47 protein-coding genes, 2 tRNA genes and 1 riboswitch (1 of these 50 cut by a window edge) are annotated in these 56,983 nt (G+C 70.1%); of the genes, 24 read left to right on the top strand and 25 right to left on the bottom strand.

The features are described from left to right. Positions 1 to 131: the 3' end of a serine hydrolase gene (locus BLR99_RS08955; protein WP_011796181.1), read on the top strand. It extends 985 nt beyond the left edge of the window; the window shows 131 of its 1,116 coding nt (coding positions 986–1,116); its start codon lies beyond the left edge, outside the window; its stop codon occupies positions 129 to 131. 89 nt (positions 132 to 220) lie between these two features. On the opposite strand, the gene BLR99_RS08950 is transcribed toward BLR99_RS08955, so the two are convergent. The 6 genes from BLR99_RS08950 to BLR99_RS08925 form a co-directional block, all read right to left on the bottom strand. Further along, complete coding sequence (locus BLR99_RS08950) at positions 221 to 1,033, bottom strand: IclR family transcriptional regulator (protein ID WP_011796180.1); 813 nt, start codon at positions 1,031 to 1,033, stop codon at positions 221 to 223. Between the two features lie 63 nt (positions 1,034 to 1,096). Beyond that, positions 1,097 to 1,834: an arginyltransferase gene (locus tag BLR99_RS08945; RefSeq protein ID WP_011796179.1), complete on the bottom strand. Its 738-nt coding sequence runs from the start codon at positions 1,832 to 1,834 to the stop codon at positions 1,097 to 1,099. Continuing rightward, the gene (gene aat / locus BLR99_RS08940) at positions 1,831 to 2,592 is read right to left on the bottom strand and encodes a leucyl/phenylalanyl-tRNA--protein transferase (protein ID WP_011796178.1); all 762 of its coding nucleotides are present in this window, start codon (positions 2,590 to 2,592) and stop codon (positions 1,831 to 1,833) included. Before aat ends, BLR99_RS08945 begins: the two co-directional genes overlap by 4 nt. Before the next feature lie 134 nt (positions 2,593 to 2,726). Beyond that, positions 2,727 to 2,802: transfer RNA gene (locus BLR99_RS08935), tRNA-Asn, on the bottom strand. Between the two features lie 59 nt (positions 2,803 to 2,861). After that, a tRNA-Asn gene (locus tag BLR99_RS08930) sits at positions 2,862 to 2,937 on the bottom strand. A 68-nt stretch (positions 2,938 to 3,005) separates the two neighbouring features. Continuing rightward, complete coding sequence (locus tag BLR99_RS08925; RefSeq protein ID WP_011796177.1) at positions 3,006 to 3,419, bottom strand: YbaN family protein; 414 nt, start codon at positions 3,417 to 3,419, stop codon at positions 3,006 to 3,008. 97 nt (positions 3,420 to 3,516) lie between these two features. On the opposite strand from BLR99_RS08925, the gene def reads away from it, so the two are divergent. Continuing rightward, a complete protein-coding gene (gene def, locus BLR99_RS08920) occupies positions 3,517 to 4,056 on the top strand; it encodes a peptide deformylase (protein WP_017439980.1) in 540 nt (179 codons plus the stop codon). Positions 4,057 to 4,092: 36 nt separating this feature from the next. On the opposite strand, the gene BLR99_RS08915 is transcribed toward def, so the two are convergent. Both BLR99_RS08915 and map read right to left on the bottom strand, forming a co-directional pair. Then, complete coding sequence (locus BLR99_RS08915; protein WP_041827507.1) at positions 4,093 to 6,699, bottom strand: [protein-PII] uridylyltransferase; 2,607 nt, start codon at positions 6,697 to 6,699, stop codon at positions 4,093 to 4,095. Positions 6,700 to 6,802: 103 nt separating this feature from the next. Beyond that, entirely contained in the window at positions 6,803 to 7,618 is an 816-nt protein-coding gene (map, locus tag BLR99_RS08910) for a type I methionyl aminopeptidase (protein ID WP_011796174.1), read from the bottom strand. Positions 7,619 to 7,823: 205 nt separating this feature from the next. On the opposite strand from map, the gene purL reads away from it, so the two are divergent. The 3 genes from purL to BLR99_RS08895 all read left to right on the top strand — a co-directional run bounded on the left by purL (position 7,824) and on the right by BLR99_RS08895 (position 13,088). Then, entirely contained in the window at positions 7,824 to 11,867 is a 4,044-nt protein-coding gene (purL, locus tag BLR99_RS08905) for a phosphoribosylformylglycinamidine synthase (protein WP_011796173.1), read from the top strand. Positions 11,868 to 11,943: 76 nt separating this feature from the next. After that, entirely contained in the window at positions 11,944 to 12,636 is a 693-nt protein-coding gene (locus BLR99_RS08900; protein WP_228193819.1) for a peptidoglycan recognition protein family protein, read from the top strand. Positions 12,637 to 12,665: 29 nt separating this feature from the next. Beyond that, positions 12,666 to 13,088 carry a hypothetical protein gene (locus BLR99_RS08895; RefSeq protein WP_228193818.1) on the top strand — a complete coding sequence of 141 codons (423 nt, stop codon included), beginning with the start codon at positions 12,666 to 12,668 and terminating at the stop codon, positions 13,086 to 13,088. A 45-nt stretch (positions 13,089 to 13,133) separates the two neighbouring features. Here BLR99_RS08895 and BLR99_RS08890 read toward each other — a convergent pair whose 3' ends face one another. After that, entirely contained in the window at positions 13,134 to 14,921 is a 1,788-nt protein-coding gene (locus tag BLR99_RS08890) for a putative bifunctional diguanylate cyclase/phosphodiesterase (protein ID WP_011796170.1), read from the bottom strand. Between the two features lie 182 nt (positions 14,922 to 15,103). On the opposite strand from BLR99_RS08890, the gene BLR99_RS08885 reads away from it, so the two are divergent. Together BLR99_RS08885 and BLR99_RS08880 are read left to right on the top strand one after the other, a co-directional pair. After that, the gene (locus BLR99_RS08885; protein WP_017438320.1) at positions 15,104 to 16,090 is read left to right on the top strand and encodes a DUF808 domain-containing protein; all 987 of its coding nucleotides are present in this window, start codon (positions 15,104 to 15,106) and stop codon (positions 16,088 to 16,090) included. A 102-nt stretch (positions 16,091 to 16,192) separates the two neighbouring features. Next, positions 16,193 to 16,795, top strand: coding sequence for an OmpW/AlkL family protein (locus BLR99_RS08880; protein ID WP_017438321.1), 603 nt, complete (start codon positions 16,193 to 16,195; stop codon positions 16,793 to 16,795). A gap of 141 nt (positions 16,796 to 16,936) precedes the next feature. Here the strand turns inward: BLR99_RS08880 and BLR99_RS08875 are convergent, their stop codons facing one another. After that, positions 16,937 to 18,724 carry a sensor histidine kinase gene (locus BLR99_RS08875; protein WP_011796167.1) on the bottom strand — a complete coding sequence of 596 codons (1,788 nt, stop codon included), beginning with the start codon at positions 18,722 to 18,724 and terminating at the stop codon, positions 16,937 to 16,939. 39 nt (positions 18,725 to 18,763) lie between these two features. Then, positions 18,764 to 19,792 carry a metal-dependent hydrolase gene (locus BLR99_RS08870; RefSeq protein ID WP_011796166.1) on the bottom strand — a complete coding sequence of 343 codons (1,029 nt, stop codon included), beginning with the start codon at positions 19,790 to 19,792 and terminating at the stop codon, positions 18,764 to 18,766. Between the two features lie 308 nt (positions 19,793 to 20,100). Between BLR99_RS08870 and egtD the strand changes: the two genes are divergently transcribed. Both egtD and egtB read left to right on the top strand, forming a co-directional pair. Then, positions 20,101 to 21,039, top strand: a complete 939-nt coding sequence (egtD, locus tag BLR99_RS08865; RefSeq protein WP_011796165.1) for an L-histidine N(alpha)-methyltransferase — start codon at positions 20,101 to 20,103, stop codon at positions 21,037 to 21,039. Positions 21,040 to 21,057: 18 nt separating this feature from the next. Beyond that, positions 21,058 to 22,470, top strand: a complete 1,413-nt coding sequence (egtB, locus tag BLR99_RS08860) for an ergothioneine biosynthesis protein EgtB (RefSeq protein WP_011796164.1) — start codon at positions 21,058 to 21,060, stop codon at positions 22,468 to 22,470. Positions 22,471 to 22,486: 16 nt separating this feature from the next. Here egtB and BLR99_RS08855 read toward each other — a convergent pair whose 3' ends face one another. Beyond that, positions 22,487 to 23,773 (bottom strand): O-acetylhomoserine aminocarboxypropyltransferase/cysteine synthase family protein, encoded by a 1,287-nt coding sequence (locus tag BLR99_RS08855; protein ID WP_011796163.1) that lies wholly within the window; start codon positions 23,771 to 23,773, stop codon positions 22,487 to 22,489. Positions 23,774 to 24,036: 263 nt separating this feature from the next. Here BLR99_RS08855 and BLR99_RS08850 point away from each other — a divergent pair, with 263 nt between their 5' ends. Beyond that, on the top strand, positions 24,037 to 26,022 hold the full coding sequence (locus BLR99_RS08850; RefSeq protein WP_011796162.1) for a S9 family peptidase: 1,986 nt from the start codon (positions 24,037 to 24,039) through the stop codon (positions 26,020 to 26,022). A 35-nt stretch (positions 26,023 to 26,057) separates the two neighbouring features. On the opposite strand, the gene BLR99_RS23075 is transcribed toward BLR99_RS08850, so the two are convergent. After that, entirely contained in the window at positions 26,058 to 26,213 is a 156-nt protein-coding gene (locus BLR99_RS23075) for a hypothetical protein (protein WP_017440123.1), read from the bottom strand. 176 nt (positions 26,214 to 26,389) lie between these two features. Between BLR99_RS23075 and BLR99_RS22555 the strand changes: the two genes are divergently transcribed. Next, complete coding sequence (locus BLR99_RS22555; RefSeq protein WP_133246110.1) at positions 26,390 to 26,605, top strand: hypothetical protein; 216 nt, start codon at positions 26,390 to 26,392, stop codon at positions 26,603 to 26,605. A 27-nt stretch (positions 26,606 to 26,632) separates the two neighbouring features. Here BLR99_RS22555 and BLR99_RS08840 read toward each other — a convergent pair whose 3' ends face one another. Further along, entirely contained in the window at positions 26,633 to 28,642 is a 2,010-nt protein-coding gene (locus BLR99_RS08840) for a peptidase U32 family protein (protein WP_011796160.1), read from the bottom strand. Positions 28,643 to 28,843: 201 nt separating this feature from the next. Here BLR99_RS08840 and xopV point away from each other — a divergent pair, with 201 nt between their 5' ends. The 7 genes from xopV (at position 28,844) to BLR99_RS08805 (ending at position 37,716) form a co-directional block, all read left to right on the top strand. After that, positions 28,844 to 29,824 carry a XopV/AopV family type III secretion system effector gene (xopV, locus tag BLR99_RS08835; RefSeq protein ID WP_228195426.1) on the top strand — a complete coding sequence of 327 codons (981 nt, stop codon included), beginning with the start codon at positions 28,844 to 28,846 and terminating at the stop codon, positions 29,822 to 29,824. Positions 29,825 to 29,967: 143 nt separating this feature from the next. Beyond that, a complete protein-coding gene (locus BLR99_RS08830; RefSeq protein ID WP_074687074.1) occupies positions 29,968 to 31,128 on the top strand; it encodes a branched-chain amino acid ABC transporter substrate-binding protein in 1,161 nt (386 codons plus the stop codon). A 158-nt stretch (positions 31,129 to 31,286) separates the two neighbouring features. Next, entirely contained in the window at positions 31,287 to 31,532 is a 246-nt protein-coding gene (locus BLR99_RS08825; RefSeq protein WP_011796157.1) for a hypothetical protein, read from the top strand. A gap of 52 nt (positions 31,533 to 31,584) precedes the next feature. Next, positions 31,585 to 33,039: a tRNA adenosine(34) deaminase TadA gene (gene tadA / locus BLR99_RS08820; protein ID WP_011796156.1), complete on the top strand. Its 1,455-nt coding sequence runs from the start codon at positions 31,585 to 31,587 to the stop codon at positions 33,037 to 33,039. 89 nt (positions 33,040 to 33,128) lie between these two features. Further along, positions 33,129 to 34,115 (top strand): LD-carboxypeptidase, encoded by a 987-nt coding sequence (locus BLR99_RS08815; protein ID WP_017439748.1) that lies wholly within the window; start codon positions 33,129 to 33,131, stop codon positions 34,113 to 34,115. Between the two features lie 9 nt (positions 34,116 to 34,124). Then, positions 34,125 to 35,072, top strand: a complete 948-nt coding sequence (locus tag BLR99_RS08810; protein ID WP_011796154.1) for an adenylate/guanylate cyclase domain-containing protein — start codon at positions 34,125 to 34,127, stop codon at positions 35,070 to 35,072. Between the two features lie 73 nt (positions 35,073 to 35,145). Next, the gene (locus tag BLR99_RS08805) at positions 35,146 to 37,716 is read left to right on the top strand and encodes a penicillin acylase family protein (protein WP_048857721.1); all 2,571 of its coding nucleotides are present in this window, start codon (positions 35,146 to 35,148) and stop codon (positions 37,714 to 37,716) included. Positions 37,717 to 37,770: 54 nt separating this feature from the next. Here the strand turns inward: BLR99_RS08805 and BLR99_RS08800 are convergent, their stop codons facing one another. The 5 genes from BLR99_RS08800 to BLR99_RS08780 form a co-directional block, all read right to left on the bottom strand. Continuing rightward, complete coding sequence (locus tag BLR99_RS08800; RefSeq protein ID WP_011796153.1) at positions 37,771 to 39,045, bottom strand: acyl-CoA dehydrogenase family protein; 1,275 nt, start codon at positions 39,043 to 39,045, stop codon at positions 37,771 to 37,773. Between the two features lie 72 nt (positions 39,046 to 39,117). Then, on the bottom strand, positions 39,118 to 40,203 hold the full coding sequence (locus tag BLR99_RS08795; protein ID WP_011796152.1) for a phosphotransferase: 1,086 nt from the start codon (positions 40,201 to 40,203) through the stop codon (positions 39,118 to 39,120). Between the two features lie 49 nt (positions 40,204 to 40,252). Continuing rightward, positions 40,253 to 40,972 (bottom strand): Crp/Fnr family transcriptional regulator, encoded by a 720-nt coding sequence (locus BLR99_RS08790; RefSeq protein WP_011796151.1) that lies wholly within the window; start codon positions 40,970 to 40,972, stop codon positions 40,253 to 40,255. A 174-nt stretch (positions 40,973 to 41,146) separates the two neighbouring features. After that, positions 41,147 to 41,926 (bottom strand): oxepin-CoA hydrolase, alternative type, encoded by a 780-nt coding sequence (locus BLR99_RS08785; protein WP_011796150.1) that lies wholly within the window; start codon positions 41,924 to 41,926, stop codon positions 41,147 to 41,149. A 49-nt stretch (positions 41,927 to 41,975) separates the two neighbouring features. Further along, entirely contained in the window at positions 41,976 to 43,496 is a 1,521-nt protein-coding gene (locus tag BLR99_RS08780; RefSeq protein WP_011796149.1) for a 3-hydroxyacyl-CoA dehydrogenase, read from the bottom strand. Positions 43,497 to 43,569: 73 nt separating this feature from the next. Between BLR99_RS08780 and BLR99_RS08775 the strand changes: the two genes are divergently transcribed. Beyond that, positions 43,570 to 45,858 carry a DUF6479 family protein gene (locus BLR99_RS08775; protein WP_041827505.1) on the top strand — a complete coding sequence of 763 codons (2,289 nt, stop codon included), beginning with the start codon at positions 43,570 to 43,572 and terminating at the stop codon, positions 45,856 to 45,858. Between the two features lie 66 nt (positions 45,859 to 45,924). On the opposite strand, the gene BLR99_RS08770 is transcribed toward BLR99_RS08775, so the two are convergent. From BLR99_RS08770 to BLR99_RS08755, 4 genes are all read right to left on the bottom strand, one after another. After that, complete coding sequence (locus BLR99_RS08770; protein WP_011796147.1) at positions 45,925 to 46,833, bottom strand: thiamine phosphate synthase; 909 nt, start codon at positions 46,831 to 46,833, stop codon at positions 45,925 to 45,927. After that, positions 46,826 to 47,635 carry a thiazole synthase gene (locus BLR99_RS08765; RefSeq protein WP_011796146.1) on the bottom strand — a complete coding sequence of 270 codons (810 nt, stop codon included), beginning with the start codon at positions 47,633 to 47,635 and terminating at the stop codon, positions 46,826 to 46,828. The genes BLR99_RS08770 and BLR99_RS08765 overlap by 8 nt, the downstream gene beginning before the upstream one ends. A gap of 61 nt (positions 47,636 to 47,696) precedes the next feature. Next, positions 47,697 to 47,894: a sulfur carrier protein ThiS gene (gene thiS / locus BLR99_RS08760; protein WP_011796145.1), complete on the bottom strand. Its 198-nt coding sequence runs from the start codon at positions 47,892 to 47,894 to the stop codon at positions 47,697 to 47,699. Further along, entirely contained in the window at positions 47,891 to 49,009 is a 1,119-nt protein-coding gene (locus BLR99_RS08755) for an FAD-dependent oxidoreductase (RefSeq protein ID WP_011796144.1), read from the bottom strand. Before BLR99_RS08755 ends, thiS begins: the two co-directional genes overlap by 4 nt. Before the next feature lie 71 nt (positions 49,010 to 49,080). Beyond that, positions 49,081 to 49,180, bottom strand: a riboswitch (TPP riboswitch). 68 nt (positions 49,181 to 49,248) lie between these two features. On the opposite strand from BLR99_RS08755, the gene thiD reads away from it, so the two are divergent. Genes thiD through BLR99_RS08735 form a run of 4 tightly spaced genes read left to right on the top strand, consistent with a single transcriptional unit; the run spans position 49,249 to position 55,804 of the window. Next, positions 49,249 to 50,148 carry a bifunctional hydroxymethylpyrimidine kinase/phosphomethylpyrimidine kinase gene (gene thiD, locus BLR99_RS08750; RefSeq protein WP_011796143.1) on the top strand — a complete coding sequence of 300 codons (900 nt, stop codon included), beginning with the start codon at positions 49,249 to 49,251 and terminating at the stop codon, positions 50,146 to 50,148. A gap of 31 nt (positions 50,149 to 50,179) precedes the next feature. Then, on the top strand, positions 50,180 to 54,115 hold the full coding sequence (locus tag BLR99_RS08745) for a TOMM system kinase/cyclase fusion protein (RefSeq protein ID WP_011796142.1): 3,936 nt from the start codon (positions 50,180 to 50,182) through the stop codon (positions 54,113 to 54,115). Positions 54,116 to 54,142: 27 nt separating this feature from the next. Beyond that, positions 54,143 to 54,940 (top strand): BMA_0021/BMA_0022 family TOMM bacteriocin, encoded by a 798-nt coding sequence (locus BLR99_RS08740; RefSeq protein ID WP_011796141.1) that lies wholly within the window; start codon positions 54,143 to 54,145, stop codon positions 54,938 to 54,940. Positions 54,941 to 54,949: 9 nt separating this feature from the next. Beyond that, positions 54,950 to 55,804: a class I SAM-dependent methyltransferase gene (locus tag BLR99_RS08735; protein ID WP_232521745.1), complete on the top strand. Its 855-nt coding sequence runs from the start codon at positions 54,950 to 54,952 to the stop codon at positions 55,802 to 55,804. A gap of 158 nt (positions 55,805 to 55,962) precedes the next feature. Here BLR99_RS08735 and BLR99_RS08730 read toward each other — a convergent pair whose 3' ends face one another. Both BLR99_RS08730 and BLR99_RS08725 read right to left on the bottom strand, forming a co-directional pair. Then, the gene (locus BLR99_RS08730) at positions 55,963 to 56,259 is read right to left on the bottom strand and encodes a hypothetical protein (protein WP_011796139.1); all 297 of its coding nucleotides are present in this window, start codon (positions 56,257 to 56,259) and stop codon (positions 55,963 to 55,965) included. Positions 56,260 to 56,273: 14 nt separating this feature from the next. Beyond that, positions 56,274 to 56,687: a hypothetical protein gene (locus tag BLR99_RS08725; RefSeq protein WP_233423719.1), complete on the bottom strand. Its 414-nt coding sequence runs from the start codon at positions 56,685 to 56,687 to the stop codon at positions 56,274 to 56,276. A 15-nt stretch (positions 56,688 to 56,702) separates the two neighbouring features. Here BLR99_RS08725 and BLR99_RS08720 point away from each other — a divergent pair. Next, the coding region (locus BLR99_RS08720; protein WP_139160148.1) for a transposase at positions 56,703 to 56,983 on the top strand (281 nt) is incomplete at its 3' end.

Raw genomic sequence — 56,983 nt, 5'->3', positions numbered from 1 at the left:
ACTCCGCCGGCAAGTTCAGCCGCCTGGGCGACGCCGAGCGCGTCCGCCACTGGGTGGAGAAGCTGCCGGCGCTCGGCTCCGCCAGCACGCTGCACGCCTCGGGCGCCACGGCGAGCGCGAAGCTGGACTGACCCCCGCGGGATTCCGCCTTGCACGGCGGGAAACTCCCGGCATCCCCAGGCCATGCGCTCACCGGCGCATGGCCTTTGTCATCGAGGCTCTACCGGTGCGACGAGCCGGCGGCCTTCCGGGCCCGGTCGCGGTCATAGCCCAGTGCCGCGGAGATCTCGTCCGCGGTGGCCTGCAGCTTGGGCAGCCAGTTCTCGTCCAGGCGGTCGGCCGGGGCGGAAATGGACAGGCCGGCGACGAGCTGGCCCTGGTCGTCGAACACGCCGGCCGCCATGCAGCGCACGCCCAGTTCCAGTTCCTCGTTGTCGCGGGCGATGCCGTACTGCCGGGCCTGGCCCAGTTCACGCTCCAGCTGGGGCAACTGGGTGATGCTGTTGCGCGTGTGGCCTGCCAGCCCGGTGCGCACGGCATAGGCGCGCACGCGCTGCGGATCGTCCACAGCCAGGAACAGCTTGCCGGTGGATGTCAGGTGCAGGGGCGCGCGGCCGCCTATGGCGCGGACCACCTGCATGCCGGAGCGCTCGCTGTAGGCCCGCTCGACATAGACGATCTCGTCGCCCTGGCGCATGCTGAGGTTGACAGGCTGCTGGGTCAGCTTGTGCAGGCTGCGCATGGGCAGGAGCGCGGCGTCCCGCACGTTCAACCGGGCCTTGACGAGGTTGCCCAGTTCCAGGAGCCGCATGCCGAGCCGGTAGCTGCCCGATTCGGGCCGGTCCACGAAGCGGCCGAGGGACAGGTCGTTGAGGATGCGGTGCGCGGTGGAGGGATGCAGCCCCGTCTTCTCGCTGATTTCCTTCAGGGGAATGGCTTCTTCCCGCGAGGCGAGCACGTCGATGAGGGTGAACATGCGCTCCAGCACCTGGACACTGGGTTTGGAGGAGGCGCCTGCGTCGTCTTTTTTCATGGTTCTCGGCCAAGGCAATGTCCGGGAATTTTATCCTATGAAATTCAGCCGCGGCGCGGAAGCTCAGGTGCCGCGCTGCCACTCGCCGTGCACCCGCAGTTCGTGCGGGTGGAAGCGCGACTTGTAGTTCATCTTGGCGCTCTCGGCGATCCAGTAGCCCAGATAGACGTGTGCCAGGCCGAGCGTGCGGGCCTGCTCGATCTGCCAGAGCACGTTGAAGGTGCCGTAGCTGCAGTCCGGATCGGGGTCGTAGAAGGTATAGACGGCCGAAAGGCCGTCGTCCAGCACGTCGAGGATGGACACCATGCGCAGCGTGCCGGTTTCGCCGTCGGGCGCCGGATCGCGGAATTCGACGAGGCGCGAATTCACCCGGCTCTGCAGCAGGAACTGCGTGTACTGGTCGATGCTGTCGTGGTCCATGCCGCCGCCGGAATGGCGGGCGCGCTGGTAGTGGAGATAGAGCTGGTAGTGCTCCGGCTCGTAGCACAGTCGCAGCACGCGGGTCTGCAGGATGCTGTGCTGTTTCCAGGCCCGGCGCTGGCTGCGGTCGGGCCGGAACTCGCCCGCCAGTACGCGCAGCGGGGTGCAGGCCTGGCAGCCGTCGCAATAGGGGCGGTAGGTGAACATGCCGCTGCGGCGGAATCCGCGCGCCACCAGGTCGGAATACACGTCGCTCTGGATCAGGTGGCTGGGCGTGGCGACCTGGGACCGGGCCTGCCGGTCCGGCAGGTAGCTGCACGGGTAGGGGGCCGTCGCGTAGAACTGCAGGGTCTGCAGCGGAAGGTCGTTGAGTTGCGTCATTGCGGGCCGGGCGAAGGGGGCAGCAATGCGTCCCAGTATAAGGATTCGAAGCGCCAGGTGATCGGTGCCAGGGCGGTGGCGGCTTGCACGTTGCGCAGGAAGCGCTCGCGCGGGATTTCCCGGGCGCCCAGCGAGGCGAGGTGGGCGGTGTTCTGCTGGCAGTCGATCCATTCCGCCCCGTGGCGGCGGCACAGGCAGACGAGCGCCGCCAGGGCGATCTTGGAGGCATCGGTGGCATGGGCGAACATGGACTCGCCGAAGACCGCCCGGCCGATGCCGATGCAGTAGAGGCCGCCCACCAGCCGGCCGTCCTGCCAGGTCTCGATGCTGTGGGCATGGCCCGCGCGGTGGAACTCCTCGTAGGCGGCGATCATGTCCGGCACGATCCAGGTGCCGTGCTGGCCGCCGCGCGGCGTTTGCGCGCAGGCGCGGATCACGTCCGGGAAGCTGTGGTCCACGCGGATCTCGCAGCCGGGAGACGTGCGGAAGCGCTGCAGGGTGCGCCGCAGCGACCGGTGCAGGCGGAACGATTCCACCGCGAGGACCATGCGCGGGTCCGGGCTCCACCAGAGGATGGGCTGCCCCGCGCTGAACCACGGGAAGATGCCCTGGGCATAGGCCTGGCGCAGGTGCGCCGTATCGAGCGCCCCGCCGGCCGCGAGCAGGCCGGGGGCAGGATCCTCCGGCCCCCATGCGTGTTCGGCGGGCGGGAAGGGGTCGTCGGGTTCGAGCCAGGCGAGCGGGGCGGGCGAGGGCATGGCGTGCAGATGGGCGGCGGGATGCTGGAGTGCCATTGTGCGCTCCAGCGCCAGGTCGCGCCGCGTACTGCCGATGCCGGGGAGGCCGTTGGCACGGAAAATAAAAAGGCCACCCCTGGGGGTGGCCTTTGATGTGGCTCCTCGACCTGGGCTCGAACCAGGGACCTACGGATTAACAGTCCGGCGCTCTACCGACTGAGCTATCGAGGAATGACTTTTCGAATGTAAGCGGGCCTTGTCCGGTTGCAGTGCCCGCTGCAAAAACTTCTTGGCTCCTCGACCTGGGCTCGAACCAGGGACCTACGGATTAACAGTCCGGCGCTCTACCGACTGAGCTATCGAGGAACAAGACTTAGATTATATACACAAAAAACGGCCAGATCGGGAAACTCGCATGTCCACGACAAAAGAGTTCACTCGGGGCGGCACCAGAGCCAGACCAGCACGCCGGCCATGCAAGCCGATGCGCCGATGGCCACCCACCGCGGCGCGGAGCTGACCACGAGCACGGCGCCGCAAAGCGCCATCATGGCCGTGGCGCTCCATTTCGCGCGGCGGCTGACGCGGCCGCCATCGGCCCAGTTGCGCAGCATGGAGCCGAAGAGCGGATGCCGCCACAGCCAGGCATGCAGCCGCGGCGAACTGCGCGCGGCCGCCCAGCCGGCCATGAGGACGAAAACCGTGGTGGGCAGGCCGGGCACGAAGATGCCGACGATGCCCAGGCCCAGGCTGAACGCCGCGAACGCCAGCAGCAGCCAGCGCACCGGCGCCGGCAGCGGCGCATGCGCGGGAGGCGGGGGCAGGGGATCCGTCGGCGGTGCGGGCATGGGGCGATTGTGCCTGCCGATGGGCAGGGGCGATATGCTGCGCGTCCCCCCCGACCGGCGGCGATCCGCGCCGCCGCCCACTTCGCGAGCTTTCTACATGGCCATCCACGACATCCTCAAGATGGGCGACGAGCGTCTTCTGCGCACCGCCCGGCCCGTCGCCGAATTCGGCACGCCTTCGCTGCTGCAACTGGTGCAGGACATGCGGGACACCATGCGCGCGGTGAACGGCGCGGGCCTCGCCGCGCCGCAGATCGGGGTGGACCTGCAGGTGGTGATCTTCGGATCGGAGGAGCGCAATCCGCGCTACCCCGACCGGCCGCTGGTGCCGCCCACGGTGCTGGTGAACCCGCGGATCACGCCGCTGGGCGGCGAGGAGGAGGAAGACTGGGAGGGGTGCCTGTCCGTGCCGGGGCTGCGGGGCGTGGTGCCGCGCTGGTCACGCATCCACTACAGGGGCTTCGACGAGCACGGCGCGCCGATCGACCGCACGGTGGAAGGCTTCCATGCCCGGGTGGTGCAGCACGAGTGCGACCACCTAGTGGGCAAGCTGTACCCGATGCGCATCCGCGACTTCTCGCGCTTCGGCTATGCGGACGTGCTGTTCCCGGACATCGCGGAGCACGAGGACGACTGACGCGCTGGGTCGCCTCCCCGGCTGCCGGGCGGTGGCTCAGCCCGACAGCGCTTCCAGCAGTTCGGTCTCGATCTGGATCTGCCGCGCGTTGTGCTGCAGTTCCGGGCCCTGGATGAGGAAGGTGTCTTCCACGCGCTCGCCCAGCGTGCTCACCTTGGCGAGTTGCACGTTGAGGTGGTGGCGCGAGAGCACGCGCGCGACCAGGTAGAGCAGGCCGGCGCGGTCGCTGGCGGAGATGTGCAGGATCCAGCGCTGGGCCTTCTCGTCCGGCCGCAGGGCCACGCGCGGGGTGATGGGAAAGCTCTTGACCCGGCGCGAGACGCGCTTGCGGCCGGGTTCGGGCAGCGCTCCGCCTTCCTCGATAGTGCGCGCGAGTTCGCTCTCGACCATGTGGGTGAGTTCGCGGTAGTGGCCGGCCTGCTCCGGTGCGACGATCTGGAAGGTGTCGAGCGCGTGGCCGTTGCTGGCGGTGTGCACGCGCGCGTCCAGGATGCTGAATCCCGCGCGGTCGAAATAGCCGCAGATGCGCGCGAAGAGATCCGGCTGGTCGGGGGCGTACACGGCCACCTGCAGGCCTTCGCCGGCCAGGGACTGCCGGGCGCGGACGACCGAGCGTCCCGCGCCCACGTGGCGGGCCATGTGGCGCGCGTGCCAAGCGATGTCTGCCGCCTCGTGCCGCATGAAGTAGCCGACATCCAGCGTGTCCCAGAGCTTCTTGTGGCCCTCGAAGGGCTGGGCGTTGAGCGCGAGCAGGACCAGCGCTTCGCGCTTGCGGGCCTCGACCTCGGCGGCGGCGTCCGGCGCGCGCCCGCCCAGCGTGCGCAGCGTGGCGCGATAGAGGTCCTCCAGCAGCTTGCCTTTCCAGGCGTTCCAGACCTTCGGGCTGGTGCCGCGGATGTCCGCGACGGTGAGCAGGTACAGGGCGGTCAGCCGGCGCTCGCTGCCCACGCGGCGGGCGAAGGCGGCGATGACGTCGGGGTCGGTGAGGTCCTGCTTCTGCGCCACCTGGCTCATGGCGAGGTGCTCGGCGACCAGGAATTCGACCAGCGCGGCGTCTTCCGCGGCCACGCCGTGCTGGCGGCAGAAGTGGCGCACTTCCTCGGCGCCGATGCGCGAGTGGTCGCCGCCGCGGCCCTTGCCGATGTCGTGGAAGAGGGCCGCGAGGTACAGCAGCCAGGGCTTGTCCCAGCCGCCGGCGAGCTGCGAGCAGAAGGGGTATTCGTGCGCATGCTCGGGCATGAAGAAGCGACGCACGTTGCGCAGCACCATGAGGATGTGCTGGTCCACGGTGTAGACGTGGAAGAGGTCGTGCTGCATCTGCCCGACGATGCGCCGGAAGGGCCAGAGGTAGCGGCCCAGCACCGACGTCTGGTTCATGAGCCGCATGGCGTGGGTGATGCCCACGGGCTGCTGGAGTATGCGCAGGAACTGCTGCCGGTTGACGGGGTCGCGCCGGAAGGCGGCGTCCATGACGCCGCGGGCGTTGTAGAGCGCGCGCAGCGTGCGCACCGACAGGTCCTTCAGTCCTTCCTCGGTTTCGTAGAGCAGGAAGGTTTCCAGGATGGCGTGGGGCTCGCGGTGGTAGAGGTCGTCGCTGGCGATCTCGATGAGGCCGGATTTGTCGTAGAAGCGCTCGTTGATGGGCCGCAGTTCGTGGGAGGGCGGCGAGATGCGTTCCTCGATGTTGAGCAGCAGGATCTGGCTGAGCTGCGAGACGGCCTTGGCCGCCCAGTAGTAGCGGCGCATGAGGCTTTCGCTTGCCCGCAGGCGCTGCCGCTGCCCTTCGGCGGCGGCCTGGTTGCGGTAGCCGAAGGATTCGGCCACGGCGGTCTGCAGATCGAAGACGAGCCGGTCTTCGTGCCGGCCGGCGATGGCATGCAGGTGCGCGCGGATGAGGAACAGCAGGGCTTCGTTGCGCTCGATCTGCCGTACCTCGAAGGCGGTGGCGAGGCCGTGGGAAGCGAGTTCCTTCCAGTTGCGGCCCAGGCCGCTGGCCCGTGCCACCCAGAGCACCGTCTGCAGGTCGCGCAGGCCGCCGGGCGACTCCTTGCAGTTGGGTTCCAGCGCGTAGGGCGTGTTCTCGTATTTGTTGTGCCGCTGCCGCATTTCCAGGGTCTTGGCGACCAGGAAGGCCTCCGGGTCCACCTGCGCGTCGTAGCGCTGCTGGAAATCCGCGACCAGGGCGGCGCTGCCGACGATGCGGCGGGCCTCCAGCAGGGAGGTCTGCACGGTCACGTCGGCGGCGGCCTCGGTCAGGCATTCGGCCACGGTGCGCACGCTGGAGCCGATTTCCAGGCCGGCGTCCCAGCAGCTGCCGATGAAGGCCTCGATGGCCGGGCGCAGCGGGCCTTCGCAGGCGGCCTCGAAGCCGTCGGGCAGCAGCACGAGCACGTCCACGTCGGAATAGGGGAACAACTGGGCGCGGCCGTAGCCGCCCACGGCCAGCAGCGCCAGGGTGTCCGGCAGGCCGGCCCTTTGCCACAGGGTGCGCAGCAACCGGTCGGCGAGGGCGGAGAGCTTGCCGAGCAGGGGGCGCACGCTGCGGGTGGACGCCCCCCTGGACTGCAGGCTGGCCAGCAGGGTGGCCTTGTCCTGCCGGTAGGCGTCGCGCAGGGGCTGGAGTTCCGAAAGCGTGGGCGGCATGGCGGGCGGGGAAAGGGGCGATGGGGGCGTCGTGGAGCGGTGGGCGGACATGGCCGCACCGCAAGCAAGAACCATGCTGCGCCTGTGCGCGCCGGCGCAGCCGTCAGGTCTTCACGGCGGTGACGAACGGAGGCAGCGGGGGAGAACCGGCCGACAGGGTGAGGACTTCGTAGCCCGTTTCGGTCACGAGCACCGTGTGCTCCCACTGGGCGGACAGGCTGTGGTCCTTGGTGACGATGGTCCAGCCGTCGTTGCCGTGCTCCTTGACCTCGCGGCGGCCGGCGTTGAGCATGGGCTCGATGGTGAAGGTCATGCCCGGCACCAGTTCCTCGAGCGTGCCGGGGCGGCCGTAGTGCAGCACCTGGGGCTCTTCGTGGAATTTCTTGCCGATGCCGTGGCCGCAGAATTCGCGCACGACAGACAGGCCGTGGCCTTCGGCGAATTTCTGGATGGCGTGGCCGATGTCGCCCAGGCGCGCTCCCGGCTTCACCTGCAGGATGCCCAGCCACATCGCCTCGAAGGTGAGCTGGCACAGGCGCTTCGCGGCGATGGAGACGTCGCCGATCAGGTACATGCGGCTGTTGTCGCCGTACCAGCCGTCCTTGGTGATGACGGTGACGTCCACGTTCATGATGTCGCCCTTCTTGAGGGGCTTGTCGTTCGGTATCCCGTGGCAGACCACGTGGTTGAGCGAGGTGCAGAGCGACTTGGGGTAGGGCGGGTAGCCCGGCGGCTGGTAGCCGATGGTGGCCGAGATGGTGCCCTGCGCGGCCATGCACTCGGCGGCGAGCCGGTCCACGTCGTTCGTGGTGATGCCGGGACGGATGTGGGGCGTGATGTAGTCCAGCACTTCCGAAGCCAGGCGGCAGGCTTCGCGCATGCCGGCGATTTCCTCGGCGGACTTGATGGTGATGCTCATGGCGGGATTATCCCATCGGGGGCCGTCCGGCGCCTCAACGGGGCGATGGCAACGGTGGCCAGCCGAAGCCGCCGGCCCGGTAAAATGGCGGGCTGCGCCGAACGCGCCGCGACGCCCAGGAGGAAGGCCCCATTCAGCGGCCCCGCCCGCCGGCCGCGGCCTCCCGCTCCGAGCCCTATCCCATCTCCCGCAACAGGCCGCCAAAGTGACCCTGCACCTTACCTCGTTCGAGGGCAGCAATGCCCTCAGCCCCTTCCGCGTCCAGCAGCTCCTGCCCCGCCTGCAGGCCATCCACGACCGCATCGGGGGGATCGCGGCCCGGTTCGTGCACCTGGTGGCCACCGACGCGGAGCCGACGCCCGCCGACCGCGAGCGCCTGGCGGCCCTGCTCACCTACGGCGACCCCTATGCCGGCCCGGATTCCGGCCCCGCCATCGTGGTCACGCCGCGCATCGGCACCGTGTCGCCGTGGGCCTCCAAGGCCACCGACATCGTGCGCAACTGCGGCCTGCACGTGCGCCGCGTGGAGCGGGTGACCGAATACCGGCTGTCGCTGCGCCCGGGCCTGCTGGGCGGCGTGCCCGCGCTCACCGAGGCGCAGAAGCAGGCCGTGGCCGCGCTGCTGCACGACCGCATGACGGAATCCGTGCTCTGGGACCGTGCCGGCGCGGCCGACCTGTTCACCGAACTGCCCGCGGCGCCCATGGAATTCGTGGACGTGCTGGGCGGCGGACGCGCCGCGCTGGAGGGGGCGAACACCCGCTGGGGCCTGGCCCTGGCGGACGACGAGATCGACTACCTCGTCAATGCCTTCACGTCGCTGCGCCGCAATCCCACCGACGTCGAGCTGATGATGTTCGCGCAGGCCAACAGCGAGCACTGCCGCCACAAGATCTTCAATGCGCGGTTCACCATCGACGGCCAGGAACAGGACAAGAGCCTGTTCGCGATGATCCGCAACACCCACCAGCTCGCGCCGCAGCACACCATCGTCGCGTACTCGGACAACGCCTCCATCATGGAAGGCAGCACCGTCGAGCGCTTCATCGCGCCGGCCGCCACGGGCCGCGCGGCGCAGGACGTGCCCGCCTACCGCAAGAGCGAGGCCACGCACCACGTGCTCATGAAGGTGGAAACGCACAACCACCCGACGGCGATCTCTCCGTTTCCCGGCGCTTCCACGGGCGCGGGCGGCGAGATCCGCGACGAGGGCGCCACGGGGCGCGGTTCCAAGCCCAAGGCCGGCCTCACGGGCTTCACGGTATCGAAGCTCTGGGGCGGCTGGAGCGACGAGGCGGGCGGCAAGCCGGAGCACATCGCGAGCCCGCTGCAGATCATGGTCGAGGGCCCGCTGGGGGGCGCGGCCTTCAACAACGAATTCGGCCGGCCGAACCTGCTGGGCTACTTCCGCGAATACGAGCAGGACGTGGCGGGCGTGCGGCGCGGCTACCACAAGCCGATCATGATCGCGGGCGGCCTGGGCGTGATCGACGCGGGCCTGACCACGAAGATCGAATTCCCGGCGGGCACGCTGCTGATCCAGCTGGGCGGCCCGGGCATGCGCATCGGCATGGGGGGCGGCGCGGCCAGTTCCATGGCCACGGGCACGAACGCGGCAGAACTGGATTTCGACTCGGTGCAGCGCGGCAACCCCGAGATCGAGCGGCGCGCGCAGGAGGTCATCAACCATTGCTGGGCGCAGGGCGCGCAGAACCCGATCCTGGCGATCCACGACGTGGGCGCGGGCGGGCTCTCGAACGCTTTCCCCGAACTGACCAACGACGCCGGCCGCGGCGCGCGCTTCGACCTGCGGGCCGTGCAGCTGGAAGAGTCCGGCCTGGCGCCCAAGGAGATCTGGTCCAACGAGAGCCAGGAGCGTTACGTGCTGGCGATCGCGCCCGAGTCGCTGGAGACCTTCCGCGCGTTCTGCGAGCGCGAGCGCTGCCCCTTCGCCGTGATCGGCACGGCCACGGGCGAGCGCCAGCTGGTGCTGGAAGACACGTCCGTGGAGAGCGGCGACCAGAAATTCCCCGTGGACATGCCCATGGACGTGCTGCTGGGCAAGCCGCCCAAGATGCACCGCGACGTCAAGACGGTGCGACGCGAGGCCGCGCCGATCGAGCTCACCGGCGTGTCGCTGCAGAAGGCGGTGATCGACGTGCTGGCGCACCCCACGGTGGCTTCCAAGCGTTTCCTGATCACCATCGGCGACCGCACGGTGGGCGGGCTGTCGCACCGCGACCAGATGGTGGGCCCGTGGCAGGTGCCCGTGGCCGATTGCGCCGTGACCCTGGCCGACTACCGCGGCTTCGCGGGCGAGGCGATGTCCATGGGCGAGCGCACGCCGCTGGCCGCGATCGACGCGCCGGCTTCGGGCCGCATGGCCGTGGCCGAGGCGATCACCAACCTGCTGGCGGCACCGATCGAGCTGCCGCGCGTGAAGCTGTCGGCCAACTGGATGGCGGCCTGCGGCGAGCCCGGCGAGGACGCCGACCTGTACGCCACCGTGAAGACCGTGGGCATGGAGCTGTGCCCGCAGCTGGGCATCAGCATTCCGGTGGGCAAGGATTCGCTGTCCATGCGCACCGTATGGACGAGCCCCTCCGGTAGCGGGAAGGATGACGGCGGCGCCGCGCAGAAGGTCACCTCGCCGGTGAGCCTGATCGTGAGCGCGTTCGCCACGCTGTCCGACGTGCGCGGCACGCTGACGCCGCAGCTTGACGCCATGGAGGAGGACACCACGCTGGTGCTGGTCGACCTGGGCAAGGGGCGTTGCCGCATGGGCGGCAGCATCCTGGCGCAGGTGCTGGGCCAGGAGGGCGGCGAGGTGCCCGACCTGGACGACGCGCAGGATCTCGTGAGGCTGGTGGATGCCGTGAACGCGCTGCGCGCGCAGGGCCGCATCCTGGCCTACCATGACCGCAGCGACGGCGGCCTGCTGGCCGCGGTGGCCGAGATGGCCTTCGCTGGACACGTGGGTGTGGCGCTGAACGTCGACCTGCTGGTGACGGAAGGCGACGGCATCGCCGACAGCCGCATGGAAACGGGCGACGCCAAGAACTGGGCGCAGCAGGTGAGCGCGCGCCGCGAGGAGCTGACGCTCAAGGCGCTGTTCAACGAAGAGCTGGGCGTGGTGCTGCAGGTGCGCACCGCCGAGCGCAACGAGGTGATGCAGACCCTGCGCGAGCACGGCCTCTCGAAGTTCAGCCACTTCGTCGGCAAGACGCGTCCCGCGGCGTCCGCCATGGATGTGGGCAAGGGTGAGCTGCAGGTCTGGCGCGACGTGAAGGCGGTGTTCAGCGCATCGCTGTCCGACCTGCACCAGGTGTGGGATGCCGTGAGCTGGAAGATCTGCCAGCAGCGCGACAACCCCGCGTGTGCCGATGCCGAGCATGCGGCGGCGGGTGCGCCCGACGATCCGGGCCTGCACGTGGCGCTGACGTTCGATCCGGCCGAGGATGTGGCGGCCCCGTTCCTGAACCTCGCGCGGCCGAAGGTCGCGATCCTGCGCGAGCAGGGGGTGAACTCGCACATCGAGATGGCCTACGCCTTCTCGGAAGCGGGCTTCGATGCCTACGACGTGCACATGACCGACCTGCAGGCCGGCCGCGCGAAGCTGGCCGACTTCAAGGGCGTGGTCGCCTGCGGCGGCTTCAGCTACGGCGACACCCTGGGCGCGGGGATCGGCTGGGCGCGCTCGATCACGTTCAACCCGGTGCTGGCGGAGCAGTTCCAGGGCTTCTTCGGCCGCGCCGACACCTTCGGCCTGGGCGTGTGCAACGGCTGCCAGATGTTCGCCGAACTGGCCGGCATCATCCCTGGCGCTGCCGCCTGGCCGCGCTTCACCACAAACCAGAGCGAGCGCTTCGAGGCCCGCCTGTCGCTGGTGGAGGTGCTGGAGTCCCCCAGCCTGTTCTTCGCAGGCATGGCCGGCAGCCGGCTGCCGATCGCCGTGGCGCATGGCGAAGGCTATGCGAACTTCGCGCGCCGCGGCAATGCCGCCCAGGCGATCGCGGCGATGCGCTTCGTGGACCACCATGGTGCCGCCACCGAACAGTATCCGTTCAACCCCAACGGCAGCGCGGGCGGGCTCACGGCGGTGACCACGGCGGACGGCCGCTTCACGGCCATGATGCCGCACCCCGAGCGCGTGTTCCGCAACATCCAGATGAGCTGGACCAGCGGCGACCGCAGCGCGCTGAGCCCGTGGATGCGCATCTGGCGCAACGCGCGCAAGTGGGTGGGGTGAGACGGTTCTGCTCGCGAAAATTTTCGTTGTTTATGTTGGGTATTTATTAAATTAATGTCCGGGAGCAATATTCCTGATGAAAATTGGGAACCAGTGCGACTTGGAAATTTATTTTTTGATGTTCAATGTAAACGATATGGGAATCATCGTGGGAGATTCGCGTGTCAAGGAAAGGCGTTTCCCAGCCATTGAGCGATCTTCAATGGCGCTTGTGCGCGGATTGGTAATTCATCAAACGGATTCGGAGGATGAATTTGCAGTGTTTGCCAGCTATGCTCGGGCAAATGCGAATGGCGCCCATTTTCTTGTTGCAAAAAATGGGTGCATTTACCAAACGGCCTCTCTGTTTCGAACTACGAGGCACGTAGGAAAAATAAAGGCCCGCTGCATGGCTGAACACCGATGCACACCCTCGGAAATCATCAGGTACCGGAAGTTCTCGCCAGATGCGACCAACCGGCTGGAGATGGTGAAGACTGTTCCGCAGCGCTATCCTTCCAACTTGGATAGCGTGGGAATAGAAATTGTCGGAAAATGCCGGCTGCCAGCCCACGTTCGCATGCCCGCAGGACTCACGGATATTGAAAAGAACTCCTTTATCGAAAAATTTGGTGTCTATGATCCGCTCACTACTGCGCAGCAAGGAGCTTTGCAGTATTTATTGAGGGGATTGGTCAGTACTCTGCACGTGCCATTGGAAGAGATTCATCGACATCCTGATGTCAGCTATAAGCAGAGAACCGAGGCTGCTACTGCTGTTCTGAAATGAGGTCGTCATACATATGTTCGCTTTGGCTTGTGTTGTCGGCCCTCTGGGCTGTTGGCGCCAACGCGGGAACAGAAAACCTTCCCTTCGCGCACGCGAAAATTCAGAAAATCTCCATCGAACGCCCTGCGGCCCAGGCGCGATTCGCTCCGGAAGTGGATTGCCGTGGTCTGGCGCTGGATGCCAGGCGGGTGAAATTTTTCCTGCAGCATGCCGCCCTGACGGACAGCGGCTCGTACCGGCGCAATGCCATCCTGGACGATTGCTCGGCGGATGCCACCGTGGTCTTTTCGGATGGCCGGACCGTGACGGTATCCATCGACAGCGGAACGGGATGGGGTGCGGTGAGCCGTGGGCAGCGGTCCCGGTTCCTGGCCTGCGAGGCGTGCGTGGATATCCTGCAGCCGGACTTTCCCTTCGATCCGAAGCGCAGGCCGTCCGACGCGGAGCGTTAGCTGCCGCCACGGCGCGGCCGGAAACGCGGCGTTGTTCCCGCCCGCTCAGCCCTGCTCGAGCGTGACGAGCCGGTTCCAGCGATGCACGAAGGCGAAGGCCTCGGCGGGCGGCAGGGGGCGGCTCAGGTAATAGCCCTGCACCTGGTCGCAGCCGAGCTCCATGAGCTGGTCGAACACTTCGGCGGTTTCCACGCCTTCGGCCAGGAGGCGGTAGCCCAGGGTGTGGCCGAGCTGGACCATGCCGCGCACGACATCGAGCGCGCGGGCATCGGTCCCGATGGGCCGGATCAGGGCCTGGTCGAGCTTGAGTACCTCGGCCGAGAGGTCGTAGAGGCACCCGAAATTGCAGTAGCCGGTGCCGAAATCGTCGAGCGCCACGCGCACGCCCATTGCGCGGGCCGCCTTGATGCCTTCCAGCGTGGGGCCTTCCGTCAGCACGGCGTTTTCGGTGCACTCGATCTCGAGGCGCGATGGGGCGAGCCTGTGCCGGGCGAAGGCATCCCGGAGCATGCCGGCGAACCCGGGCTGCTCGAGGTTGCGCGGCGACACGTTGATCGCCACGTCCACCTCCAGGCCGGCGTCTTCCCACGCGCGGACCTGCGCCAGCGCCGTGTGCAGCACCCATTCGGTGACGGCCTGGATGTAGGTGGTCTTTTCCAGCAGGGGAATGAAGTCGCCGGGTGACACCGTACCCAGTTGGGGATGGTCCCAGCGCAGCAGGGCCTCCATGCAGGTGTAGCGCGTGGAAGCACGCTCGAACTGGGGCTGGTACACGAGCCGGAATTCTCCCGCCATCAGCGCACGGGGGATGCTGGCCATCAGCTCGTAGGAGCGGCGGTAGCTGAGGTCCACCGCGGCGTCGTAGCTGCAGACCGCCGTGCCGGACATCGGCTGGTGGTAGAGCGCGGCGTTGGCGCGCCGCAGGGAATCGACGGCGTCCGCCGGCTCCAGCGTGAAGGGGGCCAGGCCGATGCGTCGCCGCTGGTTGATGACGATGCCCGAGCCCGTGGACAGCGGCGCGGCCAGGGTGTCCAGCAATTGCTGCGTGAATTGCGCCACGGTCTGTCCGTCGGTGTCCCGCAGCACGAGGGCCAGCCGGGCAACGCCGGTGTGGTACACGCGGGACTGGCTGCCGACGAAGCCGGCCAGCCGCCTGCCCGCCTCGTAGGTCAGCTGTTCGATGGGCTGCATGCCGATGGCGCGGGCGGCATCCATGATGCCGTCGTGCGGCAGGAGTTCGAGCAGGACCAGCACGCGCTGCTCGCCGGGCGCCGCCAGGCACAGCCCATGGAGGTCCTGCAGCAGTTGCGTCCGGTTCGGCAGCAGGGTGGATTCGTCCAGGCGCGCGGCGGCGCACTGCAGGTCGATCTGGGCCATCACCAGCGCGGCCAGGTCTGCCAGTTGCCGCTGCTGTGCGGTATCGAACGCACGGGGCACGGAGTCGATGAGGCACAGGCTGCCCAGGTGGTGGTGGCCCCGCAGGATCAGGGGCGCGCCGGCATAGAAGCGGATGTGCGGTGGCCCCTGGACGAGCGGATTGGCGGCGAAACGTGGATCCTGCAGCGCGTCTTCCACGACCATGACCTCGGAGGTTCGGATGGTGTGATCGCAGAAGGCATCCTCGCGGCAGGTTTCGCGGACCGGCAACCCGATCTGCGACTTGAACCATTGGCGGTCCGCGTCCACCAGGCTGACGAGCGCGATGGGAACGTCGAAAAGGCGGCTGGCCAGCCGGGTGATGCGGTCGAACTCCTCGGTCGGCGGAGTGTCCAGCAGACCGGTGGCCCGCAGGGCCGTCAGCCGTTGCTGTTCTGCGCTGATCGGGAGCGTCATGGAGGGGTGGAAATACGTGAGGAGGAGGCTGCCCGTCGGAAGAGAGAGCTGGACGATGCCCACAGTAGAGCATATTCAATTTTCTCAACCTTGGCTTTTGCAAGGGTGTTTCCTCTCGTGCATGCCGGCGGCGTACCCGGCATGGCCCCCATAATCGGCGCCTCTCAACCACGGAGCTTCGCATGGCCGGCGCCAGCCTTCTCACCCTGCTCGACGATATCGCCGCGGTGCTCGACGACGTCGCCCTGATGACCAAAGTGGCGGCGAAGAAGAGCGTCGCGATGGCCGACGATGTGTCGGTGATGACCAAGGCGGCCGCGCAGAAGACCGCCGGTGTGCTCGGCGACGACCTCGCGCTGAACGCGCAGCAGGTGACCGGCGTGCGCGCCGAGCGCGAACTGCCGGTGGTCTGGGCGGTGGCCAAGGGTTCGCTCGTGAACAAGGCCATCCTGGTGCCCGCGGCGCTGTTGATCAGCGCGTTCATTCCCTGGGCCGTCACGCCTTTGCTGATGCTGGGAGGGGCGTTCCTGTGCTTCGAAGGCGCGGAGAAGCTGGCGCACCGGTTCCTGCACCATGACGGCGCGGGAAAGGAAGCGGACCGCGAGGCCCACGCCCAGGCCGCCGCGAACGCCGCCGTGGACATGGCAGCCTTCGAGAAGGACAAGGTGCGCGGAGCGGTCCGTACGGATTTCATCCTGTCCGCGGAGATCATCGCGATCACGCTGGGCACGGTGGCCGGCGCGCCTTTCAGCCAGCAGGTGGCGGTGCTGTCGGGAATCGCGCTGGTCATGACCGCCGGGGTGTACGGGCTGGTCGCCGGCATCGTGAAGCTCGATGACGCCGGTCTCTGGCTCAGCCACCGCTCCTTCGGCGCCCTGCGCGTGCTGGGTCGCGGCATCGTGGCGACGGCGCCCTGGCTGATGAAGGCGCTTTCCGTCGCGGGGACCGCCGCCATGTTCCTGGTCGGTGGAGGCATCCTGGTGCACGGCCTGCCTCCGCTGCACCACGCGGTGGAAGGATGGGCCTCCGCTGCTGTGCAGGGCGGGCTCCTGCACGTGGTGGTGCTCAACCTGCTCAATGCCGCGAGCGGCATCGTGGCCGGCGCGCTGGTGCTGGCCGGCGTGACGCTCGTGCAACGCTGGCGCGGGCGCAAGGCCGGGACGCATTGAGACCCCGCATGGCCTTTTGATCTGTGGCAAGGCGGGCAGGGCGTTTTGCAAGCCCAATGCGTCCACGGGGGCCGTCCCCGTTCAACCGCATCGAGTTCTCCTATGAAAAAGAATCTCCTCGCCCTGGCTGCCCTGTGCGTTCTGACTTCCGGCGCTGCCCATGCGCAGGCTGCCGACGGCCAAGGCCCCTGGATGGTCCGCGCCCGCGCGGTGCACCTGGACAGTGCCAACAAGGACAGCACCGGCCTGGGCCTGTCGATCAACAACAAGACCATTCCTGAAGTCGATATCTCGTACTTTTTCGACAAGAACATCGCCGCGGAGCTGGTGCTGACCGTGCCCCAGAAGCAGGATGTGCGCTCCAGTGCCCTGGGCGCCCAGATCGGCACGCTGAAGCACCTGCCGCCGTCGCTGATGGTGCAGTACCACTTCGACGCGCCCGGCTTCCGGCCCTATGTGGGCGCCGGCATCAACTACACGCGATTTTCCAGCGTGCGCCTGCCCGCCGGCGTGAGCATCGACAAGAGCAGCTGGGGCGGCGCCCTGCAGGTCGGCGTGGACATTCCGCTCACCAAGAACCTGTCGCTGAACTTCGACATCAAGAAGGTGTATATCCGCACGGACGTGGCTGCCAATGGCGCCAAGCTGGGCACGCTCAAGATCGATCCGGTGCTTGCCGGCGTGGGCCTGGGCTGGCGCTTCTGACCGGGAGGGAGGCTCCTGGGGGCTTTCTGTCCTGGTGGGACCGTCCGGGGGCCGGCGCGCATGCGCCGGCCCTTTCTGTTTCCGGGACGTCCAGGAAAAAGGGGTCGGCCATGGCCGGGGGGGCGGGCAGGTGCGGAGGCGTCAGGCCCCGTCGGCGGCCGGCGGGTGCATCGGCAGCTCCAGCGTGAAGCAGGCGCCCTGGCCCGGCTCCGAGGCCACGGTCAGGCGGCCGCCCATGAGCTCGGCCAGTCCGCGCGAGAGCGCCAGTCCCAGGCCGGTGCCGCCGTGCTGCGTGCTCACGTCGGCGCTGCCCTGGCTGAATTTCTCGAAGATGACCTCGTGCAGATCGGCGGGGATGCCGGGGCCGGTATCGGTGACCCGGAAGCGCACGCTGTGGCCGTCGGCGGTGTCCGTCTCCAGTCGCACGCCCCCCTCCCGCGTGAACTTGAGCGCGTTGCTCAGCAGGTTGTTGAGGATCTGCTTCAGCCGCAGGCCGTCGCACCGCAGTACCTGCGGGACGCCGGGAGCGATGTGCATTTCCAGCGTGAGCCCTTTCTGCACTGCCGAGATGGCGAAGAGATCGACGGTGGTGCCGACGAGTTCGCGCACGGCATGGTCCCCGGGCACGATGGGCATGGCGCCGGCCTGGACCTTGGCCAGATCCAGGATCTCGGACAGCAGCGTGTTGAGATGTTCCGCCGCGCTGCGGATGAGGCCGGCGGCCTCGCGGTAGGACGGCTGTTCCAGGCGCTGCTCCATGAGTTCGGCGAACCCGTGGATGCTGGTGAGGGGGGTGCGCAGTTCGTGCGAGATGGCCGTCAGGAATTCGCTCTTGGCCCGGTTGGCGGAACGGGCCTGGGCCTCGCTCGCAGCTAGCGCCAGGTTCTTCTGCTCCAGCTGGTGCAGCCCCCGCAGGAATCCCGCGCCGAGGGCGATCAGCGTCGCGGAAAAAAGCCCGGCGAACACCACGGTGAAGGTCCGCATGGTCTTCCATTCCGCCAGGGCCTCGTCGTCGGTGGTGGAGACGAGGACGGTCAGCGGATACCCCGGCACGCGATGGAAGGCGGTGATGCGGCCCAGTCCGTCGATATGGCTGACGCGCTGGTAGGTGCCCTGCGTCCGGGTGGTGTCGGTGAGGGGATGGCCTGGCGGGAATTCGATGGTCTTGTCGATGCTTTCCGCCTGGGCTCCGATCACCCGGGCCAGCACGTTGAAGTCCGCGCCCATGAGCGCGACCGCGCCCTGCGCGCCGATGTCCACGCTCCCGTACACCTGCTCGAAGTAGCCCGGATTGAGCGAGGCGACCACCACGCCGTGCAGGTAGCGGTTGCTGCCGACGATGGGCCGGCTCAACTGCATGGTCCGGCGGCCGGAGACCCGCCCGGTCACGGGCCTGCCGACGAACAGTCCCGATGCGGACATCCGCGTCCGCGCCCTGGGTTCCTTGCCGGGCTCCAGGTGCACCCGGATATGTTCGCGCTCGCTCAGGTCGGTGTCCTGGTTGCGGGCCGCCGAGGGATCGAGGTTGCTGCCGACGAAACGGCCGTCGGGGCCCACGATGGACAACTGGGTGAGGATGTCGGGTGCCAGCCCGGTCTCGTTGGCGAACAGCGCGTAGTCCTGCTCGCTGAATTCGCCGCTGCGGACTTCCGCCGCCACGCGCAGTGTGGCCTGGTCGGCGGCCGCCAGGACGCGGAGCGTCTGCTCTTCCAGCACCCGGGCCAGGTTGGCGTTCTGCCGCTCCTGGGAGCGCACAGCGTCCTGCCATTTGGTGTTCAGCAAGACGGCGACCAGGAGCCACGTGACCGTGAGCGTCAGCAGCAGGGTGCCGACCACCAGAACGCGCAGCCGCCGGCTGCCATGCGCGCCGTGCACGGGCAGGGCCGGGGACTGCTCTGCGGTGGTGCTGGGGAGGGATGTCTGGTGCATGCGGCTAGCTTGCCACGTTCCTGTGCGGTGGGGAACGCCTCAGGGGGGCGACGGCGTGCCGAACATGCCATTTCCGCCGCCGTGCCCGAGGATGCGGCGCCCCAGGGCGGGCAGGGCGGTGGCTGCGTCCGGGCGCTGCCAGCGCTGGACCACGTTCCCGCGGCCCGCCGCGAGGTCCGCGGGGGTGCCCAGGTCGAAGTGGAAGGTGTATGCGGGTTCCTGGCCCATGCGCAGGTCCGTGATCTGGACGTGGCCGCCGTGTTCACGCATGCGGTAGAAGCCGTGGCTGAAAGCCGCCACCTGCCGCACCGGCGGCTGCGCAGCGAACTGCGCGATGAGCGCCTCGCCTCGGTCGTGCAGCGTGAAGCGGATGGGCCGGCCCCGGTCGGCGAGTGCATAGAAGCCTTCCGCATACTGCCCGGGCGCCACGGCGACCACCCGCCAGGCGAGGGTGTTGAATGGCGTGGGCGTCACGAGCACCTGGCCGGCGGGCCAGCCGATGGCTTCGAGCGATGCCCGGGCGACCGCGGCGACGTGCTGCTGGACCGCGAAGCCCCATGCCAGGTAGGCGGTGCTCAACCACAGTCCCGCTGCGTTCCAGCGCAGCCCGCGCTGGTCGGAAATCGCGAGCGCCGCGACCACGCCCACGATGAGCGGCACGGTGTAGAGCGGATCGATGATGAAGATGCTGCCGAGCCCGTAGGGGTGGTCGGTGAACGGGCGCAGCAGTTGCGTGCCGTACACCGTCATCCAGTCGAGCAGCGGATGCGTGGCGAGCGCGAGCCACAGGGCCAGCCACCATCGCTTCCACTGGAAACCTTCCCCGTGGAGCCGGGCCGCCAGCGCGCCCAGCAATGGTGCGAGCAGGGAAAGGTAGAGCAGGGCGTGGGTGTCGGCGCGGTGCTGGACCATGTTGGCGATGGGGTCGCCACGGTCGATGAGGGCATCCAGGTCGGGCAGCGTGCCCGCCACGGCCCCCCACAGCACTGCTTTCCACGCGGCGGTGCGCCGGCCCATGGCGGCCAGGGAAACGGCGGAGCCGAGGGCGATCTGGGTCAGGGAATCCATGCGATGGCGGCGAGCGTCGGGCGATGAGGAGAGGGAACTGCCGTGCATGCGGCGGATATGGCTTGGGCGGGGTCGCCGCTGCGGCCGCATTCTAGGGCGCGGCAGTACCCGTCGCGCTGGTGCGGGGCATCTGGTGCCCGTCCTGAACGATGGGCAGGCGTCCTACAAGCCCGGCGGAAGCTCTCTGCAATGCTGGGCACCGGCCATCGCGCCCAGGCGCCGCAGCCGCCGCCCGGCATGGCCTTGTGAACTCCGCCGGTCGCCCTGCGGCGCTGGTGGCCCTTTCCCCTTCAGGAAAAGAGATCCCGATGAATGCCCATGCCCTCCAGCGGTCCGAATCCGCCCATTCCGACATCGTTCCCGGGTTGCTGCGGCACCCGGCCAGCATTTCCCCGAAGTATTTCTACGATGAGCGGGGATCGGAGCTGTTCGAGGAAATCACCCGGCTGCCCGAGTATTACCCCACCCGCACCGAGCAGGCCGTGATGGCGCGCCATGGCGAGGACATCGCCGAGGCGGTGGGCGCGGTCGAGACGGTGATCGAGCTAGGCGCCGGCAATTGCGAAAAGGTGCAGCCGCTGTGCCGCCTGCTGCGGCCGCAGCGCTTCGTGGGCGTGGATATTTCCGCGGATTTCCTGCGTGGAGCGGTGGCACGGCTGCAGGAGGCTCTTCCCTGGCTGCAGGCGCAGGCCGTGGCGGGCGACCTCACGCGGCCCGTGATGCTGCCGCAGGACGTTCCCCGCGCCGGGCGGCTGGTGTTCTACCCGGGCTCCTCCATCGGCAACTTCGATCCGCCCCAGGCGCTGGCGCTGCTCTCGCGCATGCGCGGCCTGGTGGACCGCGACGGCGGCGTGCTCATCGGATTCGACCTGCCCAAGGACGTGGCCGTGCTCGAGGCCGCGTACGACGATGCGGCGGGCGTGACGGCCGCGTTCAACCGCAATGCGCTGGAACACGTGAACCGGCTCATCGGCAGCGATTTCGTGGCGCAGGACTGGGAGCACCGCGCCTTTTTCGACCGGCGGCTGTCGCGCATCGAGATGCACCTGGAGACGTCCCGTGGCGCCCATGTGCGCTGGCCCGGCGGCGGCCGCGTCTTCGCGCCCGGCGAGCGCATCCACACCGAAAACAGCTACAAGTACACGCTGCCGGCCTTCCAGGCCCTGCTGGCGCGGGCGGGTTTCTCGCGCGCGCGGGTCTGGACCGACGAGCGCGGCTGGTTCGCCGTGGCCTACGCGCGGCCCTGATCCCCGGAGACCCCTGCCATGACCCCTCCCCTGAGCCTGGTGCGCCGGATGGCGCCGGGCGGTACGCCCACCGCAGCGGCAGCATTGCAGGAGCGCTATGCCGAAGTGCGCAGGGCCTCGCTGGCGCTGGCCCTGCCGCTGTCCGACGAAGACTGCTGTGCGCAGTCCATGCCCGACGCGAGCCCCGTCAAATGGCATCTCGCGCACACCACGTGGTTCTTCGAGACTTTCGTGCTCGAGCCGCGCGAGCGCGGTTTCGCCCCGTTCCACCCCGCGTTCCGCGTGCTGTTCAATTCCTACTACAACGGCGTCGGAGACAAGCATCCGCGGCCGCAGCGCGGGCTGCTCACCCGCCCGGCGATGGCGCAGGTGCTGGAGTACCGGCAGGACGTCGATGCCCGCATGGAGCGGCTCATGGCCGGCCTGCAGGGCGACCCCGACCCGGACCTGGAGGCCCTGGTGGAACTCGGGCTGCAGCACGAGCAACAGCACCAGGAACTGATCCTCACCGACGTGAAGCACCTGCTGTCGTGCAGCCCGCTGTGGCCGGCCTACCGGCTGCAGAGCGCTGGCGGCGCGCCGGCGGGGCCGCGGGAGCGGCAGGCCGAACCTTCCGGGGCATCCACCCTGCGGTGGCTGCGGTTCCCGGGCGGCGTCGCGGAGATCGGCCACGACGCGCGGGCCGAGGGCGCCGGTTTCGCCTTCGACAACGAATCGCCCCGGCACCGCGTGTACCTGCAGCCCTATGCGCTGGCCTGCAGGCCGGTCAGCACGGGCGAGTACCTGGCCTTCGTCGAGGCCGGCGGCTACCGCGACGCCTCGCTCTGGCTGGCGGAGGGCTGGGACTGGATCCAGGCCATGAAGATCGGGCACCCCCTTTACTGGCGCCGGGGCCCGGTGGAAGAGGGCGCGGGCGGCGGCGATGCCGGCTGGCACGAATTCACGCTGGCCGGTCCCCGGCCGCTCAAGCTGGCGGCTCCTGCCGTGCATCTGTCCTACTACGAAGCGGATGCGTACGCGCGCTGGGCCGGCGCCCGCCTGCCCACCGAGGCGGAATGGGAGGCCGCCGCGGCGGCATCGGGCATGCCGGCCTCGGAAGGGCATTTCGCCGACAGCGGCGTCCTGCATCCCCGCGCTGCACCCGGCACGGCCCGGCCGGGCCCGGACGGGCAGCCGCCGCTGGAGCAGTTGTTCGGCGACGTCTGGGAATGGACGCAGTCCAGCTACGCGGCCTATCCGGGCTTTCGCGTGGCGGACGGCGCCGTGGGCGAATACAACGGCAAGTTCATGGTGAACCAGTACGTGCTCCGGGGAGGGTCCTGCGCGACGCCGCCGGGCCATGTCCGCGCCAGCTACCGGAATTTCTTCCCGGCCACCGCGCGGTGGCAGTTCTCCGGCCTGCGCCTCGCGCGCGACCTGGAGAGCGCCTGATCCGCGCGGCATCGCGTCACACGGCGTCCAGTGCCTGGGCGAGGTCGGCGGTGAGGTCGTCGATGTGCTCGATGCCCACCGACAGGCGCACCATGCCCTCGGCCACGCCGGCCTGCTGCAGTTCTTCCGGCCCCAACTGGCGGTGGGTGGTGGAAGCGGGGTGCGTGGCCAGCGAGCGCGCGTCGCCGATGTTCACGAGCCGCGTGAAGAGCTGCAAGGCATCGAGGAAGCGCGCGCCGGCCGCCCGGGGATCCTCGCCCTGCGAGGACCGCAGCTCGAAGGAGAGGATGCCGGAGGCCCTGCCGCCGAGCAGGCGCTGCGTGATCGCATGGTCGGGGTGGCCGGGCAGGGCGGCATAACGCACCTGTGCCACCTTGGGGTGCTGCTGCAGGTACTGCGCGACAGCCAGGGTGTTGTCGCAGATGCGGTCCATGCGCAGGGCCAGGGTTTCGATGCCCTGCAGGATCAGGAAGGCGTTGTGCGGGGAGAGCGTGGCGCCGGTGTTGCGCAGCGGGACGACGCGCGCGCGGCCGATGAAGGCCGCCTCGCCCAGGGCTTCGGTGTACACCACGCCGTGGTAGCTGGGGTCGGGGGTGTTGAGGCAGGCGAAACGCTCCTTGTGCTCGCCCCAAGGGAATTTGCCGCTGTCCACGATGGCGCCGCCGATGCTGTTGCCATGGCCGCCCAGGTACTTGGTGAGCGAGTGGACGACGATGTCCGCTCCGTGCTCGATGGGCCGCAGCAGGTAGGGGCTGGGCACGGTGTTGTCCACGATCAGCGGCACGCCGTGGTCATGGGCCACCCGTGCCAGCGCGGCGATGTCGGTCACGTTGCCCAGCGGGTTGCCGATGGATTCGACGAACACGGCCTTGGTGCGGCCGTCGATGTGCCGCGCGAAGCTGGCCGGGTCGCGCGGGTCCGCGAAGCGGGTGATGATGCCCTGGCGCGGCAGCGTGTGCGCGAACAGGTTGTAGGTGCCGCCATAGAGCGTGCTGGCCGAGACGATGTTGTCGCCGGCCTCGGCGATCGTCTGGATCGCGTAGGTGATGGCCGCCATGCCCGAGGCCAGCGCCAGCGCGGCGATGCCGCCTTCGAGCGCCGCGACGCGCTTTTCGAGCACGTCGTTGGTGGGATTCATGATGCGGGTGTAGATGTTGCCCGGCACCTTCAGGTCGAACAGGTCCGCGCCGTGCCGGGCGCTGTCGAAGGCGTAGGCCGCCGTCTGGTAGATGGGCACCGCCACGGCGCGGGTGGTGGGGTCGGGTGCCTGTCCGGCGTGGACGGCGAGGGTCTCGATCTTCATGCTGGGCTGTCTCCTCGGAAGCAGTGGCGCGCCGGCATCGCCCGGTGCGTGCGGCCCATTGTGTCGGGTCGCACCGCCACGCGGAACGAACCGATCGCTATGTGCTTATGCCTCATCCGGCACGCGGTTTGCCGCAGGAGCCCCGACAACCACCTGCATCCATTGCCCATGATCCACCATCACACTATCGTTTCGCTGCCACGCCGGGCCGCCATGGCCACCGAACCGCCGTCAGGCTGCCGCAGGTCGCAGGAGGGAGGGGCGTGAGCGCCGCGCCGTGGACGGCGGAGGATATCGCGGGCCACCACTCGATCGCCGGGGTGCAGGGCTCGCCCACCGAGGAACTGCTGGTCTGTACCGTGGAGCGCGTCAATCGCGCCGCCGACCGCTCCGAGAGTTCCCTGTGGTGCGTGCCGCTGGAAGGAGGGGCGCCGTGGCCCCTGACGGGCGGCACCTCCACGGACAACAATCCCCGCTGGTCCCCCGATGGCAAGCAGGTGGCCTTCATCTCGATGCGTACCGGCAGCAGCCAGGTGTTCGTGATCGCGCGCCATGGCGGCGAAGCCCGCCAGGTCGGTGCCCTGGACGGTACCGCGCTCTCGGCCGAGTGGTCGCCCGACGGCTGCAGCCTCGCGGTGCTGTGTACCGTGGCGGTCGATCCCGAACTGCGGGGCCGCCGCCCGGGCCCGGACGCGCCACCCCCGCGCACGGGTGGCCCGCGGATCGTCTGGCGCCTGCCCTACAAGTCGGACGGGCTGGGTTATGTGCTGGGCCAGGAGACCCACCTGTTCGTGCTGCGCGTCTCCGACGGCCAGTGCAGGCGCCTGACCGATGGCGCATTCAACGTGCGCGCCGCTGCGTGGTCGCCCGACGGCCGCACGATCGCGATGGTCCGCACGCGCGACAGCGATACCGAAGGGCACCGCACCGACCTCTGGACGCTGCGGGCCGACGGCGGTGACGCGCGCCAGCTGACGGACGGCCTGGCCCAGGTGCTGTCGCCCGTGTGGTCGCCGGACGGGCGCACCATCGTCGTCTCCGGGTCGCGGGACGAAGGCGACGCCCTGGTGCGGCTGTGGCAGTGCGATGCCGAAGGCGGCCGTGTCGAGCCGCTGGGTGATCCTTCGATCGAGATCGGGACCGAAACCTCCAGCGTTCGTTTCGTGGACGGTGACCCGGGGCGGGTGCTGGCCCTTTTGATGCGTCGGGGAGTGCATGCAGTCGCTTCGATCGCGGTGCCGGGCGGCGAGGTCCGCGTGATCGTGGAGGACGACCGCCAGCGGCTGGCGCTGGCCCATACGCGCTCGCGCCTGGCGTTCGTCGCCCACACGCCGTCGGAGCCCATGGAAATCCAGGCGTGCGGCCGGGACGGAAGCGGCGCACACACGGTCACTGCGTTCAACGCGGCATGGTGCAGGGGCCACCCTGGCGCGACCGTCGAGCGGCGATGCTTCACCGTTCCCGACGGCGAAGGCGGAACGCATGCCATCGATGGCTGGCTGCTGCGCCCGGCCGGCGCCGCGGGCCCCGGGCCGCTGCTGGTCGATCTGCACGGCGGTCCGGCGTCCCATGCACTTTTCGACTACCAGGCCACCGCGTACTGGCCGGTACTGTGGTCCCGCGGCTGGTCGATCCTGGCGCTCAACCCCTCGGGCTCGGCCGGATACGGCCGGGATTTCGCCGAACGCCTGCGAGGCTGCTGGGGCGAGCGGGACCTGCCCGAGGTGCTCGCGGCGCTGGAGACGCTGCAGCGCGAAGGCCTTGCGGATGAAAGAGTTGCCGTTTGCGGAAAATCTTACGGCGGCTTCCTGAGCGCCTGGGCCATCGGCCACACGGACCGCTTCCGCGCCGCGGTCGTGATGGCGCCGGTCGCCGACGCCCGCGGGCACTATGGCACCTCCGACAGCGGCTACTACGCGGACCCCTTCGATTTCGGAGGCACGCCCTGGAGCGTCCCGCAGGCCTACCTGCAGCGCTCCACGCTGCCCGGCGCGGCTCGGGCCCGCACGCCCACGCTCATCCTGCAGGGAGAAGACGATGAGCGCTGCCCGGTCGGGCAGAGCGAGGCGCTGTTCTGCGCGCTCAAGCGCGGGGCGAATCCACCGTGCGAACTGGTGATCTATCCGGGCGAAGGTCATGCGTTCACCTCGGCGGGGACGCCTTCGGTGCGCGAGGATGCGGTGCGGCGTATCGTGGAGTGGCTGGCGCGCTGGACGGAGCCTCCGGTGCGGCCGCAGCGCGCGCCCTGACCCCCCCCCCGTGGGGCCGGCACGCGCTGGACGGGTCAGCGGCGGGCCTGCGGGGTCCCGCGGTCCTGGTTCAGGCTGCCGCCGGTGTTCTGCTCGCGCTCCTGCTGCTGCTGGTTGCGCTGCTGCTCGGTTTCCTGCGGCTGCGCGTTCGGCTGCTGGTCGCGTTGCGGTTCATTCTGCTGCTGTGCCATGGTGGCCTCCTGGGGTGTGGCGTGGAGCGGCGGCGGGATGCCACCGCCCTGGAGGACTGGCAACGCGCGTGCCCACCCTCTTGCCGTGCGTAAAAGGTCCAGCGGGCACGGCGGTTGCCCTGTGGTCGGCATGGAGGGCGCACACCGTGCCCTCCGGTTGCCTGAAGGAGCACGACATGGCCATTCTTTTTCCCGCACCCCTGCCGGCTGCCGGCAGCCCCGGCAAGAGCGATCTCGCCCAGGCGCCCGAGGCGCTGCCCGACGGACCGAACGTGGCGCCGAGCGCGCATGAGCATGAGGCCGCGCAGGGGTGCCTGCCGGAGAACGCCGGATCGGGGCCGGTACGCGGACCGGAGAAAAGCGCCGCTGCAGGAGCGGTACGGCGGACCTGACGCGCGCGGCGCGAGCCGCGCTCCGCTTCAGTGCGGCGCGCCGGGCACGGGCCGCGTGCGGTAGAACTGCATCGGTACCGCCTGCGCCTCGCGCGCCTGCTGGTTCTGCACCGATTTCTTGATCCGGCCCACCACGTGCATCTCGCAGGGCTTGCAGTCGAAGCGCAGCGTGAGCTTTTCCTTGCCGTTGATCAGGTGCAGGGGTTCGGCCTTGATGGTGCCCTTGACCCCGATCACGCCCTTGGCCTGCTTGGGGCACAGGCTCATGGAAAAGCGCACGCAGTGCTTGGTGATCATCAGGCTCACCTCGCCGTCCTCTTCCTGGCTTTCGTAGGCGGCGTCGATCACCTTCACGCCGTGCTTCATGTAGAAGTCATGCGCCTTCTGGTTGAACACGTTGGCCAGGTAGGTGAGGGTGTCCTCGGGGAAGGGCGCCGGCGGCTCCACGGGTTGCGCGCGGGGCAGGCGCCGCAGGCCCTCGGTGCGCGCCGCCTCCAGGGCGGCCACGGCATCGCGGCGCAGCGGGTTCAGCACGGAGGCGGGCACGAACCACGGCTGCCGCATCGCGACGGCGATGTCGTGCGCGTGGAAGATCGTGGCGCCGAAGCGGCCGAGCTGTTCGCGCAGGGCGGCTTCCGCGCGCCCCGCATCGGTGGCCGGCTCGTGCGCATGCGCCACCTCGGCGGTGCCGGTGAAGCCGTCCTCGTCGGTCAGCGTGAGGGCGAAGCCGGCGTCGGTGTCCGTGAAATGCGCCCACAGGCCGATGCGCCGCTCGCTGGATTTCTTCTCGAGCGTGCGCACCCAGTCCATGTCCCGGTTGCGGTTGATCTCGGTGCCGCGGCGCAGGTCCCTGAAACCCTCCATCGGGTCCTTCGGGAACACGCGCCAGTGGTTGCGTGACTTGCCGGGCGCCGCCTCGGCGCGGTTGATCGCCACGCCCACGAGTTCCTTCTGCAGGTCCCAGTAGCACAAGCCGTCGCCGTTGTGCAGCACGGTGTCGGGCGCATGGGTTTCCAGCTCGACCCAGTTCGGGCCCACCTGCGTGACCCAGCCGATCGCCTGGCCGGGGTTCTTGGGCGTGTCGAACGCGCCGATGTCTTCCTTGCGGCCGTTCACGAAATAGTCGGTGAACTCGCGGTTGAAGTTCTGGTTCGGGTCGGGCGTGAAGGTGAAGCGCGTCTGGCCGCTGGAAGAGCGGGCCAGGGGCGCGGCGGAGGTCTCGCGCTCCTCGATGATCTCGTCGAGCAGCCGGCGGTAGTGGGCCGTGACGTTCTTCACGTAGGCCATGTCCTTGTACCGCCCTTCGATCTTGAAGCTGCGCACCCCCGCGTCGATGAGGGGGCGCAGGTTGGCCGACTGGTTGTTGTCCTTCATCGAGAGCACGTGCTTGTCGTGCGCGATGAAGCGGCCGGCGTCGTCCGTCACCTGGTAGGGCAGGCGGCAGGCCTGGCTGCAGTCGCCGCGGTTGGCGCTGCGGCCGGTATGCGCGTGGCTGATGTAGCACTGGCCGCTGTAGGCCACGCAGAGTGCGCCGTGGATGAAGAACTCGATCGTGCAGCGCTCCGGGTCGGTCGCAGCGCGGATGGCCGCGATCTCCTGCACCGTGAGCTCGCGCGCCAGCACGATCTGCGACAGCCCGGCGTCCTGCAGGAAGCGAGCCTTCTCGGGCGTGCGGATGTCCGTCTGTGTGCTCGCGTGCAGCTGGATGGGGGGCAGGTCGATTTCCAGCAGGCCCATGTCCTGGATGATGAGCGCGTCGGCGCCGGCCTCGTACACCTGCCAGGCCATGCGGCGGGCGCCTTCGAGTTCGTCGTCGCGCAGGATGGTGTTGAGCGTGACGAAGATGCGGCTGTGGAAGCGGTGCGCATGGCGGATGAGCCGCTCCAGGTCGCGCAGTTCGTTGCCCGCGCTGGCCCGCGCGCCGAAGGCCGGTCCGCCGATATAGACCGCGTCCGCGCCATGGTTGACCGCCTCGATGCCGATGTCGGCGTCGCGGGCGGGGGAGAGAAGTTCGAGCTGGTGGGGCAGGAGGGACATGGGGCGCGATTATCCCAGGAGGCCGGCGCCGGGGCGCTCCGGGCCATCGCGGCACTTCGGCCCGGGGCCGCCCGTCTTCGCCTCGGCCCTGCCCGAATCCCGCGGCATGCCCTAGCCTGCATACCCTCCATAACTCTTTCACAAGCCAGTCCAATGCCTCTTTCAGCCGTCCGATCGTCCAGTTCCTCTGCGCCCACAGCATTGCTGCGAAGTGCGGATGCGGAGGGCCGCCTCGCGGCGCAGGGCCGGTCCGCGCCCGCCGCGGCGCCCTTGCTGCGCTCGCTGTCGTCGCCGCACCTGAGCCCGCTTGCGGAGCGCGATCGAGAGGCCGGGATGCGCCGGGAGGCCGCCTTGGCGGCGCGGTTCGGCAGTTGCCAGCCCGCGCGGGGCAAGGCAAAGACCGGCGCGGATGGCCAGGTGAGCCACCGCAGCCCGATACAGAAGCAGGAACTCGAACCGGCGCAGCACGGCTATCGCCGGGTGCGCGTGAACCCGACGCGGGTGCTCATCGCCGAGCACCAGGGTCCTGAAACCAGCACATTCTTCATCCGCCGCCAGGCCGACCTGGAGGCGGTGCGGCGCGTCGATAGGCCGGCGGAAGCCGCACGCACGGGCGCGGGCCCGCTGCAGGATCTGCTCCGCCTGGACGACCTGCGCGCCCAACGCATCCAGTACAAGTGGGACATCTCCGCCAACGGTTCGCTGGTCATCGGTGAAGTGCTGGTCGGCGCTCCCGAGAGTGTGCGCGAACAGGTCGCGGCCGGTCTCCGGAAGAAGGCGGAGGATGCCTCGCGGCCGCCGGCGGCCATGAAGGAGAAAAAACAGAAGAAGGAAAAGAAGGAAAAGAAGGAGAAGGACGCCACCAGGAATGCGGACCCCGATCCACGCCAGTTCATGCTGGGCCACGTGACGCTGGTGGGCGGCGCGCTCATCGCCGAGCCGTGGCAGGCCACGCGTGGCCTGCCGCAGGCGCACATCAGCGGGACGCTGTATGCCCGCCCGGACGGCACGCTGTGCATCGACAACGATTCCGGCCGCTTCAGCGAATACGAAGACCGCGTGCTCGCGCATCTGAAATCGGTGGCGGACATGTTCGCGCGGCTCGGCCTGCCCGTGGCCGTGGATTGGATGCCGAAGGCACCCATCCCCCTGGCCCGTCCGGCGCCGCGCGCTCCGGGGTGAGCGGCTGGCGGCTGCATCACCCGGCCGCACCGATTTGGCGCCGGTTCGCTCCGCAATGGTGCGACTGCCGGTACGATAGCCCCGGCGCCGCCCCGAGCGGGGCCTTTTTTTGCCATTCCCGAGACTGTCAGGAGACCTCCGAAGTGCCTTCCGTTTTCCGCTTCCTCCCCTCGCTGCCCCGTGCCGCGGCCGCTGCCGCCGTGCTGTCCGCCTTCGCCGTTGCGCCCGCGGGCGCGCAGGACGTGCAGACCGTCAAGATCGGCCATGCCGGCCCCGTCTCCGGTGGCATCGCGCACATCGGCAAGGACACCGAAAACGGCGTGCGCATGGCGGTGGACGACCTCAACGCGCAGAACCTCGTCATCGGCGGCAGGAAGATCCGCTTCGAGATCGCCGCGGAAGACGATGCCGGCGACCCGCGCCATGCCACGGCCATCGCGCAGAAGTTCTGCGACCTGAAGGTGGCTGGCGTGGTCGGCCACCTGCAGTCGGGCACCTCCATCCCGGCGTCCTCGCTCTACGACAAGTGCGGCCTGCCCCACATCACGGCCGCCGCCACCAACCCCGACCTGACCAAGCCGGGCTACAAGACCACGTTCCGCCTGATCGCCAACGACAGCGCCCTGGGCGCCGCCCTGGCCATCTACGCGGCCGACCACCTCAAGCTCAAGACCGTCGCCGTCATCGACGACCGCACGGCCTACGGCCAGGGCGTGGCCCAGGTGTTCAAGGCCACGGCGATGCAGAAGGGCCTGAAGGTGGTGGCCGAGGAGTTCACCAACGACAAGGCCACCGATTTCATGGCCATCCTGACCTCCATCAAGCCGAAGAAGCCCGATGCGGTCTTCTACGGCGGCCTCGATGCCCAGGCCGGCCCGATGCTGCGCCAGATGGAGCAACTCGGCATGGGCGACGTGAAGTTCTTCGGCGGCGATGCGCTCTGCACCGAGAAACTGCCCGACCTGTCCGCCAAGTCGGCGGCACTCAAGAACGTGACCTGCGCCACCGGCGGCGCGTCCGTCGCCAAAATGCAGGGCGGCGCGGAGTGGAAGAAGCGCTACGACGCCAAGTTCCCCGGCCAGTTCCAGATCTACAGCCCCTACGCCTACGACGCCACCATGGTGCTGGTGGACGCCATGAAGCGCGCCGACTCGGTGGATCCGAAGGTCTATACCCCCTTCATCGCCAAGACCCAATACAAGGGCGTGACCGCCAACGTGTCCTTCACGCCCAAGGGCGAGCTGACGGCGCCCGCCGTGACGCTCTACCACTACCCGGCCAACGCGCGCGTCGCGCTGAACTGAGCCGGTGCTGCCTGACTCCGGCACGCCGCGGCATCGCCGCCGGCGGCGCCGGTTCCGATACAGTGGCGTGCCGCGCCCGGGTCTCCGGGCGCGGCACGCCTGTTTTGGGAAGGGCGGCCATGCCGCCCGTGCAGTGATGATGAACGAGGAGCGACGGTATGCGCATGGCATTGGGACTGGTGGGCCTGCTGGTGGCCCTGGCCGTGGTGGCCCTGCTGGTGAAGCAGCAGGTGGGCGGCACGCGCGTGGCGGTGCCGGTGGTGCCGGGCGCGCAGGCACCGGCCTCCGGCGCGTCGGTCCCCACGGTGCAGATGCAGGGCCGGCAGGTGCAGGAGCAGGTGCGCCAGCAGGTGGAGTCGCTCATGCAGCAGCCGCGGCCCATGCCGGACGACGAGGCGAAGTGAAGACATCCCCGCGCACCGGGTGCGGCCCTTCGCTGGCCTGCGCCGGCCTCCCATGGGCCCGCTAGCAGGCCTGGGCGCCGCTCCCGGCGGAGCGGACCGCCAGGCCGACGAGGCCTGGATGCGGATCGCGCTGCAGGAGGCGGCGGAGGCCGCCGCGCGGGGGGAGATTCCCGTGGGCGCGGTGGTGGTGCGCGATGGCGAATTGGTCGCACGGGGGAGCAATGCACCCATTGCCGGCCACGATCCCACGGCGCACGCGGAGATCGTGGCGCTGCGGGCCGCGGCCGGGCGCCTGGGCAACTACCGGCTCGACGGCTGCACGCTCTATGTGACGCTGGAACCCTGCGCCATGTGCAGCGGCGCCATGCTGCACGCCCGGCTGGACCGGGTGGTGTACGGCGCCCCCGACGCCAAGACCGGGGCGGCGGGTTCGGTGGTGGACCTGTTCGCGCAGCCGGCACTGAACCACCACACGCGCATCGAGGGCGGCGTGCTGGCGCAGGAATGCGGCGCCCTGCTGAGCGGTTTCTTCCAGTCGCGGCGCGAAGCCCGGCGCGCCCATGCGCGCGCCGCCCTTCCCCTGCGGGACGACGCGCTGCGCACGCCGGACGCGCGCTTCGCCGGCCTGCCGGACTGGCCCTGGGACCCGCGCTATGTCAGCGACCTGCCGGCCCTGGCGGGCCTGCGCATGCACTACCTGGACGAGGGGCCGCGCGATGCGCCCCGCACCTGGCTGTGCGTGCACGGCACCGGCGGCTGGAGCTACCTGTTCCGCCACATGCTGCCGGTCTGGCTGGCTGCCGGCGACCGCGTGGTGGCGCCCGACCTGATCGGGTTCGGCCGCAGCGACAAGCCCAAGAAGGAAGCTGCGCACACGCTGCCCTGGCACCACCGCACGCTGGCCGAACTGGTGGAGCGGCTCGACCTGCGCCGCACCGTGCTGGTCGCCCAGGGGGAGGGCGGCCTGCCGGGCATGGCACTGCCGGCCGCACCACCCGATGCCCTGCCGGATGCCGCCGGCCGGTTCACCGGGCTGCTGGCGATCAGTGCCTGGCTCCCCCCTGGCGACGGCGCGCCGCTGCCGCCGGGCCTGGCCGCCTGGCGCAAAGCACTGGCCGCACGGCAGGCGGCGGTGCTGCGCCCGGGAGCCGCGCCGGGCCTGGATGCCGCTGCCGCCGCGGCCTGCGAAGCGCCATTTCCCGATGCGGGCTACCGCGCCGCCCTGCGCGCCGGCCTCCGTTGGTTGCCCGCCGTGCCGGATGCCGGATCGGCCGCCATCGTGCGCGCCGGCCGCGCCTTCTGGTCGGCGCCCGGGCGCCGCAGCGCGGTCGCGGTGGGCGCGCGCGACGCGGCCTGGGGCGCTGCGGCCCTGATGGACGCGCGGGCGGTGCCGCCGTGGCCCGCGGGCGGGGGGGAACCCTGGGTCTGGCCCGATGCCGGCCACCTGCTGCCGGAGCGCCACGGCGCGGAACTGGCGCGCCGCGCTGTGGAATACTTCCATCCATGAGCGGCGCACTGCAGACGCCGCCGGCAACGACCCTTTCCGCCCCCTTTTTTCCTGCCTTTGCCGGAGCGGGCCTGACGGCCCGACGAGCCTTGTCCGAACACGATCACGACCATTCGCATTGCGGCCACGACCATGGCCCGCGCCACATCTACATCTATTCGCCGGCCGGTGCCGTGCGCGACAAGGCCGCGTTCAAGCGCGGCGTCGCCCGCCTGCAGGCCATGGGGCACGAGGTGGAGGTGGATGCGGATGCGCTGGCCGTCCATACCCGTTTCGCGGGCGATGACGCCACCCGCCTCGCTGCCATCCACCGCGCCGCCGCGAGCGGCGCCGACGTGGCGCTCATCTCGCGCGGAGGCTACGGGCTCACCCGCATCCTGGACGGCATCCGCTACAAGGCCGTGGCCAAGGCGGTGGAGCGGGGCACGCAGTTCGTGGGCCTGAGCGATTTCACCGCCTTCCAGGCCGCGCTGCTCGCGAAGACCGGCGCCATGACCTGGGCCGGTCCGGCACTGGTCGGCGACCTGGGCTGCGAAGGCGAGCCCGACGACATCATGCTGGCCTGCCTGGACGACCTGCTCACCGGCCACGGCGAGGGCGCGGGATGGCGCATGCACAACGAGAAACCCGCCGCCGACGGAACGCCCGCGGTGAAGGACTGCTACATCCGCAACGCCACGCTCTGGGGCGGCAACCTCGCCATGCTCTGCTCCCTGGTGGGCACGCCCTACCTGCCCCAGGTCAAGGGCGGGATCCTGTTCGTGGAAGACGTGAGCGAGCATCCCTACCGTGTGGAGCGCATGCTCACGCAGCTGCTGCACGCCGGCATCCTGGCGCAGCAGAAGGCGGTCGTGCTCGGGCAGTTCACCGGCTACCAGCTCGCGCCGCACGACAAGGGCTTCAAGCTGCAGACCGTGGTGGACTGGCTGCGCACCCGCATCAAGGCGCCCGTGCTCACCAACCTGCCGTTCGGCCACGTGCCCACCAAGGTGCTGCTGCCGGTGGGCACGCCGGTCTCCCTCTCCGTGGAGGGGCGCGATGCCCTGATCTACTGGGGCCACGCCGCCGGCCACTGAGCACCGCCCATGAGAACCGTCCGGCACACCGTCGTGTTTTCCGACATCGTCGGCACCACGGCGCTGTTCGAGGCGCAGGGCAACACCCTGGCCACCACGGCGGTGACGGGGTTGACCGAATGGATGGCGGCCGCGCTCGGCCACCATGGCGGCCGGGTGGTGAAGACGCTGGGCGACGGCGTGCTGGCCGTGTTCGGCGAGCCAGCCTCCGCCGTCACCGCGGTGGCGGACATGGCCCGGCGCCACCACGAGCGGCCCGGCAAGCCGGATGGCGTGATGGACCTGCGCGTCGGCATGGCCTACGGCGAGCTGGTGGAGGTGGACGGGGATACCTATGGCGATGCGGTGAACATCGCCTCCCGCCTGTGCGAGCGCGCCGGCGCCCGCGAGATCCTCGCCGATGCCGCCACCGTGGAACTGGCGGGCAGCGTGGACGGCGCGGGCTACGTGCGCATGGGCGCGCTGGAACTGCGCGGCCGGGCCGAGCCGTTGCTGGTGTACCAGGTGGACTGGCGGGTGGGCGAGGAGCACGGCCCGTTGACGCAGCGCGCCGGCCTGGCGAGCGAGCTGGCGCCGATCCAGCAGCCCAACACCTGGATCGAGCTGGCCTGGTCCGGCTCCATCCGCACCTTCGGCGCGGCGGACAGCCCGCTGCACGTGGGCCGGGGCTCGCAGGCGCCGGTCCGGGTCGCCGATCCGCGCGTGTCGCGCCTGCACGCGCGCATCGAATGGCGCGGCGGCACCGTGGTGTTCACCGACCTCAGCAGCTACGGCAGCTGGGTGCGGTTCGACGGCAGCGAAACCGTCGTGGCGCTGCGCCGCTCCGCCTGCCTGCTGCATGGCAGCGGGCAGATCGCGCTCGGCGTGCCTTTCGGCCGCACGGACACGCCCACGCTGGGGTTCGGCGTCACCGACACCGAGCTGCCGGAAACCTGGGACACGCTCCCTCCTTACTGATTTCCCGAGCAGGGTCCGCCCACGGCCGCGTCGCTGCACGACAATCGTGCTCCATTTCGAGAGGTGCGAAGCCATGCGGTTGCGACAGTGGAAAGCAGGATCCTGGATGCGTTGGGGCGCCGTCGCGGCGGTGGCGCTCACGTTGCTCGGCGGCGCGGTGGTGGCGTGCTATGTGCACAGCCGCTTCCCGGCGCTCGACGGACGGCTTTCCGCGCCCGGGCTCGTGGCGCCCGTGCAGGTGCGGCGCGACCCCTCCGACGTGACCCACATCCATGCCGCCTCCGCGCAGGATGCCTGGTTCGCCATGGGCTATGTGCATGCGCAGGAGCGCGCATGGCAGCTGGAGTTCAACCGGCGCCTCATGCGCGGGCAACTGTCCGAACTGTTCGGCCCCGCCGCGCTGGACACCGACAAGCTGATGCGCGCCCTGGACATCATGGGCACCGCACGGCGCCAGTACGCCGGCCTGCCGGCCCCGGCGAAGGAGGCGCTCCAGGCCTATGCCCGCGGCATCGGCAGCTTCCACCGCAGCGGCCGGGCGCTGCCGCCGGAATTCCTGCTGCTGGGCGTGCCGCCCCTGGACGGAAAGGACGGCCGCGACGCCTGGACCCCCGAGGACAGCGTGGGCTGGGCGCTGATGATGGCGCTGGACATGGGCGGCAACTGGGGCCAGGAATTCACGCGCCTCTCGCTCGCCCAGGCGCTGGACACCGACCGCCTGTGGCAGCTGCTGCCCCCTTACCCCGGCGAGCCGCCAGCCACCCGCGTGGACCTGGCGGCGCTCTACCGGGGCATGGGCATCTACCGCGGCGCGGGGCAGGGCGCTGCCGCGACGGCCGCTTCCCCAGGCACATCCGCCGCGGCCTCCACCGCCGTGCCCGGCGTTGTGACGGCCCTGGCGGGCGACGGCACGCGGCAATGGCTGGAATGGTCGCGCGCGCTGGTGAGCGACGCGGGCACCAACGAAGGCAAGGGCAGCAACAACTGGGTGGTGGCCGGCTCGCGCACCGCGAGCGGCAAGCCGCTGCTGGCCAACGACCCCCACCTGGGCCTCTCGGCGCCCGCCATCTGGTACTACGCCGCCCTGCATGCACCGGAAGGCCGCGCCGCCGACGGCTCGCGCATCCCTCCCCTGGAGGTGGTGGGGGCGACCCTGCCGGGCCTGCCCTTCGTGGTGCTGGGCCGCACCGCAGGCGTGGCCTGGGGCTTCACCAACACCAGCCCCGACGTGCAGGACCTCTACATCGAACGGATCGATCCTGGCAACCCGCGCCGCTACCGCACGCCCGACGGCTGGGCGGAGTTCACGGAGCGCCAGGAGACCATCCGCGTCAAGGGCCAGCCCGACGTGGCGGTGACGCTGCGCGCCACCCGGCACGGCCCGGTGCTGAGCGACGTGGTCGAATCCCATGGCCGCGTGCTGGACCTGCATCGCGCCGTGCTCGCGCTGCGCTGGAGCGCCCTGGATGCCGACAACCGCACCGTGCTGGCGGGCCTGCGCCTGAACCATGCGCGCAATGTGGCAGAGCTTTTCGATGCCCTGTCGGACTACCACTCACCCATGCAGAACGTGGTAGCCGCCGACACCGCGGGCCGCATCGCCTTCAAGGCCGTCGGGCGCGTGCCCGTGCGCGCCCCGGGCAACGACCTGAACGGCGTTGCGCCGGCCCCCGGCTGGGAGGCGCGCTACGACTGGCAGGGCTGGCTGCCCTATGCCGAGACGCCTCAGGACGACGGCGCGGCCCGCGGCTGGATCGCCACCGCCAACCAGCGCATCACGCCCGAGGGCTATCCGCATTTCCTGACCCAGGACTGGGCACTGCCCTACCGGCACGACCGCATCGCGCAGCAGCTCGAAGCCGCCGAAAAGATCGACATGGCCGGCATGCAGCGCCTGCAGGGCGATGTCGTCTCGCTCGCCACCCTCCGCCTGCTGCCCTACCTGCAGCGCGCGCTGGCGGGGCACCCCCATCCGCTGGCCGGCGCTGCTGCCGCGCAATTGCAGGGATTCGACGGCGCCATGCGCGCCGACCGGGCCACCCCGCTGGTCTTCGCCGCCTGGGTGGACGAACTGGCCCGCGGCACCATCGCCGCGCGCATCGGCGTCGAGCGCTTCACCGCCACCTACGGCCGCCGCGACTACCGTGCGGGCCTGGAGGGCATCCTCGAGCGCAACGACGCATGGTGGTGCCAGCCGGCCGGCTGCGAGCGGCAGTCCGCCGACGCCCTGGGCCGCGCGCTGGACCGCCTGGCCGCGGAGCAGGGGCCCGACCCCGCCCGCTGGCAGTGGGGCCGCGCCCACCCGGCCCTGAGCGTGCACCGGCCTTTCGGCAGCGTGCCGGCGCTGGCCCGGTTCTTCGACGTGCAGGTGCCGTCCCCGGGCGATGCCTATACGGTCAACGTGGGGCAGTACGACGCCGGCAAGAAGGACGGGCCCTTCGTGAACCGGCATGCCGCGTCGCTGCGGGCGGTCTATGACCTGTCGGACCTGGAGGCCTCGCGCTTCATTTACCAGACGGGGCAGAGCGGGCTGGTGTTCTCGCCGCGGTACCGGGATATGCGGGGGGAGTGGGTGGAGGGGGGATATCGAGCGTTGCAATTGCGGCCGGAGCGGTGGTCGCACGCACTGACGCTGCTGCCTTGACGCTGCGGTGCGCTTCCCGCGGGCGCGGGGGGCGCGGTCATCCCCCGCGGCAACTCAGCAGCCGCGCGTGACCGGCACCTCGACCCCCCGCCCATAGGCCGAGTACTTGCCCAGCTCCCACTTCGCGATGGCGTTGCGGTGCACCTCGTCCGGGCCGTCCGCGAAGCGCAGGGTGCGCGCGCCGGCATAGGCATAGGCGAGCGGGAAGTCGTCGCACATGCCGCCGCCGCCATGCACCTGCATGGCCCAGTCGATCACCTGGCAGGCCATGCTGGGGGCCACCACCTTGATCATCGCGATCTCGGTCTTGGCGACCTTGTTGCCGGCCACGTCCATGAGCCAGGCGGCCTTGAGCGTGAGCAGGCGGGCCATGTCGATCTTGCAGCGGGCCTCGGCGATGCGCTCCTGCGTCACGGTCTGCTGGGCCACGGTCTTGCCGAAGGCGACGCGCGAGGACGCGCGGCGGCACATCAGCTCCAGTGCGCGCTCGGCCAGGCCGATCAGGCGCATGCAGTGGTGGATGCGGCCGGGGCCCAGGCGCCCCTGGGCGATCTCGAAGCCGCGGCCTTCGCCCAGCAGGATGTTGCTGGCCGGCACGCGCACGTTCTCGAATACCATCTCGACGTGGCCGTGGGGCGCGTCGTCGTAGCCCAGCACGTTGAGCGGGCGCAGGATGCGGATGCCGGGCGTGTCCGCGGGCACCAGGACCATGCTCTGCTGCGAGTGCCTGGGTGCCTCGGGATCGCTCTTGCCCATGGTGATGAAGACCTTGCAGCGCGGGTCGGCCGCGCCGGAGATCCACCACTTGCGGCCGTTGATGACGTACTCGTCGCCCTGGCGCTCGATGCGGGTGGAGATGTTGGTCGCATCGCTGGAGGCCACGTCGGGTTCGGTCATCGCGAACGCCGAGCGGATCTCGCCTTCCAGCAGCGGGCGCAGCCAGCGGGCCTTGTTCTCCTCGCTGCCGTAGCGGGCGATGGTTTCCATATTGCCCGTGTCGGGCGCGGAGCAGTTGAACACTTCGCTGGCCCAGGGCACGCGGCCCATGATCTCGGCGAGCGGTGCGTATTCCTGGTTGGTGAGCCCGGCGCCTTCATAGCCCGAGGCCGCGGCGGAATCCACCGGCAGGAACAGGTTCCAGAGGCCGGCCGCGCGGGCTTTGGGTTTCAGCTTCTCGATGGTGTCGAGCGCCGTCCAGCGCCGGCCCGCGGCCGTGTTGGCCGCCAGTTCCGCGGTGTAGGCGGCTTCGGACGGGTAGATGTGCTCGTCCATGAACTTCAGCAGGCGCGCCTGCAGGTCCTTGGTCTTGGGGGAGTAGTCGAAATCCATCGCGGTGTCTCCGGTTGAAATCGGGCCGCGCGGGTGCGCGGAAAGAGGGCTGCGGAACGGGCCTGCCGGCGCCTACATGCGCTGCGCGAAGCCCCAGGCCATCTCGGCCAGGGGCCGGGCGCCTTCGCCAGAGGCGCGCGCCTGCGCGCTGGACGCGGTGCCGTCCTCCACGCGCTTGGCGATGCCCTGCAGGATGGAGGCGAGGCGGAACAGGTTGTAGGCGAGGTAGAAGTTCCAGTCCGCGCGCAGCGCCTCGGGCGTGCCGAAGCCGGTGCGCTCGCAGTAGCGGCGGATGTACTCGTCTTCGGTGGGGATGCCCAGCGCGGCGTGGTCCAGGCCGCCGATGCCGCGGAACATGCCGGGCGGGATGTGCCATGCCATGCAGTGGTAGCTGAAATCCGCGAGCGGATGCCCGAGGGTGGAAAGCTCCCAGTCGAGCACGGCGATCACGCGCGGCTCGGTGGGGTGGAACATCAGGTTGTCGAGCCGGAAGTCGCCGTGCACGATGGAGACGCGGCTTTCGTCGCGCGCGCTCGCGGGCATGTGGGCGGGCAGCCATTCCATGAGCCGGTCCATGGCCTCGATGGGCTGCGTGATGGAGGCCACGTACTGCTTGCTCCAGCGGCCGATCTGGCGCTCGAAGTAGTTGCCCGGCTTGCCGTAGCCCGCGAGGCCGCGCTCGGCGAAGGGCACGGTGTGCAGTGCCGCGATCACGCGGTTCATCTCGTCGTAGATGGCCCCGCGCGCGGCAGGGTCCATGTCCGGCAGGGCCTGGTCCCACATCACGCGGCCCTGCAGGAACTCCATGATGTAGAACGCGCGCCCGATCACGGATTCGTCCTCGCACAGCGCGTACATGCGCGGCACCGGCACGCCGGTGCCGGCCAGCCCGCCCATCACCTGGAACTCGCGCTCCACCGCATGGGCGGAGGGCAGCAGCCTGGCCACCGGCCCGGGCTTGGCCCGCATCACGTAGCTGCGCGACGGCGTGTTCAGCTTGAAGGTGGGGTTGGACTGCCCGCCCTTGAACATCTCCACCGCCAGCGGGCCCTCGAAGCCTTCCACATGCTCCGCCATCCAGGCCGAGAGGGCATCCGTGTCGAATGCATGCTGCTCGGAAACGGGGCGGGTGCCGGTGAAGTGTTCGTAAGAGGGCATGGGCGGTGGTTCCGTGGCAGGTGGTGCGTGGGCGGCAGGGAGGTCGGCGTCAGTGGTCGGCTTCGGCGATGCGCATCAGGACGTCACGGTCGCGCACGACCAGGCCGCCCGGCTCGATGCGGATGGCGTCCTCGCGCTCCATGGCCTTCAGTTCCTGGTTCACGCGCTGGCGCGATGCGCCCAGCAGCTGCGCCAGTTCTTCCTGCGCCAGCTGCAGGCCGATGCGGATCTCGTCGCCCTGCGACAGGCTGGGGATGCCGTAGCTGCGCACGAGGTGCAGCAGCTGCTTGGCCAGGCGCGCGCGCAAGGGCAGGGTGTTGAGATCCTCCACCAGGCCGTAGAGCTGGCGGATGCGCCGCGCATGCAGGCGCAGCATCGCTTCGTAGAACTCCACGTGCGTGGCCAGGATCTTGCGGAAATCCGCCTTGGCCACGCAGAGGATGGTGGTGTCCCCGTGCGCGTAGGCATCGTGCGTGCGACGGTCGCCGTCGAAGATCGCCACGTCGCCGAACCAGATGCCCGGCTCCACGTAGGTCAGCGTGATCTGCTTGCCGGAGATCGACGTGGAGCTCACGCGCACCGCGCCCTTCGCGCAGGCGATCCATTCCTCGGGCGGATCGCCGCGGGCGGCGATCAGGCCGCCATCCTTGAAGCGTTTGACGTAGGCGCATCGGAGTATGTCGTGCCGCAGCGAAGGGGAAAGGGAGGAAAACCAGCGACCGGTATTGATCGCCTCTCGTTCTTCGATGGTAAGAATGGGGTCGTCCATGGTCTGTCTTTTGCGTGACTGGTGGCGGGAGCATTGTCGCCCGCGGGACCGGGTCCCCCGGCGGCCGCGGGCCTGCGGATGTCGCGCGCGTGTCTGTGCACGCCCGCGCGTGCGGCGCGGGACAACGGCGAAGGCTACGGCAAAGGAAGGCTACGGCGACCGGCCGGGGCGCGCTCAGCGATAGCGCGGCGTGCGCTTTTCGAGGAAGGCGGCGATGCCTTCGCCCGCGTTCGGGTGCTGCAGGTTGCGCACGAACTGGTCGCGCTCTTTCTCCAGCTGCCGGGCCAGCGTGTGCAGGGGCGCTTCCGAGAGCAGTTCCTTGGTGCCGGCCAGCGCATTGGGCGCGCGGGCATTGAGCGTCTCGGCCAGGGCGAGCGCGCAGGCCAGCGCTTCCTGGGGGCGCGCCAGCCGGTTGACCACGCCCAGCGCATGCAGGCGTTCCGCGCCGATGCGCTCGCCGCACAGCAGCAGTTCGGCGGCGAGCTGGCGCGGCAGCGCCTGCGCGAGGCTCCAGCTCGCGCCGCCGTCCGGCGACAGGCCGATGCCCGCGTAGGCCATCACGAAGACGGCATCGCGCGCGGCCACCACCATGTCGCAGGCCAGCGCCAGCGAGAATCCGGCGCCCGCGGCGGCACCCTCCACCGCGGCGATGACCGGCTTGGGATAGGTGCGGATGGCCTCGATCCAGTGGTGCAGCCCTTCCACGGCACGCCCCTGCGCCTCGGCGCCCTGCTGCCGGAGCGCCTGCAGGCCTTTCAGGTCGCCGCCTGCGCAGAAGTGCCCTCCGGCGCCCGTGATGACGACCGAACGCACTTCGGCCGTGCGCTCGGCGCCGTTGAGCGCCTCCACGCCGGCCGCGTAGATGGCCGGATCGAGCGCGTTGCGCATCTCCGGGTTGTGGATGGTCAGCACGAGGGTCTGGCCGTGGCTGGTGCTCTCGAGTCTTGCGGGCATGTGAGGCGGTTCCGGGCTGCGGGCGGTGGAGGGGAGGGAGGGGCGGCCGTCAGGCCTCCTCGTGGAGCAGGCTCAGTCCGATCGCGCCGCGGCGTCGCAGCCAGGGGCTGGGGCGGTAGCGCGGATCGCCGTACACCGTCTGCAGGTTGAACAGCACCTCCAGCATGTTCGCCGGCCCCCAGCGGTTGCCCATGGCCAGCGGGCCCAGGGGATAGCCCAGGCCCAGCGTGACGGCGGATTCCAGGTCGGCCGGGCTGCAGATGCCCTGCTGGCAGATGTCGCTGGCGATGTTCACGATGGTTGCCACCACGCGCTGCGTCACGAAGCCGCCGCTGTCGCGGATCACGCTCACGGCCTTGCCGTCGCGCGCGAAGAGGGCGTGCGCGGCGTCGCGGATGTCGATGCGCGTGGCCGGGTTGGTGGCCAGCACGCGGCGGCGGGTGGCGGCGTCCTCCACCAGCATGTCGATGCCGATGGTGCGGGCCGGGTCCAGCCGTTCGACCACGGCCACGGTGGTGACGTCGAAGCCCAGGGGCGCCACGAGGGAGATCGCCTGCGGCGACGGGGACGTGCCGGTCTCGATCCGGGCGCCCAGGTCCTTGAGCAGCTGGAACACCTCGGCGCGCCGCGCGGCGCGCGACGACACCCACACCGGAGGGATTTCCGCGACCGTGGGCGCGGGCGGCTCGGCCGGCACCTGCGCCTGCCCGTCCACGTAGCGGTAGAAGCCTTCGCCGGTCTTGCGGCCGAGCAGGCCGGCGGCCAGACGCTGCGCGGCCAGGGCGCTGGGGCGATACCGCGGCTCTTCGTAATACTGTCGATAAACGGACTCCATGACCGGCTGCGACACGTCGAGCGCGGTCAGGTCCATCAGCTCGAACGGGCCCAGCCGGAATCCGACCTGGTCGCGCAGGATGCGGTCCACCGTGGCGAAATCGGCCACGCCCTCGCTGACGATGCGCAGCGCTTCGGTACCGAATCCGCGCCCGGCGTGGTTGACGATGAATCCGGGCGTGTCCTGCGCGCGTACCGGGGTGTGGCCCATGGCGCGCGCGAGGCCGGCGAGGCGGTCGCACACGGCCGTGTCGGTCTTCAGTCCGGCGATCACCTCGACCACCTTCATGAGCGGGACGGGATTGAAGAAGTGGAAGCCCGCGAGGCGTTCCGGATGCCGCAGCGCCGCGCCGATGGCTGTCACGGACAGCGAGGAAGTGTTGGTGGCAAGCACCGTCGCCTGCGCGACGATGTCTTCGAGTTCGCGAAAAAGCGCCTGTTTGGCGTCCAGGCGCTCCACGATCGCTTCTATGATGAGGTGGCACCCGGCGAGATCCTGCAGCGCAGCGGCCGGAGCCAGCCGGCCGGCCAGGGCCGTGGCCTCGTCGCCGGAGATGCGGCCCTTGGCGGCGAGGCGTTCCCACTGCTGCCGGATGTTGCCTTGCGCGGCCTCGGCGGCGCCTGGCCGGTTGTCGAGCAGCAGCACCTGGCTGCCGGCCTGCGCCGCCACCTGGGCGATGCCCTGGCCCATGGCGCCCGTGCCTATGATGCCTACGATAGGGAAGGGGTTGGTCATGGAGCGCGATTATGGCGGTGAGGGAGCAGGCGGCTTTATGTGCAAGAATGAACCGAATAAGAATGTAACTATTGTGAAGTTAAGTAACGCGATACTCGGAGCGAGCCTTTCCGCCCTGGCCACGGGGGCGTCGGCGCTGTCGCTGGGCGCCAGCCATGGCACGGTGGTGCTGGGCGCGCCGGTGGACCTCGTGTTCGACGTGCAACCCGATTCGGGCAGCGACATCGAGGCTTCCTGCGTGCGCGTGCGCCTGATGTCCGGGGATACGGCCGTGCCGGACTCCAAGGTGCAGGTCACTCCGGTTCCTGCGGCCGGCGGGCGCAGCCCGGCCGTGCGCGTGCGCGCATACATCACGGCGGACGAGCCGGTCGTCACCGCGACGGTCTCCGCCGGCTGCAGTGGCGGGGTGACCCGCCGCTACACCTTCCTCGCGCAGTTGCCCGAAGCGGTGGCTGCGGCGTCACCGTCCGGACCGGTGGACATCGGCCGGCTGGCCGGAGCGGGGGCTTCGGCGGCGGGGGCATCTGCCGGTGCCGCCCAGGGCATGGGCGGCCGGGGCCCGCGGGCAGCCGCTTCCGGCGCCGCGCCCTCCCCGGCGCCGCGGGCCGGCCGCCAGGCTGCCGCTGCGGCGCCTTCCGCACCCCGGCCGCCGAGCCGCGCTCCGAAGCCGGCACCCACGGCCGCCGCGTCGCCCGCGGCCGAACGCGCCCGGCTGGTGATGGAGCCGCTGGACGTCTGGCTGGACGGACCGTTGCCGCTGCGCCAGTCGCCCGAACTGGCCGACACCGGGGGGACCGCTTCTCCCGAGCAGCGCGCGCGGGCCGCGGCCCTGTGGAAGGCGCTCAACACCCCTGTGGAGGACGTGCAGCGCGCGGCCGGCCAGGCCGCGCAGCTCGAGGGTGCCGTGGCGACCGAGCGTGCGCGCGCCGCATCCGAGCGCGCTGCGGCAGCCGATCTGCGGCAACGCCTGGACGATGCCGAGTCCGATCGCTTCCCCTCCGTGGTGGTCTATGCGCTGGTGGGCCTGGTGGTGGCGCTGGCCTTGCTGGCTGCCTGGCTGTGGGGCCGCGCCCGCAGGGCGGCGGCCTCCGCCTGGACCGAAGCCGTCGCTGCCAGCAGCCAGCCCCGGGAGCCCGGCGGCGAGCCGCTGGCGCCGGAAAGCTCCGCGCAGGCGACCCGGCCGCAGGCCGAGGCGCCCGCAGAGCGTCCGAAGCGCCAGCCCGTGATGCCCAGCCGGGCGTCGGCTTCCGCGGCCAGGGTGCCTCCGGTGCCGGCCGAACCTCCGGCGCCCCTGCCGGCTGCCGCCCCGGCCGCGCGGGACAGCTTCCACCTTCCCGCGTTCGCGGACTCTCTTTCCGGCGCGGTGCTGGTCGAGGGGCCGGTGATGACGCGCAACGCGCCGCTGGTTCCCGGGCGTGCGCCTGCGCCCGCGCCGGCTGCGCCGGCCCCTGCGCCCTTCATGGCACCGGCGCCGATGGCGGCGCCCGCGCCCGCCGCGGTGCCCCGCATGGCGGGCCCGCAGCCCGAAGACCTGTTCGACATCCAGCAGCAGGCGGAATTCTTCGTGTCGGTGGGCGAGCACGACCAGGCCATCGCCGTGCTCCGGCAGCACATCGCCGCCCATGGAGATACCTCGGCATTCGCCTACCTGGAGCTGCTGCGTCTCTACCACACCCTCGGCCGCGTGGAAGGCTTCCACCAGCTGCGCGAGCAGTTCTGCGCGCAGTTCAACGTCTCGGTTCCCGAGTTCGGCAATTTCCACCGCAGCGGCAAGACCCTGCAGGGCTTTCCCGACGCCCTGGCGGCGATCGAGGCCGAATGGTCTTCGCCGGCCGTGCTCGGGGTGATCGAGGGATTCCTGTTCCGGCAGGCCGACGCGCCCAAGGCCGCGCAGTTCGACCTGGCGGCTTTCGACGACCTGCTGCTGCTGCTGGCCATCGCCCAGACGACGCCGGCCAGCGCCCGCGGCCCGGCGCCTCCGCGACCGCGCACCACGCCGAACGAGATCCCCGCCGACGAAGTGCAGGCTGCCGCTGCGCCGGTCCGGGCCGCCAGCGCCGAGCCCGAGGAGGAGCTGCGTTCGTTCGACACGCTTTCGGCCGGCCTGACCTGGGAATCGCTGCCCGCGCCGCTGCCGCGGGCCCCGTCCACCGCGCCGTCTCCCCTGCACGAAGATCCGGACGCGATGCTCGACATCGACCTGTCCGAGCCGCCCCACCTCACGCTCAGCGACCTGCCGCCGGTGCCGGTGACGCCGCCGCCCGCGCCCGGCCAGTCGGTGGGTTTCGGGATGGACGAGAAGATGGAACTGCGCCTGGAACTGGACGAGTTCGATCGCAAGAACCGCACGCCCAAGGGCTGATGCGGTGCCGGCGGCGGCGCGGGCCTCGGCGGGCATGCCCGGGGTCCGCCGGCCGGCGGACGAGGGCTACCGCCCCATGCGCTGCATGAGGTCGCGCGCCGCGGCTTCCGGATCGGGGGCGTTCACCAGCGCGCGCACCACGGCGATGGACCCGACGCCGGTCGCGAGCACATCGGCGAACTGTTCCGCGCCGATCCCGCCGATCGCCACCTGCGGGTAGCCGCGCATGAGCCGCGCATAGCCCGCGAGGCGGGCCAGCCCCTGGGGCACGGTCGCCATCTTCTTGAGCGTGGTGGGGAAGACCGCGCCCATGGCCACGTAGCTGGGAGCCGCCGCGTCGGCGCGCACCATCTCGGCGTACCCGTGCGTGCTCACCCCGAGCCGCAATCCGGAGGCGCGCAGCGTCTCCAGCGAGCCGGGGGGCAGGGCATCGAGGTCTTCCTGCCCCAGGTGGACGCCATAGGCACCGGCCCCGATGGCGGCCTGCCAGTGGTCGTTGATGAAGAGCAGGGCGGAGGTGCCCCGCACCGCCTCTACTGCGGCCCGCACTTCGCGCTCGACGGCCGCGCCGTCTTCCGACTTGAAGCGCAGCTGCACCGTCGGCACGCCGGCCCGGGCCATGCGGCCCACCCAGTGGGCATCGGGCAGCACGGCGTACAGGCCGAGCCTGTCCGGGCAGGTCGCGAAGGGGCGGGCGTGGGGCCGGGGCTGCAGGCCGAAGTCCACGGGCTCGTCGGGCCAATGCGATGCGTCGAAATGGCCCGTGCGGTCCGTCCGGGCCTGCCAGGCGCGCGCGAGGCAGTCGGCGTCCACGGCGATGAAGCCGAGCTGGCTGCAGGCGCGCAGGGCGGCGCCATAGGCCGCTCCACCGTGCGCAGGGGCCGGCGCGGGCTGGGCGGGAAAGCCGGCGAAGGCCGCCGCGTGGGCCTGCACGATGGCCTCGGCCATCGCCTGGAGGGTGGAATCTTCAGCCATGGTCGTGGTGCCAGAAAGGGGTGCCGAGCACGGGCGTGCTCGGCTGGGCGGCGTCCTGCGCGGACATGGCGCCGGCCTGCCGGGCGGTGCGTCCGGCCTGCACCGCGTCGGCGAAGGCGCCGGCCATGGCCACCGGGTCCTGCGCCAGGGCCACGGCCGTGTTGAGCAGCACCCCGTCGTAGCCCCATTCCATGACCTGGCAGGCATGCGAGGGCAGGCCCAGGCCCGCATCCACGAGCAGGGGTACGTCCAGCCGCTCGCGCAGCGTGCGCAGCGCGTACGGATTGACGGGGCCACGGCCGGTGCCGATGGGCGCGGCCCAGGGCATGACGGCCTGGCAGCCCACGTCCACCAGGCGCTGGCAGAGCACGAGGTCTTCGGTGCAGTAGGGCAGCACGTGGAAGCCGTCGCGTACCAGCTGGGAGGCGGCCTCCACGAGGTTCAGCGTGTCGGGCTGCAGCGTGTAGTCGTCGCCGATCAGCTCCAGCTTGATCCAGGGCGTGCCGAAGACCTCGCGGGCCATCTGGGCGGTGGTGACGGCTTCCTGGATGCTGTGGCAGCCGGCGGTGTTCGGCAGCACCGGCACGTCCAGCCGGCGCAGCAGTTCCCAGAAGCCGCTGCCGGCTTCCGCGGGGTTGCTGCCCTGGCGCCGCAGCGAGGCGGTCACCATGGCCGGGCGGGCGCGCCGCACGGCGGCCTCCAGCACGCTGGGCGAGGGATAGCGGGCGGTTCCCAGCAGGAGCCGGCTGGCGAAGCGCTGGCCGTAGAGGACCAGGGCGTCATCGGATGCGGTGTCGGGCATGGCGGATGTCGGAAAGGGAAGGGCTGGGCGGCCTGCGTCGGCAGGCTGCCGGGCAGGGGCGTCAGCCGCCCGTCACCGGCGCGATGATCTCGACCCGGTCGCCGGACTGCAGCGCATGCTGGGCATGGCGGGCCTGGGGGACGAACACGGTGTTGACGGCCACCGCGAAGGGCGGGCGGGCGGCGATCGCCGCGATGGCATGGGCCACGGTGGCGCCCTCGGGCAGCTCGGTGGCTTTCTGGTTGATGACGACGTTCATGGCAGTGCGGCGGCGGACTCGAGGTCCAGCGCCAGGTCGAAGCGGGAGGCGAGGGGTGATTGTCCTTCGTTCAGGCATTCCATCACCACGTCCAGGATGGCCGGGGAAATCATGAAGCCGTGCCGGTACAGGCCGTTCACCTGCAGAACGCGCGGCGCGGTGCGCCGCACCGCGGGCAGGTTGTCGGGCAGGGTGGGACGGCACTGGGTGGCGATCTCGAGGATGCGGGCCTCGGCGAATCCGGGATGCACGGCATAGGCCGCGCTCAACAGTTCCAGGGTGGAGCGCACGCTCGCGGGCGAGAGGTCGTCCGATTCGATCTCGGTGGCGCCGATCACGAAGACGTGGTCCTGCTTGGGGGCGATGTAGATGGGGTAGCGCGGATGCACCAGCCGGGTGGGCCGGCGCAGCGCCACGCCGGGCGCGTGCAGGCGGACCACCTCGCCGCGCACCCCGCGCAGTTCGGACCACTGGGCCAGGGCGCCCAGGCCCCGGCAGTCCAGCACCCAGTCGGGCTGGCCGGGCATGCCCGGCGTGAAATCTTCCGGCGTGCGCGGGTGGTGCCAGTGCACCCGGACGCCGCGTGCGCGCATGGCGTGCTCCAGCGCCGCGAGCAACTGGCGATTGTCGAGCTGGCCCTCTCCGGGCAGGTACAGGCCCTGGTGGAAGCGCTGTCCCTGGAGGGCGGGCTCGGCCTCCTGCAGTTCCCTGCCGTCCAGCACCTGGAGGGCCGGCAGTTCGGGAACGGTGCGGGCCGTGCGCTCCAGCACGCCGCGCAGCCGCGCGGCCTCGGCGGCATCCTGGCGGTGCCAGAGGATGAGGGTGCCCTCCTGCTGGAAGAACACGGGCCACTCGAGGCCGGCCAGCAGCTGGGGCCAGCGCGACAGGGCATGGTGCCCCATGCGGACCACGCCGGCTTCGGTGATGGCGGATTCCGCCAGCGGCGCGAGCATGGCGGCGGCGATGCGGGCGGCCGCGCCCTGGGCGTCGGGGCCCTGGGCCTCGTACACCTCCACGGCGTGCCCCTGCCGCGCCAGCTCGGCGGCCAGCAGCCGGCCCATGAGGCCGGCGCCCAGGATGGCGATGGAGGAATGCGGGGACAGCAGGGCGGTCATGGGCGGGCGGTGGATGCGGTTCTCGTCGGTCGGGCGCTTGCGCGCGAAGGCGCGGCACGGAGAACAGGCGGCGGTCCACCGTCGAAACTCCCCACGCCAGCATGACCTGGATCGGGTGCCGAGGGTCTTTCTCAGCCGCGCCCGGCGGGCGCGGCACCCCTGTTTCGTCCGTTCCCTGAATTACAGCACAGCGCTGCGGAAGGCGTATTTGATATCGCGCATGCGCCATAATTTTTGCCATGAATTCCAAGCCTCTCGAACCACGGCCGGCTGCATGCGCCGTGGAAGGACCCCGATACGTGCGCGTCCTGTCCATCGCCGGGTCCGACAGCGGAGGCGGGGCGGGCATCCAGGCCGACCTGAAGACCTTCGCCGCCCTGGGCTGCTACGGAATGACCGCCATCACGGCCATCACCGCCCAGAACACGCAGGGCGTACGCTCCATCCACGGAGTGCCCGCCGCCATCCTGGGCGACCAGATCGACGCGGTGGTGGAAGACATCGGCGTGGATGCCGTCAAGATCGGCATGCTGCATGCTCCGGAGGTCGCCGAGGTGGTGGCCGACGCGATCCGCCGGCACGCGCTGCCCCACGTGGTGCTCGACCCCGTCATGGTGGCCACCAGCGGCGATCGCCTCATCGCGCCGGACACCGTGCGCGTGCTGGTGAAGGCGCTGTTTCCGCTGGCTGCGGTGGTGACGCCGAACCTCGACGAGGCGGGCATGCTGCTGGGCCGCGCCATCCAGGACGAGAGCGCCATGGACGCCGCGGCGCGGGAGCTGCTGGGCCTCGGCGCCCAGGCCGTGCTGCTCAAGGGCGGCCACCTGCCGGGCGACGCGCTGGTGGATGTCCTGGCCGTGCGGGGCGTGGCGCAGCACCTGCGCCTGCGGTCCGCGCGCATCCCGACGCGCAACGGCCATGGCACGGGCTGCACGCTGTCGTCCGCGATCGCCGCCCACCTGGCCCTGGGCAGCGGACTGCGCGAAGCGGTGGCCGCCGCGCATGCCTACGTCCAGGCGGCGATCGCCGCCGGGGCACCGGTGCGCACGGGCCGCGGCGCAGGTCCGCTCGACCATGGGCATGCGCCCGTGGCGCAGCGCATCCACCGCGACCCGGCCGCGACCGGGGGATCCCTGTGAGCGGCCGCCCGCCGCGCCAGGGGGAAGCCGCATGAGTCTCCGCGCTCCGGACCCGGGGCACATCCGGGACGCCTTCTCCACGCAGGACGCGCTCGTGCAGCGCTACGTACTGCAGGACGTGATCGGCACGGGCTCCTACGGCATCGTGTTTTCCGCGGCCCACCGCCAGACCGGCCAGAAGGTGGTGCTGAAGTTCGTCCGCATCGACGAGGACGAGCGCCTTTTCAAGCGGTTCCGGCGCGAGATCGCGGCCTGCGCCCGGCTCCACCATCCGCACATCGTGCAACTGCTCGACGAGGGCGTGTGCGGCCCGTTCGTCTTCGCGGTGTTCGAGTTCGTCCCGGGCCTGACGTTGCGGCAGGTGCTGCAGAACCAGGGCGCGCTGCCCGCGGCCGAAACCGGCCGCCTCATGCTCCAGGTGCTGGACGCCATGGCCTGCGCGCACGACGCGGGCATCACGCACCGCGACCTCAAGCCCGAGAACATCATGGTCAGCGCCTCGGGGCTGACCTCGCATGCCAAGGTGCTGGATTTCGGCATCAGCACGCTGCTGCCCGGCTTCGGCGATGCGCTGGCAACCCAGCTCACGCGCGAGGGGGAATACGTCGGCACGCCCGCCTACAGCTCGCCGGAGCAGTTGCGCGGCGAAGCCGTGACCCCCCAGGCCGACCTCTATGCCTGGGGCCTGATCTTCCTGGAGTGCCTCACCGGCAAGGTGGTCACGGGCGAATCCACCGCCGAGATCTACCAGCGGCAGTTGTCGCCCCAGGAATTCAGCCTGCCCCAGGCGATCCAGGGCCATCCGCTGGCCGAGGTGCTGCGCAGCGCCCTGCGCAAGCGCTGCCAGGACCGGGCCGCCTCGGCGCGCCAGCTCTGGGAGCGCTCGGCCGCCGTGCGCCTGGACGACCTGGTAGGCATCCTGCGGACGCGCCCGGGCGCCGGCCCGAGCGCCATCGCGCCCACCGTGGCCTTCGGCACGCCGCACGAAGAGAAGCGGCAGCTCACGCTGCTGTACTGCGGCGTCTATTTCTCGCAGCCGCCCGAGCCGGCGGACGAGGAGGTCGCGGAGCGGCAGGAGATGGCCCAGCGCAGCGTGCTGCGCCGCCTCATCGACGTCGCCGTGCAGCGCGGCGGCACGCTGGGCGGTACCCTGGGCACGCATTTCCTGGTCACGCTCGGCTACTCCTCCCACGCCGAAGCCGATGCCCGCCTGGCCGCCCGGATCTCCCGCGAGCTGGTGCGTTCGGCAGAGGATGCGGGCCCGGAGGTGCGCTGGCAGGTCCGCATCGGCCTGCACACGGGCTCCGTCCTGATCGAGAGCGGTTCGGTCGTGCCGTGCCGCGCGCTGGACATCGCGATGCGGATGGAAGCCGCGGCGTCCGACGGCCAGGTGGTCGTGAGCGAGGCGGCGCGCCAGCGCCTGCGCCACCATGCCCGCTTCGTGCCGCAGGGCGGCGTGCGCCTGCCGGGCGCCACCTCGGAAATACCTGCCTTCGGCATGCTGCCCGAAGAGGCAGCGCGGCAACCGCTGCGCGAGGCCGTGGGCCGGTGGCGCGAGCTGCTGGCGCTGCGCCGCCGCTGGCGGGACGCGGTCGCAGGGCGGGGCCGCGCGGTGCTGGTGCGCGGCGAGGCCGGCATCGGCAAATCCTGCCTGAGCGAAACCTTCCTGTCGCAGGTGGAGGGGCGCGAGGGGCTGGTGCTGCGCACCGCCTGCTGGCCCGAGCAGGAAAACAGCGCCCTCGCGCCCATGCTGGCCCTGGTGCGCGCGCAATGCGGCGATCCGGAAGCCCCCGACGACGCCGTCGTCGAGCGCCTGTCGGCCCTGCTGTCCGCGGCCGGCTGCGACGTGGAGCGCGTGCTGCCGATCTTCTGCGTCTGGCTGTCGCTGCAGGTCGGCCGGCACCAGGTGGTGGACATCGCCCCCGCGCTGCAGAAGGCGCTGCTGATGGAAGCCGCGCAGCGCTGGCTGCAGACGCAGGCGCGTTCCGCTCCGGTGCTGCTGTTCGTCGAGGACCTGCACTGGGCGGATTCCGCGACGCTGGAATGGCTGGCGGCGCTCGCGGGCGCCATGGCGGAGCAGCGCTGGATGCTGCTGCTCACGGCCCGGCCCGAATGGGAGCCGCCCCTGCCCATGGCCGGTGCGCTGCAGCGGCTGGAGGTGGGCCGGCTGGGGCCGGCCGAGGCCGCGTCCATGGTGCGGCACGTGCTGGCGCCGCGCCGGGTGTCGCAGGCGGTCATCGACCACGTCGTCGCCCGCACGGACGGCGTCGCGCTGTTCATCCAGGAGCTCGCGCGCACGCTGCTGGAAACCTGCCTGGTCGAGCGCGACGGCGTGTGGGATTTCCAGGACCAGGCCGACCTGAAGGGCATTCCGATCACCCTGCGCGACTCGCTGGAAAGCCGCTTCATGCAGCTCGGCCCGGCGCGCGAGGTGCTGCGCTGGGCCTCGATCTGGGGACGGCGTTTCGATGCCGAGTGGCTGCCGGACTGCGGCATGCAGGACGTGGAGGACAGCCTGCGGTCCCTGGTGGACGTGGGGCTGCTCATGCCGGCGGATGCCGCGGGCCACTACCTGTTTCGGCATGCGCTGATCCGCGACGCCGCCTACGACAGCATGCTGACGACGCAGCGCTCGCATATGCACGGCGTGGCCGCCACGGTGATATTGAAGCGGCGCCCCCGTGTGCGCGACGAAGAGCCCGGCCTGCTGGCGCACCACTATGCGCTGGCGCGGGATTTCGCGAACGCGGTGCCGGCGGGACTCGCCCAGTTGCGCATGACCCAGCACCGTTCGCTGAACGACGAGACCATCACCTATTCGCGCACGGTGGAGGAGTGGATCGACCGCCTGGAGGAGGCCGACCGCTGGGAGCCCCGGCTCGCGCTGGACGGCTACGTGCTGCAGGCGCTGATGAACAAGTACGGCTGGGCGCATCCCCAGGTGGAGCAGCGCATCGAGCAGTCCCGGGGGCTGGTGGAGCGCGACATCTCCGTGGACCTGCGGGTGCAGCACATCTGGCTCATGCTCACCTACCACCACGTGGCGAGCCACCGTGCCGAGGTCATGCGCCTGAGCCTGCAGCTCGAAGAGCTGGCGCGCCGGCAGGGGGACGCGGGCATCCTGGTGGCGGCCTGCACCTGGATCGGGCTCGCGTTCTATTCCGAAGGGCGCTTCGAGGAAGCGGAGCGCTACCTCTCCGAAGCCATCGACGAGCGCCATGGCGATGCCTCCAGGCACCATGCCGCGCAACTGGGCTTCGACACCGTGTCGTGGGCGCTGGCCGCGCGGTCCCTGGTCCGGTGGGGCGCCGGCCACGACGCGCTGGCGCACGACGATGGCGTGCGCGCGGTGGAACGCGCCCGGGCCCTCGCGCACATTCCCTCGATGGGCATCACCATGCTCTACCAGGCCCTGGGCTACCTGGGGCGGCAGGACGTCGAACGCGCCCGCCAGGTGGTGGACGAGCTGATCGAGCTGTCCGGGCGCTATGGCCTGCCGGCCTTCCGCGGGTATGCCGAGGTCATCCGCTGCTGGGTGGTGGGCGACCTCGCCGGTGCCGACGGAATGATCGAGGCCCTCTGGGGCATCGGCTGCAAATATTGCCAGACCTACTACCGGGCCTTCTGCGCGGAGATCCTGGCGCGGCAGGGCCGCTGGGCCGACGCCGCCGGCCGCCTGGAACACTGCATCGAACTCGCGCGCGAACTGGACGAGGGCATATACACTGCGGAACTGTGGCTGCAGAAGGCCCACTGCCTGCTGCAGGACGGCGCGCGCGCCACAGAGGCCGCCGCCTGCCTGCGCCAGGCCGTCCAGACCGCCCGGGAAGGCGGCAAGTACCGGATAGAAGTGCAGGCCCTGTCACGCCTGCGCCATGTGGATCCCGCATCCTGCACTGCCAGCGACGAAGAGCGGCTGCAGTCCTTGCTGGGTATGCGCCCCGGGCTCGGGGCATTCGTGTGTTGATCCGATGATGATGAGGGGAGGATTCCAATGAGTTCCATTCAGCAGCAGCCCGGCGATCCCTTGCTGGAATTCCGGCTGGCCTATCTGCGTGCCATCGCCAAGTCCTGGTACGAACCCGAATACCGCGACACCCTGCTCAGGCAAAAGGACATCCAGCCCCTGCTCGCCAAGGACTTCGGCATGACGACCCAGTGGCCCTGGCTGGACGTGGCGCTCCTTCGCAGCGACAACCCGCTCGACCAGACCTTGTGGAAGCCCGAACTGACCGCCGGCTGGATCGGCCTGGACGATGCCTTCGAGATCGTCTTCCCCGAAGCGCCCGCCGACCGCGCCGCCGAGGCGCTGGCCAGCTATTACCAGCTGTTCCCCACGCTCATGGGCGCGACCGCCGACGCCCGCGACGAGGAGCACGTGCCGCCGGGCATGGTGGGCGGCGCGCTGCCCACGGGCCTGGGCATCCCGGGCGGGGACCCCGGCTCCCTGCTGGCCTTCGGCGGCGTGGTGCTGCGGGCCATCGCGCTCGCCTGGCAGTCGAAGGAGTTCCGCGACGAGCTGCTGAACCCCGGCTGTGCCGATGCGGCGCCGCTGTTGAGCCAATGGCTGGGCTACAACAACCCCTTCAACTTCTCCATCCGGTTCACGCCCAACAAGTCGCTGACCTGGGATGCCGGCAAGGGTTGCTGGAACCAGCTCAATCCGGACGGCAGCAAGATCAAGAACCGCATCGTGCTGAACTATCCCAACGCGCCCGAGGCCCGGGATTTCTGGCCGATCTCGCTCACGTCGTACAACAACACCGGCAGCGCCTATCCGTTCACCTGCTGAGTGCCTGCCGTGCCACCTGAAGGGCCGGTCGGCCTCGCCGGGACCTGGGAGGCCCTGCGCGGCAGTTCCGCCACCCTGGCGCTCACCCTGAGCGCGCGGGCCTCCCCGCTGGCACGCGAGGCCGACGCCGCATGGGTGGATCCCTGGGCCGCGCCGCTGCTGGCGCAGTGCCCCTGGGACCTGCGCCGCGCGGCGGACGACCCCGCGCTGGTGCGGGCCGTGGTGGCGCGCGGCCTGGTCTTCGACCGCCTGGTGCTGCAGGCCTGCGCCGAGCGGCCTGTCCACGCCGTGCTCAGCCTGGGCGCGGGGCTCTGCACCCGGCAGGGCCGGCTGGCGCCGTCCTTGCCGGGCGTCGAATGGATCGATGCCGACCTGCCGGAAGTCATCGCCCTGCGGCGCCTGCTCCTGCCTTCCGTCGCGGCCCCGGGCTCGGGCCGGCTGGTTCCCGGTACCCTGCAGGACGACACCTGGCTGGAGGCCATGCCCTGGCAGGAAGGCCGGAGCTTCCTCGTGCTGCTCGAAGGCGTGGCGCCCTATGTGCCCCCGGCGGACATCCGGCATCTGCTCGAGCGGCTCGCGGCGCGTGCGCGGCGCGCAGGCTGCGGCTGCCGCGTGGTGCTGGATTACCTGCATCCGGATTTCGTGCCGATCGCCGCCTGGCAGGCGGGCCCCGCCATGTTGCCGGTGGTCAGCGGCTTCCGCGATGCCGCCGCGCTGGTGGAGGGGGGCACGGGCTTTCGCGTGCTGCAGGAATGCCGGCCCTTCGGCCTGTTTTCCGAAGCGCACCGCCGGTTCGAGGACGAATTCCGCGGGCGCCATGGCCACGTGCCCTATGCCGTGGCCTGCCTGGAATCTGCCTCTTGAGCCGTTCCGACAGAGCCAGGAGACAACGTCGGGAGTGTCTGACTTGAGAGCGGCTGACACGACCCAGCGAAGCGGTTCTGGCTAGGCGCCGCATCGCAGGCAGTACGGGTAGTACGACAAGATGCGGCAACGATGCCAGAAGGGTCGTGTTGGTCGCTTTAAGACCAGGACGCGAGCGTTGTCACCACCCGGGCGAAATCCTGCAACGTGCCAACATTCTTGTACTCGACGTAGTACATGTATTCGTACATGGCTTGCCGTTCGGTCCCTTCAACAAGGCGGCCTGCTTGACTGGTATCGCAAAGCCTCTCCAGTTTCACGAGATCAAAAGGCTCCTTGCCATTTTTGTCGGCCAGTTCCTTCGCCGCGTTCAACTCCGCATTGCGTAAAGCAGCATTGCGTTCCTTGAGTTTCTTATGGAAGTCGAGCGCATCTGCGCCTTTCAGGCCTGTCATGGTATTTTTCGGGGTCAAGTCAGTGAACTATGGGCGGCCAGAGCGTCCGACCACGTCATGCCCGCGTACCGCTCCAATGCGGTGCGGGCATCCATGGCTCGCGCTGGGTCGTCTATACCTTTGGTCAGCCGGTCGATCAGCGCAGCGTCAATGATCTGATCGCCGCTATCGCCTGCCCGGGCACCTTGGGGATCTGTAATGGCCTCGTATAACTGAGGGTCATGAATGCTCAGTTCGCCGTTGACGACGCTGGCAACCATCGCCTTGCTGCCATTCCCGGTAGTGCCGAATAGATGATAGCTCCCCAAGGTCGGGTTCGAGAGAAACTTGTCGATGACATCGAGCCGGTGCCCGCGAACCGCCGAGAATCCGTTGGCAACCGCAACGTAGAGCGTGTTATGAACTTTGCTCCTCGGAGTGGAAGTCAAAGGTAGAGTCTGCGGATGCCCCGCAAGCCCTACCCGACGGATGTCAGCGATGAAGAATGGAGCTTCGCTGCGCCCTACTTGAGCCTGATGGACCAGCGCGCGCCCCAGCGCGAGCACGATCTGCGCGAAGTCTTCAACGCCCTGCGCTGGCTGGTGCGCGCAGGCGCGCCTTGGCGGATGCTGCCCAACGATCTACCTCCTTGGGAGGCGGTCTACCAGCAAACCCGACGCTGGCTGGAAGCGGGCTGCTTCGAGGCGATGGTGTCGGACCTGCGCTCGATCATCCGCGTGGCGCA

Source organism: Paracidovorax citrulli (assembly GCF_900100305.1).
Taxonomy (GTDB): Bacteria; Pseudomonadota; Gammaproteobacteria; order Burkholderiales; family Burkholderiaceae_C; genus Paracidovorax; species Paracidovorax citrulli.
The sequence above is the reverse complement of the archived record's forward strand: the minus strand, read 5'-3'. Positions and strand labels throughout refer to the sequence as shown.

Coding starts and splice junctions, on each gene's coding strand:
- BLR99_RS08755 (WP_011796144.1), bottom strand. CDS start 49,009: ATGACCGCCCTGCTGTCCCCGCATTCCTCCATCGCCATCCTGGGCGCC.
- egtD (WP_011796165.1), top strand. CDS start 20,101: ATGAATGCCCATGCCCTCCAGCGGTCCGAATCCGCCCATTCCGACATC.
- BLR99_RS08795 (WP_011796152.1), bottom strand. CDS start 40,203: ATGCCCTCTTACGAACACTTCACCGGCACCCGCCCCGTTTCCGAGCAG.
- BLR99_RS08925 (WP_011796177.1), bottom strand. CDS start 3,419: ATGCCCGCACCGCCGACGGATCCCCTGCCCCCGCCTCCCGCGCATGCG.
- egtB (WP_011796164.1), top strand. CDS start 21,058: ATGACCCCTCCCCTGAGCCTGGTGCGCCGGATGGCGCCGGGCGGTACG.
- BLR99_RS08945 (WP_011796179.1), bottom strand. CDS start 1,834: ATGACGCAACTCAACGACCTTCCGCTGCAGACCCTGCAGTTCTACGCG.
- BLR99_RS08785 (WP_011796150.1), bottom strand. CDS start 41,926: ATGCCCGCAAGACTCGAGAGCACCAGCCACGGCCAGACCCTCGTGCTG.
- BLR99_RS08890 (WP_011796170.1), bottom strand. CDS start 14,921: ATGACGCTCCCGATCAGCGCAGAACAGCAACGGCTGACGGCCCTGCGG.
- BLR99_RS08855 (WP_011796163.1), bottom strand. CDS start 23,773: ATGAAGATCGAGACCCTCGCCGTCCACGCCGGACAGGCACCCGACCCC.
- BLR99_RS08875 (WP_011796167.1), bottom strand. CDS start 18,724: ATGCACCAGACATCCCTCCCCAGCACCACCGCAGAGCAGTCCCCGGCC.
- BLR99_RS08870 (WP_011796166.1), bottom strand. CDS start 19,792: ATGGATTCCCTGACCCAGATCGCCCTCGGCTCCGCCGTTTCCCTGGCC.
- BLR99_RS08810 (WP_011796154.1), top strand. CDS start 34,125: ATGAGAACCGTCCGGCACACCGTCGTGTTTTCCGACATCGTCGGCACC.
- BLR99_RS22555 (WP_133246110.1), top strand. CDS start 26,390: ATGGCCATTCTTTTTCCCGCACCCCTGCCGGCTGCCGGCAGCCCCGGC.
- BLR99_RS08780 (WP_011796149.1), bottom strand. CDS start 43,496: ATGACCAACCCCTTCCCTATCGTAGGCATCATAGGCACGGGCGCCATG.
- def (WP_017439980.1), top strand. CDS start 3,517: ATGGCCATCCACGACATCCTCAAGATGGGCGACGAGCGTCTTCTGCGC.
- BLR99_RS08825 (WP_011796157.1), top strand. CDS start 31,287: ATGCGCATGGCATTGGGACTGGTGGGCCTGCTGGTGGCCCTGGCCGTG.
- BLR99_RS08900 (WP_228193819.1), top strand. CDS start 11,944: ATGAAAATTGGGAACCAGTGCGACTTGGAAATTTATTTTTTGATGTTC.
- BLR99_RS08885 (WP_017438320.1), top strand. CDS start 15,104: ATGGCCGGCGCCAGCCTTCTCACCCTGCTCGACGATATCGCCGCGGTG.
- thiS (WP_011796145.1), bottom strand. CDS start 47,894: ATGAACGTCGTCATCAACCAGAAAGCCACCGAGCTGCCCGAGGGCGCC.
- BLR99_RS08950 (WP_011796180.1), bottom strand. CDS start 1,033: ATGAAAAAAGACGACGCAGGCGCCTCCTCCAAACCCAGTGTCCAGGTG.
- BLR99_RS08765 (WP_011796146.1), bottom strand. CDS start 47,635: ATGCCCGACACCGCATCCGATGACGCCCTGGTCCTCTACGGCCAGCGC.
- BLR99_RS08770 (WP_011796147.1), bottom strand. CDS start 46,833: ATGGCTGAAGATTCCACCCTCCAGGCGATGGCCGAGGCCATCGTGCAG.
- thiD (WP_011796143.1), top strand. CDS start 49,249: ATGAATTCCAAGCCTCTCGAACCACGGCCGGCTGCATGCGCCGTGGAA.
- BLR99_RS08840 (WP_011796160.1), bottom strand. CDS start 28,642: ATGTCCCTCCTGCCCCACCAGCTCGAACTTCTCTCCCCCGCCCGCGAC.
- BLR99_RS23075 (WP_017440123.1), bottom strand. CDS start 26,213: ATGGCACAGCAGCAGAATGAACCGCAACGCGACCAGCAGCCGAACGCG.
- BLR99_RS08800 (WP_011796153.1), bottom strand. CDS start 39,045: ATGGATTTCGACTACTCCCCCAAGACCAAGGACCTGCAGGCGCGCCTG.
- BLR99_RS08805 (WP_048857721.1), top strand. CDS start 35,146: ATGCGGTTGCGACAGTGGAAAGCAGGATCCTGGATGCGTTGGGGCGCC.
- BLR99_RS08745 (WP_011796142.1), top strand. CDS start 50,180: ATGAGTCTCCGCGCTCCGGACCCGGGGCACATCCGGGACGCCTTCTCC.
- map (WP_011796174.1), bottom strand. CDS start 7,618: ATGAGCATCACCATCAAGTCCGCCGAGGAAATCGCCGGCATGCGCGAA.
- BLR99_RS08740 (WP_011796141.1), top strand. CDS start 54,143: ATGAGTTCCATTCAGCAGCAGCCCGGCGATCCCTTGCTGGAATTCCGG.
- aat (WP_011796178.1), bottom strand. CDS start 2,592: ATGCCCTCGCCCGCCCCGCTCGCCTGGCTCGAACCCGACGACCCCTTC.
- BLR99_RS08730 (WP_011796139.1), bottom strand. CDS start 56,259: ATGACAGGCCTGAAAGGCGCAGATGCGCTCGACTTCCATAAGAAACTC.
- BLR99_RS08880 (WP_017438321.1), top strand. CDS start 16,193: ATGAAAAAGAATCTCCTCGCCCTGGCTGCCCTGTGCGTTCTGACTTCC.
- BLR99_RS08790 (WP_011796151.1), bottom strand. CDS start 40,972: ATGGACGACCCCATTCTTACCATCGAAGAACGAGAGGCGATCAATACC.
- BLR99_RS08915 (WP_041827507.1), bottom strand. CDS start 6,699: ATGCCGCCCACGCTTTCGGAACTCCAGCCCCTGCGCGACGCCTACCGG.
- tadA (WP_011796156.1), top strand. CDS start 31,585: ATGGGCCCGCTAGCAGGCCTGGGCGCCGCTCCCGGCGGAGCGGACCGC.